This is a genomic window from Pseudomonas sp. GW821-FHT04D07, assembly GCF_059420225.1.
The window spans coordinates 1-56,263 of sequence record NZ_JBWKTH010000012.1; the positions used below are offsets into that span (position 1 = coordinate 1).

Sequence of the window (56,263 nt, forward strand, 5' to 3'; positions counted from 1 at the left end):
CTGCCACCGACCGTTTACGAGCGGGCGATGGTGTCAAAATTACCTATCGAGGTGTCCGGAATTAGTTGACCACTACATCGTTCTTTCTCCGGCATTCAGGGATTTTGCTGTGCCAACGACACTTGCCCATGGCAATGAGAGCAGCCGCTAATCCGTTGCATTGGAGAACGATCAAATGAAACGCACGACCCTATGGATCCTGGTACTTTCCAGCGCCCTTCTATTGGGGGGCTGTTGGCCTTATTGGCATGATGACGGGCGTGGCGGGCATGAGCATGGCCGCTACTTCGGTGACGAGAGAGGAGGGAGTCAGGAGTATCGCGGGTAAATTCACCGCAACAGGGCGGTTAAAGACCCGCCCTGTTGCCGATGTGACCTGGGGTAAAGCTGACCGCCAGGGTCAGCTGTTGAGCTTTTTCGGGTACGAATCCAACAGTACCTTGTCCTGCAGGCCGGCCAGGATCTCCTTCAAGCGCGCAGCGCCCGCGGGTGTCTGGTCTGTCTTGTCCGGGTGCAGTGCCTTTTCCAGCACGTCGAGGAAACTCTGGGTTTTCGAGGAACTGACGGGCGTCGTAGTTTGCTCTACCAGATGGCCCGTCACGTATTTGGAAATCCGGGTGGATTGGCTGGCCGACTGGCTGACCGACGCATTGGTCAACTCACCCTTTTTATAACTGATATTGGTCTGGCTGCTGGCGTTGTCGTCGACCTGGTAGAACAGGTAGTTCTGCGAGTCCGCATTGCTGGTCAGCTTCAGCTTTTGACCCGGGTACAACGCCTTGTGATAGCTGGCGTTCAGGTTCGATTGCTGGTCCTGCTCAATGGAGCGATTCTGCGGATCATGGCCGCTGAGTCGAGTGGTTTGGGACACGTTATAAGCAAAGGTATCCCGCTCGCTGAGACGCATCGGGTTGCTCGCCTGGGTTGTCTGTGTCATCGACGCGGAGAAGTCCGCCATGCCGGTCAACAGGTTGCGGTCCAGAGCGGTGGGCGCCAGTGGGTCGACGGTTGCCGGCGTGGAGGCCCCACGGCTGGCGGGATAGTTGCTGTTAAGGGAGGAGAACGCATCCTTGAACATCGACATCAAATCGCGGTCGGCGTTACCTCGGGCGGCGGCGGCATCGATCTGCTTGAGGTAACTCTGCAGGGCCTTGGCCTGTTGACTGGCATTGCCGAGAATCGCCTGGTTCTTCAGGTCCACGGACAGTTGCAGATCACCCGAAGGTCCACTCATGCGCACCGAGCGTTGCTGGTTGTCGGCGTGGAAATCCAGGGTCTGGACGCCTTTGTCATCCAGCTTGAGCTTGGTGCTCAGGTCGACCGACGAAAATACCTTTGAATCAAACTGGGTCAGGGCATCCAGTTTCAGTTGAGGTGGCTTGGCGGTCAAACCGTCGATCGCGGTCTGGAAACCGTTGGCCATCTTGGCCAGGGCCGCGCTCTCTTCATTCGTGAGGTCGCCGCCCTCCACCTGGGCCTGCACGGCCATTCCACCGTCCTGGTTCGCCAGGCTCAAGGTCACGGTTTTACCGCTGGCGGTCTTGAGGGTCAGGCTGATCGTGCTGTCGGCGCTGCTGCTGTGCAGCTTGGCTTGCGCGGCCAAAAGCTCGGCGGCGTTGAGCGGTTTGCTGCCGGACTGCGGGACAACCGATTGCGAGATGTTCTTTTTGCCGTCGGCCAACTGCGCCAGCAACGCCGCACCCAGGCCGGCAAAGCGGGCGGAGTTGGACGTACTGGCAAGGTTGCCGCCCATCGTGAACGACACCTTGTCCAGCGGACTGTTTTCCCAGGCAGGTAGCAGCACGGCGTTAGGCAAGGCTCCACGGGCATTGTAGGTGTTGATTTCGACCACATTGGTCTGGCCGAGAATCACGCTGGACGCCGGTGCGGAAACGGCCGCGGTCGTTTCGACAGACTGGACGCCCGCCGGCGGATTACCAACAAGCTGGGAAGGGTTCAGCGTCAAAGCATTGATCGACGATATCCCTGTCATGGAACCTCCTGGGGCAAGAGAATTACTCTATGTACAGGAGTGTATCGACTACGACATAAATAACTTTAGAGCGTCGGCCACGGGTCGAAGCGCCTTTGTCCAGCGCATTGAGGGGCAGTGACCGCAGGCTTGGGAGCCTATCCCCGGATACCGTGTCGCTATCATGCTCGACTAGAGTCCGCTGAGCCTCGGGAGCAGCGGTTGCTCCTGGTATTTCAGATCTTGTTGCCAGGCCCGCAGGCCATAGATCGCCAGCGCCACGAACCCGGCGTACAGCGCCGCCGTCAGTTGCAGGTCCTTGAACAGGAACAAGCCGACGTAGATCACGTCCAGCACAATCCACAGCCACCAGCTGGCGACATACTTGCGCGCCGCCCAGACGCTGGCCACCAGGCTGAAGGCGGTGAGCGAGGCGTCGATCCAAGGCACCGCCGCATCGGTAAAGCGGACCATCAGGCCCCCCAGCAGCGCCGCGCCCACGGCTCCGCTAAGCAAGCCGAGCAGGCCTTCGCGCAAGGACAATCGGGCAACATGGACTTTGCCAGCGCTCAGCCCGCCCTGGCTCCAGCGCCACCAGCCATACCCTTGCAGCACGGCGAAAATGCCTTGCAGCAAGGTATCGGAATACAGCTTGGCGTCGTAGAAAATCCAGGCGTACAGCAGCACGGCGATGACGCCGACCGGCCAGCACCAGCGAATACGCCGGGCGGTCAGCCAGACGCCGAGGACATTGACCAGGACAGCGATGATTTCAAGTGTGGACATGCAGGGGGGCCTTGACGGAAACACTAGCGGCGTCTCGTGCCCAGGCGCGGGGTGAGAGGCCGACATAGTTTGGTGTCGGAATCGATACTTATCAATGAATTAGCGCAACATCTTCTGAATGGGCCTTTCCAGGTCAAAAAATAGTGCGAAACATTTTGAATATATTTCGTTCTGGACAAATTGACGCCATTGAATTGTCGCCATAGTATCGCCGCCGGCTGATGGCATAGAGCTATCTGAAGGGCGCTCAGTCGCCTCCCTTGTATCGAGATCCCGACATGGACGTTCGTCAGTTTGCCTTCCCGGCTCGCCAGCCTTGTCAGGCCGGAGAAGTGGGTTCAAAAACCATTCTGTGGAACGAAAGCATGGATCCTTGGCGACCTCAGGATAAAGTGCCGGAGCTGTACGACTTGAAGGTGGCCGTATCTCCATCTTTGCCATGGAGTACCGATCCTGGCAGGGCTGGTGATTCCTTAGCGGCTCGCTGGCCTCGGTTTTTCGCTCGAATTTTTGATGTGTGCTGGGAAATTGCACTCGTAGCCGTAATTTCGGGTTTTGTATTAGCTAAGTATTTCCCTGGTTTCTTTGATTGGACTCATAAACCAGGAGCCGCTCAGTTGCTCCGCGTCTTATTCCTCCCGATGGCGCTTATAGTAGATGCTTTGTTACATCGGGTGGCCGGAAATACACCCGGCAAGGCATTGTTCAGGCTAAAAGTTGAAGCATTAGATGCGAAGTCATTAGATTTTTACCAATACCTCCATAGGAACTCTTTAGTGTGGGGTAGCGGGCTCGCTTTTGGGCTGCCTTTAATTAACTTATTGACGATGGCGAGTCAGGCGCACCGGCTGGGAAGTGGGCGGCAGGCGAGTTATGACGAATCCTTAAATTTTTGGGTACGTTCAAGGCCTTTAACCAGGGTGCGTAAAATTGCTTCTGGTTTCGTCTTTGTGGGGGTTTTGGGAGGTATCTCAGTATTAAGTTCCTTGGATCCGACTGCTCAGCGTGAATGGGTACAGTACATCATGCAAAAAAAGAGCTATGTTTGGGAAAATCCACTTACCCATCTTGATGCGAAGCTTGAGCCATGGTGGGGCGTTTCTACTAAAGCAAACAAAGAGGGCCAGCCAATATATGTGTTCTCCGAGAATACCGGCCGAGCCAAAGTTGTTTTTGCTATGGAGCAGAGAGGTTATACCCTGGATGAGTACGTACGTGCATTTCAGAAGAGTACGGCTGTTGATGTGCGCTTCTCGGACAGGGGACGTTTTTTTGAGAGAGCGGGACGTCAACATTGGCAAGGTTATGGCGGAATGGTTAAGGGGGAAGGTGTCCGGCTTAAAGTTGAAATTGTTCAGTCGGGTTCCATTTTTTGGAGAGTTGTGACAACCCAAACAGCTCCGTATGATTACACCGATGTATTAGTAGAGAGGCTCCGCGTTGCGCTTTGGAGTACGGTAAAGTAGTCGGTGGTGCAAAAAATGGGGCACATGCTTAATTTTTTTGTATATCGATTCTTCCCAGTCTCGGCCCTTGTCGGGACGGAAACGGGGACACCCATTTGCCGGTCTCGCGTTAAGGTTATAAGCGGTCATGCAGGGTGATTGCCACCTGATACATGTCCGCCTGCGCGATAAGGGTTTGATGGAGGAGTTGTGACGATTCTCCCCGAAAAAAATGGACTAGAGTCCTACGTGTTCACTAGTCGTTTGGGTATTTGTCCGGTTGCAGTTTTTTGAAGCTTAGAACTGTGTATTTGCGATAAGCGAAAAGGGCGGCAGTTATTAAATTCCGACACGGCTGTGCGTATTTAGGCCGGTATTCAGGTCGGGCGTGTGCCGGCATAGTCGGCGCGCGCCGTAGGGCTTCGAATAGGCGGCGTTCTGTGCTCCAGGCGCAGCCCAGCAACTCTCAATCAGCACGCGAAATAACCTTCTGAAAAAACTCATATTTCCCACATGCTTCAGGCATGGGAGAATATTGCGTGCGCCAAACGCCAGGGCTAGAGTTCGGCGGTCGCTGCAAATTCAGCGACTCGGGTTTTGCAGCCCGGATTTTAAGAAGGCGCACAGTGCCGCGTAAGCGGTTTTTGTGCTCGCGTTATGGCGAGCTGTGCGCAGGAGGCTTCGGCCTACCGGTTCCTTCTTACCGGTCTGCAAACCTGTGTACGGCTCGCCACCTTTCGTTTTGCAGCGTGGAGATGACGAGCTCCCTTTAGTTAAGAAGGAGCGTCACCATGTCAAAGAAAATCACCCCCGATCCACCAACCCTTCGCAAAACCCTCAGTACCGCCGACAAAGGCCTGTACCTGCGCAAACTCCCAGATACCCCATCCAACGAGCCCGAGCCGTTCCCGGCCAACACGCCTCGTTTGCTCGACACCCTCGCGTTCACCTGCTCCAAACCCGTCACCCCCGAAGCCCCCTATAAACCCACGCTGTTCGCCATCCAACCGGGCATCAACGCCCAGGACGCACTGACCTACGTTTCCAATCTGCTCGAAACCGCGGAACTCAATGGCGATGAAATCAGCCTGCATACCAACCCCGTCGAGCGGGCGTTGTTCTGGGGCATGCTGCATTCGGTGGAAGTGGCGCGTGCGGTGGTGGATGCCTTGCTTGAGGGCTCGTCCCCGTCCAATCAGCTGGCGTCCGCGCTGGACAAGCGTTCGGTTGATTGAGCTAGTGAGACGGCATTTCAGATGAGCTACAACCGCGAACCTGAATAATATTGCCGTGCTGTAGATTACCGGGTTATAGAGAGCGGCCTGGACAAGGTAGGCTTGCCAGCCGCCCTTTCAATCCGACATTCGAACAGCACCACGCAACACTCCAACAAAAAACAAGGATCCGTTCATGACGTTCAATCTCCCCCGCACCGTATTGGCCACCACCCTCGGCCTGGCCCTGGCCTGCGGTTTCGCCGCCCCGGCCTGGAGCGCCGAACCCCATAAACAAATCCAGGCCGACGCCGAACAGTACAAGGCCGAGGCCTTGAAGTTGCTGGAGCGCCTGGTGAATATCGATTCGGGTTCCGGCTACGAGCCTGGTCTGACCCAAGTGCGTGATATCGCCGTCGATGAGCTGAAAAAACTCGGCGCCACCATCGAACTGGTCCCCGATGCTCACGCCAGCAACAGCCATGTGCTCGCCACCTTCAAGGGCACCGGCAAGGCAAAAATCCTGCTGATGGCGCATATGGACACGGTGTTCAAGGAAGGCTCGGCGAGCGAGCGGCCGTTTCATATCCAGGACGGTCGCGCCTATGGCCCCGGCGTGATGGATGACAAGGGCGGTATCGTTGCCGGGATCTATGCCCTCAAGGTGCTGAAGAACCAGAACTTCCAGGACTATGCGCAGATCACTTTCCTGCTCGATGCCAGCGAGGAAACCGGCTCGGAGATCGGCTCCGAACTGATCCGGAAAACCGCCAAGGCCCACGATGTGACCCTGAATCTGGAACCCGGTCGTCCGGCCGATGGCCTGGTGGTCTGGCGCAAGGGCAGTGCCACCGCGGTGGTCGAGGTCAAGGGCAAGGCCGCGCACGCCGGCGTGGCACCGGAGTTGGGGCGCAACGCGGCGATGGAGGCGGCCCACCAGATTCTGCAACTGAGCAAGCTGGGCGACGAAGAGAAGAAAACCACCATCAACTTCACCGTGCTCAAGGCCGGGGACCGGGTCAATGTGATTCCTGACCAGGCCACCGCCAAGGCCGATGTGCGGGCGGCGCTACCGGAGGAGTTCGACCGGATCGAGAAGGACCTGGCACGGGTCTCGGCCAACAAGCTGATTCCGGACACCGAGGTCAAGACCAGTCTGCTGCGCGGCCTGCCGCCGATGCCGCAAACCGCCGCGTCCGATGCGTTGGTGACCATCGCCCAGGGGATCTACGGCGAACTGGGCCGCAAGCTGACCATTGAGGGCAGTGGCGGGGCGGCGGATGCCAGCCTGTCGGCGGGTGTGGGTACACCGACACTGGACGGGTTCGGGATTGTCGGTGGCAATATCCATACCCCCGAGGAATACGCCGAGGTGGAAAGCGTGTCCCCCCGGATCTATCTGCTGAGCCGCATGATCATGGAACTGGCCAAGCGCTAGGGCTTGGTCTTGTCAGATCGTTCCCGCACAGCCGGGAACGATCTGAGTGCTGGTAACCCTGGATTTACATCAGTTCACCTGGGCATAGCGCTCAATCGGTGGTTGCTCGCGATGTTCTGCTTGCCACAGATCATAGTCTGCTTGAATGCTCAGCCAGAGACGTGCAGTACTGATCCCCGCACACTCTAATCTCACAGCAAGATCTGGGCTGATGGGAGCATGACCATGCAGGATTCTCGAAAGAGTCTCTCGAGCAAAGCCCAGATGGCGAGCAAACTCGGTGAGGGTGGTCCCCAGACCTGGTATCACATCTTCGAGAAGAATCCCGCCAGGATGAGGTGGATTGAACATACCCATGAACGACCTCTGTTTGATTCAAGCGAACCAATGATCCAATCGGGCAGGAAACGCTTCTGTCGGATGCAGCTTTGATCTGTGTCGAAATTTCTCTTTTCGAGGTCGTCTAACGACAAATCGTCTGGCTACTGTGCAATTGGGCTACGCCGCTGACCTTGTTCCGGGCGGTTGGCGGGGGTTGGGACAGTGCGGGTGTGGTGGCCTTGGCGATCAACTTCGCTCCGGTCATCGACGACAACCTCTGTATGGCGCGTTCTTCCGAGAGCTTGCCAGCGTCACCGTCCTGCTTGCTCATCAAGGTCGCCCAAGCGCTCCAGGCCCTGAGTTCATTGCGTCGCCAGGCGGGTAAAGGCGATTGGTGGGGAGAGGAGTGACCAGGGTACACCGAGGTGCTTGTTCAGCTAGTGATCCTGTATAAGGACGGCTACGAATGTGTGCGGGGGGGTTATGTCTTATCTTACAAGCGCAATGCTCACGATACTGTTGGTGCCTGGACCGACCAATTCGCTGTTGCTGCAGTCGGGGGTCAGCCGCGGCCTGGGTGGTTATTCGCTGAAGCTGATTGTTGCCGAATGGACGGCTTACCTGATCCAGATTACCGCCTGGGGTCTATCCATCGATGCGCTGACGGCAAATTACGCCTGGGTCATGGTGGCGACGAAGATCCTGGCGGTGGTTTTTCTGTTCTACATCTCGCTGAAATTGTGGTTTTCCGCGCAGACGGATGTATCTGGAAAGCCCTCTGCCATCTCGGTTTCGGCGCTGTTCCTGGCCACCCTGATCAACCCGAAAGGCCTGTTTTTCGTTTCGTTCGTGGCGCCCGCCGAAACATTCATGCACATGCAAAGTTATCTTTCATTCATGGCAATCTTTTCCCTGATGATTTTTCCGGTGGGCATTGTCTGGGTGGGGCTGGGGGCTGTCTTTGGGCGAAATCTTCCGTCGCTGATCTCGGGCAGTCGGGTCAACAGGGGTGTTTCGCTGGTGATTGGCGGCTTTGCCAGTGTGATGTTGTACAGCCTGGCGTCGAAAGTGATATCGGTCTGACGGCCCCCCCTCAGTCTCAGCTAAGTTTCCCCGGGTAGTCTCCTCCCTGCGCCGCTTGTGGCGCCGTTAAGGAGACGTCCCCACATGAAAGCGCTGACCACAGCCGACTGGCTGAACAAGGTCCCGGAAGTGACGCTGTCCTTCTGGATCATCAAGATCATGTCCACCACCGTGGGCGAAACCGCTGCCGACTTCCTTGCCGTCGACGCCGGCCTGGGGCAGGGCCTGACCAGCATCGGCATGGCCGTGTTGCTGGCCATCGCGCTGTTTGGCCAATTGCGCACTCGTGCCTACACCCCCTGGATCTACTGGCTTACCGTGGTGCTGGTGAGTGTGGTCGGGACGCAGATCACCGATGTGCTGACCGACAAGCTGGGCATCAGCCTGTATGTCAGCACGGCAATATTCTCGGTGTTGCTGGCGATCAATTTCGCTATCTGGTTCGCCCGCGAACGCAACCTCTCCATCAACGAAATCGTCACGCCGCGCCGAGAGTGGTTCTACTGGACCACGGTGCTCTGCACCTTCGCCCTGGGCACGGCGGCGGGCGATCTGGCTACCGAGGCGCTGGGTCTTGGCTTCACCCTCGGTTCGATGATTTTCGCCGGGTTGATCGCCTTGACCCTGGTGGCCTGGCGCCTGGGCGGCAACGCTGTCCTGACCTTCTGGATCGCCTACATCCTGACCCGCCCATTCGGCGCTTCCCTCGGCGACTTGCTGACTCAGGCCAAGACCTATGGCGGCCTGGGCATGGGCGCGGCCTGGACCAGCGCGATCTTCCTCAGCGTCATCCTGATCCTGGTGTTGGTCGCGCAGTTCGGCGTCAGCCATCGCAAGCTTGTCACTCAATAACTTGTTCAAACAGCCCCAAGGAATTGTCATGCTCAAGGTTCAAACCGTTATGCGCAAAGCCGCTGTTCTTTCCGTGATTATCGTGCTCGGCCTGGCCGCCGGTTGCTCCAAGCCCAGCGATGCCGCCAAGGCTGCAGCGGCATCCAGTCTGGCCAGCACGCCGGCGGCTGCAAGCCTGGCCAGCGCCTCGAAACTCGGCGATCTGTCGGCCTTCCAGGGCATCGCGCTGGATGTTGCCGCGCTGGTCGACAAGAGCGACCTGGCCGCTGCCAAGACGCGGATCAAGGACTTGGAACTGGCCTGGGACTCCGCCGAAGCCGGTCTCAAACCGCGTGCCGCCAGCGATTGGCACGTGCTCGACAAGGCCATCGACAATGCGTTGGAAGCCCTGCGCGCCGGTAGCCCGAAACAGGCTGACTGCAAGGCGACGATGGATGAGTTGCTGAAAACCTTCAACACCATGCAAGGCAAAAAATGATCCCATGTCCTCTGACGTGCGTGCTGTAGGCCGGATAAATCGCTTCGTACACGGCTGAACAGGTGCTTCAATGCAGGCTCGGCAATCATCACGCAGGTGCGCCGCGTATGAGTGCCGGGCCTGTTTTCAGTGGAGAGGGATATGCGGATATTACTGGTCGAAGACGATCCGATGATCGGCGAGGCGATCCAGGGCGCATTGAAGGACGCCAGCTACGCCGCCGACTGGGTCCACAATGGCAACACCGCCCTCGCTGCGCTGGACGCCCAGCATTATGACCTGGTGCTGCTCGACCTCGGCCTGCCAGGCAAGGACGGACTCGAAGTCCTGGGCTGTATTCGTGCCCGCGACCATGACGTGCCGCTGTTGATCATCACTGCCCGCGACAGCCTCGACGATCGCCTGTATGGCCTCGATGGCGGTGCCGACGACTATCTGCTCAAACCCTTCGAGATGGCCGAACTGCTCGCCCGCATGCGCGCCGTGCTGCGGCGCAAGGGCGGCACGGCGTTGTCGCTGCTGAGCAACGGCGTGGTTTCCCTCGACCTGGTTTCGAAACAGGCCCGTAGCGAGGAAACCGCCGAGGTCCAGCTTTCCAGTCGCGAGTTCGCCTTGTTGCAGGCGCTGTTGATCCGTCCGGGTGCGATTCTCTCGCGCAGCGACCTCGAAGACCGGATCTATGGTTGGGGTAACGAAGTGGAGAGCAACGCGGTGGAGTTTCTGATCCACGGATTGCGGCGCAAGTTGGGCAGTCACGTCATCAAGAATGTCAGGGGCATGGGATGGATGGTTTCAAAAAGCGCCTGAGTGAGTCGGTCCAGCTCAGGTTGTCGGTTTCGCTGTCGCTGGCGATCCTGGTGGTTGCGTTGCTGGCCGGGGTGTTCGCCTTTGTCTCGGCTTTCGACGAAGCCCTCGAAATGCAGGACAACACCCTGCATCAGGTGGCCGTGCTGTTCGAGCGCCAGCAGATGACGTTGGTCTATCCGCGGCCGGAGCGCATGATTGCTGGCGACGATGAAGAGTCCCGGGTGACCGTGCAGTATCTGGGCGAGGGTGGTCGAGCCGCGGTCGATGTCGAAGCCGGCGGACCGCTGCCGTTGCCGGCGAATCTGGCCGATGGCCTGTCGACGCTCGCGGTCGCTGGCGAACAGTTCCGGGTGCTGGTCAGGACCCTGGGCAACGGCCAGCGTATCGCCGTTGCCCAGGAAACCGGCGTCCGCGACAAGGATGCCCGGGAGAGCGCCTGGCGCGGACTCTTGCCGTTTCTTATCCTGTTTCCCGTGTTGCTGTTGGTGGTGACGGATCTGTTGCGCAAGTTGTTCCGGCCCATTGTGGTGCTGGCGGCCGAGATCGACCAACGCGGCGATCAGGAGCTGCACCCCATCGACGAAACCCCCGTGCCCACCGAAGTCCGGCCCTTCGTGTTGGCGATCAATCGCCTGCTTGGCCGTGTCGCCCAGTCGATGGACAGCCAACGGCGCTTCGTCGCCGACGCTGCCCACGAATTGCGCTCACCGCTGACCGCACTGTCCCTGCAGGCCGAGCGGCTGGCCGCCGCCGAGATGTCGAGCCTGGCCCGGGAGCGTCTGTTCGCCTTGCGCCGGGGCATCGAGCGCGGCAAGAGCCTGATCGAGCAACTGCTGGCGCTGGCCACCGCCCAAGCGAACGCGACGCCGTCCGGCGCACCGGTCTCGGTGCGCGCGGTCTATCGCCGGGTGCTGGAGGATTTGTTGCCGCTGGCCGAACTCAAGCAAATCGACATTGGTGTCGAGGGCGCGGAGGACGTCTACCTGGCACTCAACGAGATCGACCTGTTGGCGCTGGTCAAGAACCTGGTGGACAACGCCATTCGCTATACGCCCATGGGTGGCCGGGTCGACCTGTCGGTGAGCCGGGAGCAGGGTGGGGCGTTGTTGCAGGTCAAGGACAACGGCCCCGGCATCGCCATCGAGGAGCGCGAGCGGGTCTTCGATCCGTTCTATCGCAGCCTGGGCAGCCAGGAAGTCGGCTCCGGGTTGGGACTGTCCATCGTCAAGGCCATTGCCGAGCGCACCGGGGCGCGCATTCGCCTGGCGTACTGCGATGAGGTGGCGCAACGCGGGTTGTGCGTTTCGCTGTGGTGGCCGTTGACACCAGCCTAAGCTAATGCAAAAAAGATATTTATTGATGGTTTTTAAGATCGTATAGCTTTAACCCGGCGTTGTTCAATCGCTGGGTTCCTTGTCGTTTTCCCCTGCCTTGAACAGCTGTTTATCGACGTGTCAGTTCGACTGATAGCGGGATGAATATTTTTTCAAATCACAGGGGAGTGAACCATGTCGAATTCGCTGGTTATCACCACGCTGCCTTTGCTCGACCTGTCCTTGCTCGACGGCAACGCCACACAGCGTCAGAGTTTTCTCGACGGGCTGCGCCATGCCGCGCGGGATGTGGGGTTCTTTTACCTGACCGGACATGGCATCGACAACGCGTTGTTGCAACAGGTGCAGGTCTATGCGCGGGAGTTCTTCGCCTTACCCGAGGCAACAAAAAACGCGGTGGGCATGATTCACTCGCCACACTTTCGTGGGTACAACCGGGCGGCCTCGGAGATCACCCGAGGCCAGCCGGACCTGCGCGAGCAGTTCGATGTCGGCGCTGAGCGCGAAGCCCTGGCGCTGGATGAAAACACCCCGCGCTGGGCCCGCCTGCAAGGCCCGAACCTGTGGCCTGCCGAGCTGCCACGACTCAAACCGTTGCTGCTGGAATGGCAGCAGGCCATGACCGCCATGTCGCTGCGCCTGCTGCGTGCGTTTGCCCAGGCCCTGTCGTTGCCCGAAGCGGCCTTCGACCCGCTGTATGGCGACAAGCCCAATGAACATATCAAGCTGATCCGCTACCCCGGTCGTGCGCAGAGCGAAAGCCGGCAAGGTGTGGGTGCCCACAAGGATTCCGGCTTTCTCAGTTTCCTGTTGCAGGACCAGCAGGCCGGTCTGCAAGTGGAGGTCGAGGAGGGTCGCTGGATCGATGCGTTGCCCCGGGAAAATACCCTGGTGGTGAATATCGGCGAACTGCTCGAACTGGCCACCAACGGCTATTTGCGCGCCACGGTGCATCGGGTGCAATCGCCGCCAGTGGGCCGCGAGCGTTTGTCGATGGCCTTTTTCCTTGGCGCGCAACTGGACGCGGTGGTGCCGCTGTATCCCTTACCAACGGCGCTGCAACGCGAAGCGCGCGGACCGGCCAGCGATCCGGCCAATCCGCTGCTGCGCGATGTGGGCTGGAACTACCTCAAGGGCCGTCTGCGCTCGCACCCCGATGTCGCCCAGCGTTTCTACGCCGATGCGTTACTGCCCAAGGCGCTGAGCGCCTGACTCTTCACTTGATCAAGGACTATCAGTATGTTGAAAAAAACCGGATTGACCCTGGCGGTATGGGCGGGCCTGTTCTCTTCGTTCGGCGCCCTGGCGGCTGAGCCACTGCGGGTGGCGGCGGACCCGGTGCCCCATGCGCAGATCCTGGCGTACGTGCAGAAAATCGACCCGCAGTTGAACATCAAGATCATCGAGATTCCCAACGGTGTGAACTCCAATGAGTTGCTGGCCCATGGTGATGTCGACGCCAACTACTTCCAGCACCTGCCGTACCTCAAGTCCCAGGAGCAGGCCCTCGGACAGCAGTTCGTGGTGGCGGCGAGCGTGCATATCGAGCCCTTGGGGATCTATTCGCACCGGCACAAAAATTTCGACCAGGTGCCGCAAAACGGCACCGTCGCGTTGCCCAACAATGTCACCAACCTCAGTCGCGCCCTTTACCTGCTGCAAGACAATGGCCTGATCAGACTCAAGCCCGGCTTCAACGATCCGGCCACTGACCAGGCGACACCCAAGGACATTGCCGAGAACCCGAAACAGCTGAAGATCCTCGAGATCGAATCGCCGCAGTTACCCCGCGCCCTGGAGGATGTGGACCTGGCGGTGATCAATGGCAACTACGCGCTGGAGGCCGGACTGTCGCCAGCCAAGGATGCCCTGGGCCTGGAAAAGGCGGCGCACAATCCGTACGCGAATATCCTGGTGACCACGCCGAAATTGCAGGATGACCCGCGGATCAAGCAACTGGCCAAGGATCTCAACTCGCCCCAGGTGGCGAAGTTCATCACCGATACTTACTCGGGGTCGGTGATTCCGGTGGTGGTTGCGGGCAGTCAGCCATGATCCGCATCGAGCAGTTGAGCAAAAGCTACGGCGAAGGCCAGGCGCCGGTCCTCGACCAGGTGTCGCTGAGTATCCCGGACGGCGCGATCTACGGGATTGTCGGGCGTAGCGGTGCCGGCAAGTCAACCTTGCTGCGTTGCCTCAATCTGCTCGAACGTCCCAGCAGTGGGCGGGTGGTTATCGACGGCCAGGACCTGACGTTGTTGTCCGCCCCGGCATTGCGGCAACAGCGCCAGCGCATCGGCATGATCTTCCAGGGGTTCAACCTGCTGCATTCGCGTAATGTCTTCGACAACATCGCCGTGCCGCTGGAAATCGCCGGCACCGACAAGGCTGCCCGCCAGGCGCGGGTGCGTGAGCTGCTGGACCTGGTCGGCCTGGGGGACAAGGCCGAGGCCTTTCCTTCACAACTGTCCGGCGGGCAAAAGCAGCGGGTAGGCATTGCCCGGGCCCTGGCGGTGCGCCCGGCGTATCTGCTCTCGGATGAAGCCACCAGCGCCCTCGACCCGGAAACCACGGCGTCGATCCTTGAGCTGTTGCGCGATATCAATCGCCGGTTGGGGCTGACCATCGTGCTGATCACCCATGAGCTGGACGTGGTCAGGTCGATCTGCGATCACGCCGCTATTCTGGATCAGGGGCGGTTGCTGGAGTCGGGAGCGTTGGAACCGTTACCGGCCGACCGGGGCGCACCTCTCGGTCATTCCTTGCTGTCGAGTTACAACCTGCCGTTCAAGAGGGCCGTCCCGCCGTTGAAACTGGCCAAGGTGGTGGATTTTCTCAAGCAACGCGAGATCAGGGCTGAGCCGTCATGAACCGGACAATCGACTGGAACGAGATTTTCCAACTGCTGCTCAATGCCACGGGCGAAACGCTTTATATGGTGTTGCTGGCAGGACTCTTCACCCTGTTGATCGGCTTGCCGCTCGGGGTACTGCTGTTCGTCAGTCGCCGCCGTGGCCTGTACCCCATGCCCCGGTTGAACAGCAGCCTCGGCGCGTTGGTCAACCTCGGTCGTTCGCTGCCGTTCGTGGTGATGTTGATTGCCTTGATTCCACTGACCCGGCTGATTGTCGGCACCACCCTGGGCAGCACCGCCGCCGTGGTGCCGATTACCATCGGTGCCTTTCCGTTCTTTGCGCGTATCGTCGAGAACGCCATGGATGACGTCGACAAGGGGCGGATCGAAGCGATCCTGTCCATGGGCGGCGATATTCGCCATGTGATTTGCAAGGTCCTGTTGCCCGAGGCCCTGCCGGCTTTGCTGGCGGGGATCACCCTGACCCTGGTGATGTTGATCGGCTTCTCGTCCATGGCCGGGGTTATCGGTGGCGGTGGGTTGGGGGATCTGGCGATTCGTTATGGTTATCAGCGTTTCAACAATCAGGTGATGGTCGCCACGGTGATCGTCCTGGTGATTCTGGTGCAGGGCGTGCAAAGCCTGGGCGATCGGCTGGTACGCTCCCTGGCGCATCGACGGTAATCGCCGTACGACCTGTTGTCGGCGCTCGCCAGGCCCAGGAACAGGCCTGGGCGTCCCCTGGTTTCAAGGGCTGGGGCTGGACTTGAACACACCGCTGAGGACAAACGCATAACGCTCCGGGCGGATAAAGAAGGTGGTCCGATCACAGCAGCGGCCGTCGGCAAAATACGAGGTGCGTTCCATCACCAGCAGCGCCGCGCCGCGTTTGACATTCAGGGTATTGGCCAGGTGTCTGTCGGCCTCCTGGGCGCGAATAGCCATATCGGCGCGGGTGACCGGGGAGCCGGTGATCGACTCCAGGATCGCGTAGATCGGACGGTTCTCGACCGCGCTCCAGACCACGTCCGCCAGTGCGGCCGGCAGATGGCTGCGGCCCAGGGCAATGGGTTCGTCGTCGACAAAGTGCAGGCGCTCCAGCAACAGGCAGTAATCGGCCTCTGCAAACAGAATGCGCAGCGCCTCGGGAACCGGCTGCAACTGATAATCGAGGACGCGCATGCTCGGCTCGAGACCTTGCAACAACAGCGCCTCATGAAAGCTGCGCAGGGCATCGAGACCATGGCGGACCTGCTTGGCGGCGACAAAGGTACCTTTGCCTTGCTTGCGTTCCACCACGCCATCATCGCTGAGCTTGCCCACGGCCAGGCGAACGGTCACGCGGCTGACCGCAAAGCGCTGACCCAACTCGGCCTCCGAGGGCAGCTTGCCGCTGGGCTCATAGGCGCCGCGCTGAATCTCCTCCAGCAACTGGTGGGCGATCTGTTCGTAGAGCGAGGTGCTGCTGTCACGAAGAATGGGCGTGGACACTGCGGGGTTCCGTGATCGAAGAAGCGTCGTGCTCAGGGTGCGGCCTTCACTTCTAAGGTTATAAAAATAGGTTATTGGGACGACTTGTATTAATACGTATTATGTCAGGTATTCCCATTGTAGACGACCTGATGATACTTGCCATGCCAGAAACCATCCTTCGTGCGCCACCGCCGGCCGATGCATTGAGCGTCGAGCACATCAGCTTCAGCTACGCCAATGGGCAACGGGTGTTTTCCTCGTTCAGCCTGAGCGCGGCCCCCGGCGAGTTTGTTGCGATCCTCGGGCCGTCCGGCTGTGGCAAGACCACCTTGCTGAACCTGTTGTCGGGTTTCGTCCAACCGCAGGCGGGGCAGATCCGCCTGAACCAGGCCACGGTGAGTCCCGAGCGTTCGGAGTTGGGTTATGTGTTCCAGGCGCCGCAGTTGTTTCCCTGGCTGACGGCCCTGGAGAACGTGCGTTTCGGCTTGCGCATGGCCGCCGATGTCAGCGAGTCGCAGCAGCGTGAGCAAGCCATGCAGTACCTGCGCCTGGTCGGCCTGGAGCAGGCCGCGCAGCGCTTGCCGCATCAGCTTTCCGGTGGGATGCAGCAGCGTGTCTCGTTGGCTCGCACCCTGGCACTGGAGCCGGAGGTATTGCTGATGGACGAGCCGTTCGCCGCGTTGGACGCCATCAGCCGCAACCACATGAATGAAGAAACCCTGCGCATCTGGGCCGAGCTGGGCCAGACCGTCTTGTTCATTACCCATGATATCGACGAGGCGGTGTTCCTCGCCGACCGGGTGATTGTCCTCAATATCGCGCCGGGCGGTATTCACAGTGAACTGAAGATCCAGCTGCCACGCCCGCGCTCCAATCTGAAAACCCGCCGCTTGCCGGCGTTCCTCGATTACCGCAATGAGCTGATGGAGCGTATTTCCCAGGTCATGGCGTTGTCCGAGGCCCGCGTTTGTTCTCCCTCTCTCTCCCTTGAAGCCGAGTCGATCCAATGATCAAACCTACGCTGCTTGCTCTTTTATTGTCGATTGTCGCGGTGGCCGGCAGTTCATTGGCTGTCGCCGGGGAAGCCAAGCCGCTGCGGGTGGGATATGTCTTTGCCATGGCCAATGCCCCGGCGTTGATCGCGGACAAGGAGGGCTATTACCAAGAAGAAGGCCTGAACGTAGACCTCAGGGCACTGGGGGATGGTCCGGTGATTCAGCAGGCGCTGGCCGCTGGTGAACTGGATGTGGCCTATGTCGGCACGCCGCCGGTGTACCAGTGGTTTTCCCGTGGATTGCAGAGCCGGATCCTGGCCAAGGTCAATTACGGCCAGGCGGCGGTGATTGTCGACAGCAAAAGCCCGATCAACTCATTGGCCGAGCTCAAGGGCAAAAAACTCGCGGGGGTCAAGAAGGGCAGTGGCATGGACGTGCTGCTGCGCGGTTATGTGCTCAAGGAGAAGGCCGGGCTCAACCCCGACCATGACCTCGACATTATCGACATGCCCCCGGGCAATATGAACGCCGCCCTGGAGCGCGGCATCGTCGATGCGGCGTTTTCCTGGGAACCCTTTGTCAGCCAATCCTTGCTGCGCGGTTCGAGCCGGGTCCTGTTCGATGTCAACCAAGCCTTGCCCCAGTACCCCTGGTACGTGGTGATCGCGTTGCCGAAAACCTTGCAGGAACGCCCGGATGACGTGGTGAAACTGCTGCGCGCGCATCGCAAGGCCATCGCCTTTCTCAACGAGCATCCCGATGAGTCGAATCGGATCATCGCCGAGGCGTTCAAGCTCGAAGCGGTGCAAGGGCCCGATGGCAAGACCATCGCCCCACAAACCATTGTCGCCCAGGCCCGCACCCGACTGGGTTGGTCGGCTGACCTGGAGGTCGCGGACATCCAGTTTATCCAGCGCCTGATGAACTATTCCCATGACCTGGGCTTTATCGACAGCACGCTCAAGACCGAGCAGATCGTCGACACCACCTACCTGGAAAAAGCTTCGCGCTGAGTCTGCCCATGTCCTTGCCAAAACCGAATTGGGGATGGGCGTCGTTGCCATTCCTGCTATTGATCTGGGTCGCCTTGGCCAGTCGTTTTCCCACCTACATCCTGCCGCAGCCTTGGGATGTCGCCCGCGAGGCGTTGCGCTGGCTGGACGACGGTTCGCTCTGGCAGCACCTGCGAGCCAGCGTCCTGGAGGAGCTCGGCGGGTTCTGCGCGGCGGTCATCGTCGCCATGCTGCTGGGCGCGGCGGGCGGATTGTCCTCGCGTTTTCGCGACTTCATCGCGCCGCTCAACAGCCTGTTCATGGCCATCCCACCGATCGCCTGGGCGCCGTTGATCATGATCATCTTCGGCCTGGGCTATGTGTCCATCGTGCTGGTGATCTTCATTGCCGCGGTGTTCCCCATGGCGGTGACGATCCAGGAGGGCGTGCAGGGTATTCGCGGCGGGGAAGTGCGCGCGGCCCGCACGCTGGGCGCCAGTCCCTGGCAGTTGCTGGCCCATGTCTACCTGCCGGCGTCACTGCCGTTCGTCACGGCGGCCCTGCGCATCGGTTTCAGCCAGGGGTGGCGGGCGCTGGTGGCGGCGGAAATGATCGGCGCCTCCCAGGGCATTGGCTGGATGGTCTCCACCGGGGGCCAGATCGGCAACAGCAGCCAGGTGCTGCTGGGCATTGCCCTGATCGGGCTGATCGCCTGGCTGATGGAGAGTTTCGTGTTCCGGCGCATCGAGCGTCATTACCAGCAATGGCGCGAGCGATAAGTCGCCGGTGCCCCCTTCAAACCTTCAATGATCCTGTACGAGGTGTCATGTGAGTAACCTGTTCGATCCCCGCGAAGCCGGGCATTACATAGCCCCGCAAGGCCTGTACGAACGCAACAAACAACGGCCGTTCCTGGGGGCGATCAGCTGTGATCGCCAGACCCTGGTGGCCGGCCAATGGGACGAAATCACCCTGGTCTACGAGGTCGGCGGCAGCGGGCTGGCGGACGGTGCCTGGTTGAAGCTGGCGTTCAAGTTCTACTCCGACTGGGCCTTGTTCCAAACCTCGAACCCGGCGGGTCCCAACTACGTCAGTGCCGAGTATCAGGCCGGGGAGTTGGTGCCCGGGCAGAGCCAGGCCACTGTGCAGCACCTGAAGGTGCGTTTCGACCAGAAGGGCCATGAGCGGCCCTTCCAGAAAGCGCTGATCATCGACATCGTCGACGGCTACCTCAATCCTGGTGACCGCATCGTCATCCGTCTCGGCGACCGGCGCCAGGGTGGCGCGGGCACGCGGGTGCAGAGCTTTGTCGAGAAGGACTTCCGCTTCCGCCTGTTCATCGATCCGCTGGGCAGCTCGAAGTTTGCCGAGGTCCCCGGTGATGTGTTGTTGGATATCGTCCCGGGGCCGGCGCAAAGCGTTCAATTGATCGTGCCGCGGTTGGTCAGCGCCGGCGAGGCGTTCGACGTCCTGCTGCGGGTCGACGATGCCTGGGGCAATACCTGCCGCCAGTTGCCGCTCGAGGGCCTGCTGAGCCTGACCGGTCCGCAAGGCGAACAGCGGCAGCAGCCGTTCCGCCTGGCAGCCGAAGGTTGGGCGATTGCCCGGCTTGAGGGTGTGAAGTTCGGCGCGGTGGGCGAGTGGCAATTGGCGGCCGAGGTGCAGGGGCCGTTTGTGCGCGGGGCCCGGGCCTTTGTCACGGTCGATCCGGCCGGTAGCGCATTGCGCCCGCTCTATGCGGACCTGCATGTGCACTCCGACGACACCGTGGGCACCAACGACACCTTGTACAACCTCAGTTATGGTCGTGATGTTGCAGGGCTCGACGTGCTCGGTTATACCGCCAACGATTTCAATATCACCGAGCAACGCTGGGACCAGGCGGTCAAGCTGATTCACCAACTCAACGAGCCGGGTCGATTTGTCTGCTATCCCGGCACCGAGTGGTGCGGCAACTCCTGTGCCGGCGGTGATCGCAACGTGGTGTTCCTGCACGATCGCAAGCCGGAGTTTCCTTTTGACAACCAGGGCCGCCTGGTACGGTCCTTCGAATGGAACGAATTCACCGCCGGGACCATCAAGCCCGGGGCTTGGCCAGTGGACGAGTTGTATGCTGCCTATGCCAAGGACCCTGAAGGCCATCTGATGATGCCGCATGTGGGCGGGCGTCGTTGCAACCTGGACTGGCATCACCCGGAGCTGGAGCGTCTGATTGAAGTGGGGTCGGCGTGGGGGCAGTTCCATTGGGTCTATGCCGAGGCCCTGCAACGTGGCTATCGGGTCGGGGCCGCGGCCAACAGCGACGAGCATCAGGGCCGTTGCGGCGGCGGCGTGCCGGCCACGGCGGTGTTTGGATCGCGCGGCGGGCTGACCGGCGTGGTCGCCGAGCGTTTTGACCGTGCCAGTGTCGGCAAGGCATTGCGTGCCCGTCGGACCTTCGCCACCACCGGTGAGCGCGCGTTCGCCAGTCTGCGCCAGGGTGCGCACTTTATGGGTGAAGTGTTCACTGCACGGGCCGATGCGACGCTGGATTATCGTTTGCTGGGGGAGGCGGGCTGGGAGCAGGTCGAACTGTTTGACGGCGAACGGCGGGTCTGGTCGCGCAACCTGCATGAGGAACTGGGCTTCTCCGGTCACGGCATTCGCCTGCGCCTGGGTGGTGCACGGATCAAGGACCGTTATCGCGGTGCCTACTGGACCGGCGAGATCCGCGTAACCGGTGCGGTGATCAAGGGCTTCCGGGCATTGGGTCTCGACCATCCCGAGCAGACCGTATGGCGCAAGGACGCGACGACACTGGCGTTTCGCACCGATACCAATGGCGATACCGACAGCATCGAAATCGACCTGTCGCAACTGGCTGGCGCGACCTTGCAGATTCAAAGCCGTATCGACAACTACATCAAGGTCGGCGACCCGTCCGAGCCGCAACCTTATGTGCACGCCCCGACACTGCTGATGGAGTTGCCCGGTGAGCAGTTGCTGGCGCGAGGGCAGGTGATCGAGGAACTGCCGGGGGCGGAGTTGAAGGTGTCCCTGGAGCGGACAACCGATGCGTTGTTACCGCGTGAGGTGCAGGGGACGATCGAATTGGCGGCGTTGCAGTTGGCGGCGGGGCGTGAGCATCCGTTGTTCATTTGTGCTCGGCAGCGGGATCAGTCGAGGGTTTGGACTTCGGCGTTGTTTTTGACGGTGTAGGAGTCCGTCTGGACGCGGAGGGCGCCAACTCGCGGCGTTCGATCCTGCTGATCTGTATCTATTCAACCTCGCGGCGGCTTGATACGGTCTGTGGCTCTTTTCTGCGAGGAATAACTCCATGGATCTTACGGCTATCCCCTTCGGTACTACGGATTGGTCGACTATCGAGCCTGTCGCCCATCCGGGCCAGACGGGGACCGCCTATTGGCGGACCTGTCAGTTTGGCAGTGCTCGTGTGCGGATGGTCGAGTACAGCCCCGGATACCTGGCCGACCACTGGTGCTGGAGAGGGCATATCCTGTTGTGCCTGGAGGGCCAGTTGGACACCGAACTGGAAGATGGTCGCCGGTTTACCCTGTCCGCGGGGATGAGCTATCAGGTCGGCAATAATAACGAGGGGCATCGCTCGTCCACTGCGTGCGGAGCGAAATTGTTTATTGTGGATTGAGCTCTGCAACCTGTAACGTCCCATCAGAAACGTATATTTCCTTGAGCTTTTGCCCGTCGCGTAATACGAATAAGGCAACCATTCCGCGTTCCTGAGCCAAGCGTGGACCTGCCTTTTCGCCCAGTACCATCAGCGCCGTGGCCCAGGCGTCGGCGAGCAGGCCGGTTGGCGCCACTACGGTGACGGATGCGAGGGTATTGCACAACGGTGCGCCGGTCGCCGGGTCCATGGTGTGGGCATAGGAGCGACCGGCTAAATCGACCCATTGTCGATAGTCCCCGGAGGTTGCAATGGCGGCGTCGCTGAGATCCATCACCCCCATCACTTCACGTACGCCCCGGTTGGGCTTTTCCAGGGCCACGGCCCAGGCGCTGCCGTCGGGTTTGAGACCACGAGCGCGCATGTCGCCGTCGATACCCACCAGGTACCGGGTGATGCCAAAATCTTCCAGGCTACGGGCCAGTTCATCGACGCCGAAACCCTTGGCGATGCCGTTCAAATCAAGGTTCAGCGGCGCGCGCTTGCACACCTGATTGCGTCGTGAATCGACCACCAGGGCCGCGCTCGCCGATCGACGGGCTGGCGACGGGCTGGTCGCGGACGGCTGTAGCATGACCGTCGGTTCGCCGGGGCCGAATCCCCAGGCGTGTACCAGGTCACCGACAGCGATGTCGAAGGCTCCGTTGGATTGCTGGCTGATACTCAGCGCCGCGGACAACACCTCGATCATTTCTCTGGGTACCGGCACCCATTCCTGTTCGGGGGCGGCGTTGAGGCGATTGAGATCGGAGTCGGCCTTCCAGGTTGACATCTGCTGATCGACTCGGCCGACGGCGTGCGCCAGGTCCCGGCCGATGGCATCGACATCGATCCCGGTATCGGCGTAGAACAAGGCCGTGTAGCGGGTGCCCATGGTTTCGCCATTCAGGCTGTAGCGTTGCAGCTCAGTAGACATCTTCACGGTAGCGTCCTTGTGTCTTCAGGGTCAGCACACTGAGCTCTAGAGGCGCGAGTACTTCATCCAGCGCCTGCATCACGCCCTTGGCCATTTCGCGACTGCCACACACCAATACCTGCGCGCCTTTCTCAATCAACCGGCGCAGGGCCAGTGCATCGTTGATCAGCCTGTCCTGTACATAGCTGCGGTCCTGGGCCTGGGAAAAGGCTGCGCGTAACGCCGTCAGACGCCGGTCCGCCAGGTAGCGCTTAAGCTCCGGTTCGTAGAGAAAGTCCGAGGCCGGGTGGCGTCCGCCCCAATACAGGTGCATCGGGTGCCGGTCCTTGTTGTTACGGATAAAACCGGCCAAGGGACCGATACCGGTACCGGCGCCGATCAGAATCACCGGCTGGCTGCCCGCCGCCGGGCGAAATTGTGGGTTGGGCTGGATAAAGGCATCGATCTGCGCGCCCATTTCCAGGTCATGCAGAAACGCCGAGCACACGCCGTCTTCGTGTTTACGCACGCAGATCTCCAGCACTCCGTCCTCCGAACGACTGGCCAGCGAGTAGAAACGTGGCACTGCGCTGCCCGGGGGCAGGACTCCGACCAGGTCGCCGGCCTGGAAGCTCGGTAGCTCGCCGGCGGCCTTGAAGCGCAGCACCTGGGTCGGCGCATTCACCTGTTCACCGTAGACGGTGCGTTCGGTCAACAGCAGTGGTTGGGTGCGCGGACGTTGGGGGGCATGGACCAGTGTCAGGTCATGTCCCAGTTTCTCACCCAAGGCATGGCCCCAGCGGGCGAACTCCTGGGAGGATTGGCGGTTGATGGTTTCAAGTTCCAGCAACGCCGTGCCACCGGCTTGCAGCATTGCGTCCTGGACTTGATGGGCGAACTGGCAGAAGCGGGCAAACTGTCGATCGCCAAAGCCCAGCACGGAAAACGGCAGGCCGGGTTTGACGCCCGTCTCACCGAGTCGCGTCAGGAACCGCGCCGCCGAGGCCGGCGCATCGCCGTCGCCGTGGGTCGCGGTGAGAATGAACAGGCGCTCGGCGCCGTGGTATTCGCCAGTCCATTCATTCATCGAGGTGCTGTGTACCCGATGACCGGCCTGGTGCAAGGTTTCATGCAGGGACTTGGCAAAACCCCAGGTGCTGTTGTTTTCGCTGCCGACCAGAATCACACAGTCGGCCGATTGCGCATCGCTGTTGTGGCCCAGCTGCGGCCCGCTCTTGCGGCGGCGCCACCACAGCAGGATGCCGGTCACGCTCATCAACGGGACGCACAGGGCGCAAGCGCCGAGCGGCAGGCCGAGCCACCAGAGGCCTTCAGCGGTATGCAACTGGTACATCCATTCGTAAGCGTTGTGCATCGCGTCGTGGGCCTGATAGGACAGCCAGGCGCCGTTGGCCGGGTCCACGTAACCGTCGCCCTGGGCCGTGCGCAGGGTAAATACGTCCCGCGGGTTGTCGGGGCTTGGGTAAACCAGCTCGCGCAGATCGTTCAGGTCGGTGCTCCGCAAGGCTTGCAGGCTCGCTATCGGTAAGGCTGGGGCGGCGCTGACCTGACTGGGGAAGGGCGGTTCATCCTGGCTACCGTCGGCGACCAGCCCCAGGGTCGTGGCGGACATGTACAGCCCGCTCAATGCCGACAGCAGCAGGCCGAGCAAAGCCAGGCGCCCGATTTCCGAGTGCCAGCGCTGGCTGAAGGTTCCCCGCAGCGGACGTAGCAAATTGCGCCAGCCACCCAGGCGCCGCGCCAGCAATAGCGCGCCAGACACCGACAGTATCAGGATGAACAGCGCGCCGACGGCGGATACGGCGTGGCCGGGTACGCCGAGGAACAGCGAGCGATGCAGGTCTTTCACCCAGCGCGTGAAGGACGACGGCGCATAGGGCGCCAGGCCCAGGCCGGTCAATGGGTCGACGATGTCCATCGCGGCTTGGCCGTTCTGGTTGTGGTAGACGATCACCGTTCCGGACGTGGTGCGGCGGATCTGCTCCACGCCAGGGAAATGCTCGGCGACGCGCCCGACCAATTGCCCGACATTGACTTGCCCGGTGGCGCTCGGAGCGCTATGCAGGCGCTCCAGGGCCGGGTCAATCGACAGCAGTGCGCCGCTGATGGCCAGGAGCATAACCAGCAGGGCGGCCACCAGGCCGGGCAGTGAGTGGAACTGGCGAAGCATGTTCAGCCTCCAGAAACGGCAGGTATTACAGGTCGTAGGTAAATGACTTTACGTAGGTGCTACCGGTGGTTGGCCTGCCCGCCCCGTTGGCGGTCAGGGGCACGCTGACGTCGGCGCGGCCTTCGCGTTGGTTCTCCACGGCGCTGTCGACGCGAATCTGAAACCCGGCATCGATCAAAGTGTCCGCCAACTCAACGCTGACTTTGAGGGTGTCGCCGCTGCCGACGCTGGCACCGCTGATCCCATCAAATTCAGCGGGTTTTTGGCCGCTGCCACGGGCCCAGTCGCTCAGGTGCCGGTAATACTTGGCCTTCCGGCCGGCGACCCAGAGTGTTTTCTGGTACTGGCCATTGCCGTCGGTGAGGTAGATCGCCAGATAGGCCTCGCTACCGCCGTAGTCCTTGAGCTGGGTGGTCAGGGTCACTTCACGGGCCTGTGCCAACTCCGGCAGGGCAAGGGCGCCGACGAGGCAGGTTGCAGCAATGAGGGTCTTCATGACGGTATCCTGTTTGAGCTGTGTGGCCAGAGTCTGGAGCTGCCGGCTGACAGCAACCTGAAGCTTTGGAAATAGCTGCCGGAGGCGGCGTCTGTGGCATACCCTAGAGCGCATTCCTGACAACCACCTGAATCTTCAGGTTCACGTCAGCAAAGGCAGCTAAGGTGTGCCACGACAACCATCACGAGAGGTGCCGCATGCGGGTTTTGCTGGTCGAGGACGCAGTAGGGCTGGGGGATGCGGTGCGCGAGCAGATCGCCGATGACGGCCACGCCGTGGATTGGGTGCAGTGCCTGGACCATGCCCGCAGTAGCGTGCGCACCACGCCTTACGACTTGATCCTGCTCGACCTGATGCTGCCGGACGGTCGCGGGCTGGACTTTTTGCGTCAGCAGCGCTCGGCGGGGGATGTGACCCCGGTGATCATCCTGACCGCCCAGGATCAGATATCCGAGCGCATCGCCGGCCTGAATGCGGGGGCCGACGACTATCTGGTCAAGCCCTTCGATCTGTTTGAACTCTCGGCCCGGGTGGCCGCAGTGGCCCGACGCTATAGCGGTAATCCCAACCCGCACATCAGGCTTGGCGAGCTGCAGGTCGATATGAGCGCCCGCACGGTCCTGCGCGATGGTCTGATCGTCGACCTCACGGCCCGCGAGTGGGCGCTGTTCGAGGCGTTTGTCCAACGTCCCACCGCACTGCTGTCCAAGTCACAGCTTGAGGAGCGGTTGTATGCCTTTGGCGCCGAAATCGAGAGCAATACCATCGAGGTCTATATCAGCCGTCTGCGCAAAAAACTCGGCCGTGAAATGATTGAAACCGTGCGCGGCATGGGCTACCGGTTGATGTCCGAATGAAACCTTCCGCAAGTCTGCAGAAACGCCTGGGCGTGGGTCTGACCCTGGGCATGACCTTGCTTTGGCTGGGGGGGACCGTCGGCGCCTGGCTGGTGGTGCAACATGAGCTGAACGAGGCGTTCGACAGCGCGCTGGAAGAAACCGCGCAACGCATCCTGCCGCTGGCGGTGCTGGAAATCGGTAGCCGTGAACGGGGGCCGGAGGCACAGCACGTGCCTACCCTGAGAATGCACAAGGAATATCTGGCTTACCGGGTGCGCGATGCCGCTGGCGAAATCCTCATGCAGTCCCATGACGCCAGTCCGAAGATCTTCAGCAAACCGCCGAGCGAAGGCTTTTCCACGACGCGTCAGTACCGCCTGTACGGCGCCAGTGCGCGGCATGGAGAGGTATTCATCGAGATCGCCGAGCCCCTGAGCCATCGTCGTGAAGCCGCGCGTGAAGCACTGGTTGCCTTGTTGCTGCCGTTGCTGGCGCTGATTCCCATCAGTCTGCTGGGCACCTGGCTGTTGGTGCGGATCAGCCTGCGCAGCGTATTGGCCTATCGCCGGGCTGTCGAGGTTCGTGGTGTCGGTGATCTTTCGCCGATCAAGGTGGCCCGCCTGCCGGCTGAAATCGATCCGCTGGCCGAGGCGGTCAATCACCTGCTGGAGCGCTTGCGCAAGGCGTTGGAGACCGAGCGCAGCTTCACCGCCAACAGCGCCCATGAATTGCGTACGCCCCTGGCCGCGACCCTGGCGCAGATCCAGCGACTGCGCCACGAGGCCCCCGAAGGCCCGTTGCGCGTGCGTGCGACAAAGATCGAAAGCTCCCTGCGGGAGTTGGCCCGGCTCTCGGAAAAGCTTATGCAACTGGCCAAGGCCGAAGGCGGCGGGCTGTTGTCCGAAACGCCTCAGGACCTGATTCCCTTGCTGGCCCATGTGGTCGATGAGTGGAAGCACAGCAGTGGTCGGCGGATCGGCTTGCAACTCCCGACCCAGGCCAGTGTTTTTGCGGCCATCGATCCGGACGCCTTCGGCATCCTGTTGCGTAACCTGATCGAGAATGCGTTGAAATACGGCGCGGCGGATCAGCCGGTCGAGGTCAGTCTCACCACCCAGGGTCTGTTGCGGGTGGTCAACGGCGGGGCTGCGGTGCCGGAGCCGGTGTTGCGGCATCTGACCGAGCGCTTTGTAAGGGGCAGCAGCGAGACCAGCGGTTCGGGGCTGGGCCTGGCGATTGCCAAGAGCATCGTCCATGGGGTCAAGGCAAGCATGACGTTAGCCTCACCCGCGCCGGGCAGGACCGATGGTTTCGAAGTCGCCATCCAGTTTCAGCTCGCGCCGACCCTGTCCGCTTGAGCGTTGCCGACTGACGAAAGCGAGTCGAGGTTGGAGCGGGCAGCCAGTCAGTTCTGGGCACGCAAGATCTCTTCATCGCCGTGGAGCTTGGACAGTGACCGCACCTTGATACGACTCGGAAACCGGTTATTACACCGTGCGCGCGGCGTTGGCGAAGTCCCTGTCGGATGGTTCGGTACTCAAGTTGATCGCTGCCATTGCCGAGCGATTCAGCATCCATGTGGGCGAGAAAGCCGCCGCGCAAGCCATACCGGCGATCGGCGCGGTGGGCGGTGCGTTGATCAACCTGGCTTTTATCAATCATTTCCAGGACATGGCGCGCGGGCACTTCATTGTCCGGAAGCTGGAAAGGCGCTACGGCCAGGAGGTGGTCCGGCAGCTCTGCCAGTCCCTTCCCATACGGGGATCACAGAGCTATCGCGTGACCCTTTGAGGCGGGCGCGCCTGCTCGGCAATCACCCGATTGCCGATTACCCGCGCATATCCCGCGGGCTGACCCCCAAGCGCTGCCTGAAGGCCGTGGCCATGTGCGCCTGGGAAGCAAAACCGCAGGCCTGGGCGATGTCCGCCAAGCGCTCCGCCGAGCCGCGCAACAGGCACCGGGCCCGGGCGAGGCGTCGATCGATCAGGTAACTGTGCGGGCTCTTGCCCGTTGCGTCCTTGAACGCACGTATGAAGTAGCCTTCGGATAAACCCAGTGTCTGCGCCATCGCCTGCACGCTCAGCGGCCCGTCGAGCTTGGCGTCAATGAACTCGTCGAGCAGGCGCAGCCGGTGGTTGGTCATCGAGCCACGGGACAGCTCCGGCAGCACAGGGTCTCCCGCCGCCCGTTGGGCCAAGGCCAGTGCCCAGGTCTCCCAGTCGTCTTCCACCGAGGCCCGCAACAGCGCGCTGCGCATTCGCTGCGCCAGGGCAATCGCCTGCCGATCAATCCGGTTGTTAAAAGCATGCTCTCCCGCCAGTGCTGTACCGTCGGTGCGGATGATCCGCAGGTATTCGCCGCCCTCGGGCGATTCAGAAAACACGTCGCACCCAGGCGGTATGAATGCCAGGCCGTTGGGCGTGGCCGTGAAGGGGCGCACCCGGTCGCTGCCAATCGCGTGCAGGCCTCGCTGGCTGTCGAAGGCAAAGCCAATGGCGGCCTGGGTCGCTATGTAGCGGGTTGCGTAGCGGGCGCCGGGCAGCAGCTCGATCGCCCACGGCCCGGCCTCGGCACGACGGACCGGTTCGTGTAGGGACGGGGGCGGCAAGTTGTTTCGACGATTCATGGGCACCATCTTACTGAAGGACAACCCTGAAGGTCAGGTCAGTTTTCTGAAAGCCGATGGGCTGTGCTCCTGCCTAGACTGGGCAAAACCTCAGAGAGAACAACCATGCACGGACTGACCCGCGACGACATCGAAAACGCTGCCCGCCAGGTATACCAGGTGATGCCCGCCACCGCCCAATACGCCTGGCCCTTGCTGGCCGAGCGCATGGGCTGCACGGTCTGGGTCAAGCACGAAAACCACACCCCCACCGGTGCTTTCAAGGTGCGCGGCGGCATTACCTTCATGCACTGGCTCAAGCGTACCCACCCGAACACGCAAGGCGTTGTCACCGCTACCCGTGGTAACCACGGTCAGAGCATCGCCCTGGCGGCCCGGGCGCTGGGCTTGAGGGCGCTGATCGTGGTGCCGCGGGGCAATTCCGTGGAGAAGAACAACGCCATGCGCGGTTTTGGTGGCGAGGTCGTCGAGTTTGGCCAGGATTTCGACGAAGCCCGTGAGGAGGCCGCGCGCCTGGCTGAGACGCAAGGCCTCTATCTGGTGCCGCCGTACCATGCCGAATTGATCAAGGGTGTCGCCACCTACTCGCTGGAGTTGTTCAAGGCGGTACCGGATCTGGACACCGTCTACGTGCCCATAGGTTGTGGCTCGGGGATTTGCGGGATTATCGCCGCCCGTGATGCGCTGGGCCTGAAGACCCAGGTGGTCGGTGTGGTATCGACCGAAGCTGACGCCGCGAAGCGATCCTTCGAAGCCGGGAAAATACTGGAAACCGCCTCGGCGAATACCCTGGCCGACGGTATGGCCGTGCGCAAGCCGATCCCCGAAGCCTTTGCGGTGTATGCGGCCGGGGCGGCGAGGATCGTAGCGGTCTCGGACGCGCAGGTTGCCGAGGCCATGCGCGTGTATTACAGCGACACCCACAACCTGGCTGAAGGGGCGGGAGCGGCGGCACTGGCGGCGCTTATGCAGGAGCGTGAGGCCATGGCCGGGAAGAGGGTGGGGGTCATCCTGACCGGTGGGAATGTCGACAGGCCGGTGTATGCGAAGGTGATTGCGTGATCCGCTAATCAGGCAGTCGGGGTCGATTGCTGTCGGGCGCTTCACGTCCTTGCATTCTATCCCGCGTGACGCTTGCTTCCAATTCGACTAACGAACTGTCATTTCTAACAGTAGGCACGGAAAAATAACCTTCGTATATTTGAATCCTCCAATGGAAAAAGTAGTCAACACATCCCTTGCAGGGTAGTGAATCAATTATGAATGATAAAAAAACCAGCTCCGCCAAGGCCTCGGCGCGTTCGCCAAAAACAAACTGGGCATTTGTCGACTCAACAACCTTCAGCATTGTCGATGATCCACTAACATCCGTGACTCGTGGGCAAGGCATTGCTTACGATGGGAAGACAAAACGGGTGTTTTTTTCTGGAATGTTAAGCACCGACCTGCCCACTTCCACCGGGCTTGAGAGAGACACTGCTGAATATGCTCAGGAACAGGTGAAGACACCTGCTGTTCCCCCGTATTTTTTCGAAAATTACGGTTCCAATCACCTGGGGTCCCTTGGCATCCTCGATGGAGAAATATTGGCGCCACTTGAAGATAAACGGCCGAAGGGGCAAGAAGACTACTTGTATCCGATCCTGGCAGCTTTTGATCAAGAGACACTCTCTTACTCAGGAAAATATGCGATATTGCCACGTGATGAAGATCAGGACGATGGTCTGCCTTGGGTCACGGCTGACGAAAAAAATAAAATTATTTACACGTCGAAGTATAAAAACACCAGCAAGCTAAACAAGTTTCCCGTTGGGTCGTTGTGGACAGGCGCACCGGTTCGCGAGCAGTTAGTTCTCTCTGAGACGATAAACCGGGTACAGGCCGGAAGAATTCACGAAAATCATCTGTATGTCATTGCTAATGAAGAACTCAAGACTATAGCACTGGAGAGCGGAAGGGTGCTTTCAGTGACCTTGGGTGACTATTTACCTGCGCCTCCAGGCCCTGGAACGACCTACGAGTGGGAACATGAAAGTCTGGCGTTTTTTCCCAGAGAGAATGGCTCCTTGCTTCATGTCACGGCGATCCTGAGGGTGAAAGTAGGTATTTTGCCCTTTATCCCCTACGCCGTGGTTGTTTTTGATTTCAAATAAAGCACTTCAAGAGTCGCACTGAAATCAGAGGGGCCGCTGAGGTGTGAACTGCTGTTCGATGACAGAGCTTGCCCATTGGCTGCCTGCGTCCTCTTTAGTCCGCTCGAATCCATGGCTTCATAGCGCCGCCGCGCTGCGGCGCCTTGATGCTCCACTGGCGCACTCCCGCCAATTCTCCCGCATCGATGATGCTTGCCTATCATCCGACTGACGCTAGACTTTTCCAGGCCAGGCATCTGGACCCGTTGAGCCGCCGTCAGGGGGGCGCGGACTCGATCTCAAGCCGCGCGTGCACCGCGGAGTGCATCTCATGCTCAGAAATGTGAGGCCTCTCGGAAAATCGCATAAACTACACGTCATCATTTCAACCACATGGAAGGGTTTCATGATCACAAAAGCGACCTCGTTTCTTAAAGGCGAGTGGGCCGATGCCACGCTCAAGGTCGGCCATGTGGTGCTTTTTGTGGCAGCGGTATGTATCTCATTGATAGCGATCAGCATCTGGGGGGTATTCAATTCTCTGGAGTATCACCTGCATGACAAAGAAATCGAGATGTCAAATCTTTCCAAGACCTTGTCATCCAATATCGCGGCGACACTGACTCAAGCAGATACCGTGATATTGGGCATTCAGGGGCAAGTGGAAGTTGAAGGCACCGGGGCGCAGACCTTGGAACGCTTGGGCGGCATACTGAAAAACCAACAAAAAAGCCTGCCGCAAGTCCATGGGTTTTTTATTTATGATGAGCAGGGGCGCTGGCTGTTCAATTCGAACGGTGCCGTGCCGTACGGCGTCAATAACTCGGATCGCGACTATTTTATCTACCATCGTGAGCATGCCAGCACGGCGCCCTATATTGGCCCGGCGATACGCAGTCGCTCAACAAATGAATGGGTCATTACCATTTCGCGAAGGCTCAATCACCCGGACGGTAGTTTTGCCGGGGTGACCCTGGCCACGCTCTATCTTAAATATTTTCTCAGCCTCTATGATGGCATTGACATGGGCGCGAATGGCCTGATCAATCTGACCTCCGCCGCAGGGCATATCATCGTACGCAAACCCTTCCGCGAGATTGATATTGGCACCGATATTTCAACGGGAGAGATATTTGCCTTGTTAACCCCCGAGGTCAGCTCGGGCACCGCCACCATCCGATCATTTATTGACCATGCCGAACGGGTCATCAGCTTTCAACGGGTCAGTGGCTACCCTCTTGTGGTGATCGCCGCCTTTGATAGAAATGAAATACTGGCGGATTGGCGCAGCGAATCCTTTGCCAGTTTTCTTATATCAGCGGTGTTGCTAATTATTCTCAGCGTTCTTGGCTATCGACTGATAAGGCTTATGAGTCGGCAGTTGCAACTGCAAAAGGAGTTGCAGCGTTCTGAGGCAAACTATATCGAGGCCAACAAGGTGCTTGGGCAGTTGGCTCTCGAGGATGGGTTGACCGGTCTGCCCAATCGTCGCAAGTTTGACCTGTTTATCAATACGGAAGTCTACAAGGCAAGACGACGACCCGATGACGTTGCGCTGATCATGATCGATGTCGATCTGTTCAAGAAATACAATGACCATTATGGCCGTGTACAGGGCGATGAGTGTTTGAAAGTGCTGGGCGCTATCATCAAAAAAAATATCTCTCGGGAAGGTGACCTGGCCGCCAGGTACGGTGGCGAGGAGTTTGCCATCTTACTGTCAAACACCGACTATGTAGGCGCCTTTATCATCGCCGAGAGAATTCGCACTGAACTGGAGAACAGTTCGATCCAACACAGCGAATCACCCGCCAAAGTCGTCACCATCAGCGTGGGCATCAGTGCTTTATCAGGCTCAAAAGGGGACACACCCGAGAACTTGATCGATATTGCTGACAAAGCACTGTACGTGGCAAAAACCAACGGCAGAAATCGGACCGTTATTTCCAATCACCGGTCTGATACCTCGACTTGAGCCGATACGCCAACGGGCGGCGTCGCTCAGGCGTTCGCCAGCCAGGCCTGCTGGCGTGCCTGAACCGAAACCGCGGACTCACCCACCCGCTTGGCGTAGACGCCCGGCGCTGTAGCGCCCACGGTGCTGATCAGCAGGATGCGTGAGCGGGCGTTGATGCCAACCGTTGGGATTGGCGAGCAACATAACGGACTCCGTCAGGCAAGGCCGCGCCCATCACCACCGGTTTTTTGCCGGTGGCGCGTGGTTTCGGGTGGGCATTACAACGGGATATTCAGGCGTCGCAGGACCACATCAAGGAGCACCTGGGCGCCCTTGATCAACTGATCGTCATCGGTGTGTTCGCGGGGGTTGTGGCTGATGCCTCCACGGCTGGGCACGAAGATCATCGCCGACGGCGCAATCCTTGCGATCATCTGCGCGTCGTGGCCCGCACCTGAGGTCATGCGCTTGTGGCTGAAGCCGAAGCGTTTGGCGGATGCCTCGATTTCGTCGGCCAGGCCGGCGTCGAATACCACTGGTTGGAAGCGCACCAACTCCGTGGTGCTGATATGCACGCCCTCGGCTGCCGAGATTTCGGCAAGGAAGCGCGAGAGCCGCTGTTCAGCGCGAACCAGTCGCGTTTCATCGGGGTCGCGCAGGTCCACCGTGAAGCTGGCCTTGCGCGGTATGACGTTGATCACGTTCGGCTCGAAGCTCATGCAGCCGACGGTGGCCAGGGTGGTTCCGTTCGCGTCCAGGGCGATCTTGCGCAGTTCGGCAACCACTGCGCTGGCCACATAACCGGCATCGTGCCGCAAGCGGGTCGGGGTGGTGCCCGCGTGGTTGGCATTGCCTTGCACGATCACCTGTTGCCAGGAGATCCCCTGGAGGTTTTCCACCACGCCGATCAAGGTATTCTCGGCTTCGAGGATGGGACCTTGCTCGATGTGCAGTTCCAGGTATTCGTGTGGAATGATGGAGCCTGGTTGCAGATCGCCGGCATAGCCGATGCGCTCCAGCTCGTCGGCGAGGCGGGTGCCGTCCGTGCCCAGGGTGGCCAAGGCCGCTTCGACCGACATTCCCCCGGCGTATACCAGTGAACCCATCATGTCCGGTTGATAGCGGACACCTTCTTCATTAGTAAAGGCCACGATGACAATGGCGCGTGGCGGCAGTCCACCTGACTCGCGGAAGGCACGGGCCACGGCCAGGCCCGCCAACACGCCATAACAACCGTCCAGTGCGCCGGCATTGGTCACCGTGTCGATGTGCGAGCCGATCATCAGGGGGGCTTGCCCGGCTTGGTCGTCAGCAGCGTGGAGCGTGCCGAAGAGGTTGCCAATACGATCAACCTGGATATCCAGATCCAATTCTTTCATCCAGGCCACGAGCTGGTCGCGTGCGGATTTGTCCGCATCGGTCAGCGCAATTCGGGTACGACCACCGTTCAGGGGGTCGGTACCCAGTTCGCCTAACGCACGGAGCTGCTGAAGAAGCATGGCGCCGTTCAGGTGAAGATCGGGAAGGGGGCTCATGGGCTCTCCGGGCGGCTGAAAGTCCAGCAGGTAGGTCAGTGGACTGCGGTTGTGGAGTCAATCTTATTTCAATGCGATGCACTTATTTATTGAATCTCGATGAGTAACGTCAAGGTAGGACTTGAGGTCCCGGCAACGTTTGAGTCATGGCCAGGCGGATTGTCAAACATCTGATTTACCCCGGGACAAACATCGCTACCGCCGCCGTCCCCATCACCGCCGTCGCTATCCAGCCCAGGACAATCAACGGCCGGCTCACCGTGAAATCACCCATCACCGATTTCTTCGACACCAGGATGATGATGACGACCATTAGCGGTACGGCAACGACCCCGTTGATCACCGCGCTCCAGAACAAGGCTTTCATGGGGCTGATGGGCGAATACTGGATGGCCAGCGCGGCGAGCACGCTGATGGCGATGATGCTGTAAAAGCCTCGGGCGTCGCGCACTCTGCGTTCGAGGCCTTCGTTCCAGCCCAGCGCTTCGGACAGGGCGTAGGCGCCGGAACCCGCCAACACGGGGACGCCGATCATGCCGACGCCCAGTATGCCAAGGGCGAAGAGCAGGTAGGCGAAATCGCCAGCCAGTGGTCGCAATGCGCTGGCGGCCTGCGCCGCGGTGTTGATGTCGGTCACCCCCGCCATATTGAGGGTCACGGCCGTCGCGAGAATGATGAAGTAGGCGGTGATGTTGGAGTAGAGCATGCCGCTCCAGGTGTCCCAGCGGATGCGTCGCAGCTCCTTGCGAGCGGTCCGCGAATCTTGGTTGAGCGGGACACTGTGGGGGTTTTTCTGCATGTCCTCGACCTCTTCGGAGGTCTGCCAGAAAAACAGATAAGGGCTGATGGTCGTGCCAAAAAGCGCCACGACGACCGCTGCGGCGCTGGCATCCGGAGTGAGTTGGGGCCAGACCGTATGTAGGGCCACCTGCTCCCACGGGATATGCACCGTAAACAGCACGGCGGCGTAAGCCAGCAGCGAAAGTGTCAGCCACTTCAGGAACACGACGTAGCGGTGGTAGGGGATGAACATCTGCAGTGCCAGCGTCCCGAACACGAAGATGGCGGTCATCAGATGCCGGTTGACGCCGCTGACCAGTTCCGCCACTTCGCCCATGGCCGCCACGTCGGCGGCAATGTTCAGTGTATTGGCGATAAGCAGTAGCAGCACCACGGCCTGGAGTACGAGCGGTGAAAATGCTGTTTTGATGTTGGCGGCCAACCCCTTGCCGGTCACTCTGCCCAGGTTTGCGCACATCAATTGAACGGCTGCCATCAAAGGAAAGGTCAGTGGCATCGTCCATAGCATGTTCAGGCCGAACTGAGCGCCCGCCTGTGAGTAGGTAGCGATGCCGCTGGGGTCGTCGTCGGCCACGCCGGTGATGAGTCCGGGCCCCAGCTTCGACAGCGGATGTTCTTTCAGGCGCCCCCAAAGGATCCGAAAAACATTCGCTCGGGGAGTGCCTTTGACATCCATTGATACACCTCAATAGTGCTGCGACGGGAGGAGAGTGGAGTGAGTGTCGCAGTCGAAGATGAACGGCTTCTACCTGCGATCAGCGTAGATGTCAAAGCAATCAAATAAGGGCGTCCGGTTGTTTCAGCGCCAGCACCCTGGTGAGCCATTGGACGTTCGCATCCGTGAATCCCCCCGGCCCGTACGACCTTGCGGGCGGCATCCAGGCTGGTTTGCCTGGTGTCTGTTGTGGCTATGATTTGTTTTCTACCTATCGATAGATATATGTTGACAGAAGATAGTGCGCAGCCTCACTGTCTACCTCCCGATAGATAGATAGCAGCGGAGTCAGCATGAAGATCTACGATATCCCCGGTTTTCCTAGCCCGTTACGTATTCGCGTGGTCATCGCCGAGAAAGCATTAGCCTCCAAAATCGAGTTCATCAAGATCGACTTGCCGGCGGCCGAACATAAGCAAAGCGCCTTTTTGGCGATCAACCCTACCGGCACGGTTCCGGTTCTGGAGCTGGAGGACGGTACGTATCTGTCTGAGTGCACGGCCATTACCGAGTATCTCGACAACCTCGAGGGCAGTCCCACGCTCACCGGCATCACGCCGAAAGAGAAGGGGGTGATCCACATGATGCAGAAACGTGCCGATGACCAGCTTATCGACGCCATCGGCATCTACTTTCATCACGCCACCGATGGGCTCGGGCCTCAACTGAAACCCTATAAAAGCCCGGAGTGGAGCGACCGGGCCGTATGGGGTGAGCGGCATCGTGAGAAAGCCATCAGCGGCATGCGCTACTTCGACCAGGTCTTGAAAACCCAGCCATACGTGGCGGGCGATCAATTCTCGATGGCCGATATCACCGTTTGGGCCGGTCTGGTCTTCGCTGGTTTTGCCCAGATTGCGATTCCGGATGAATGCACGGCCCTGGTGGCCTGGAACGCCAAGGTCAGTGAGCGGCCAAGCGTAAAAAACCCGGCCTGATGTCTATCTGGAGCAAGGTCTAGGCGGACGTCAGGAAGTTCGCGATGCGGGCCTGGGGCAATGTGTTTGTCGTTACCGGTCCGAGCTGGACTTCAGAAAGGACCTCGTCGCCCTGAGCAGCTCATCGGCCAACGGTGAACCTGTGGTGGCGCGGGCCAATGTCATGGCGCCGACCATCAAGGTGTACTCCACCAGGGCGGTTTGTCTGGCGTGGTCTGAGTCAGCGTCATCCAGGGTGCCCTGGTAAGTCGCCAGCAACTGCTCCAGGCCTTCGACATAGCACTGTTGCAGCGTCGAGGGGACGGGTTCGTGGGCCAGGTCGCTGGCAAAAGCCAGCACCGGGCAGATCTCGGCGTCGTGTGCTCGCAGGCTGTCGGACAGGTAATTGTCGACGATGGCCTGGCGCGACTTGCTCTTTTTGCGATGAGCATCGACGCGTTCCCGCCAGGTCTTGGTGGCCTGCTCGAAGGCCTTGGCACAGGCTTCGTTGGCCAGGGCCTCCTTGGAGTCGAAGTGACCATAAAAGCCGCCGTGGGTCAGCCCGCTGGCCTTCATCACCTCGTTCAAACTGACGCCGTTCATGCCGCGCTGGCGGAACAGCCGGCTGGCGGTTTCAGTGATGGTGACACGGTTCTGTTCGCTCTGTTTCCTGGATACCCTGGGCATGGTCGCCTCGCGTGATGCTGAAAATATATGTCAACGATCATACATGTCGACGAATCGACAGTCTTGCCAAGCAATAATACATGATGTAAAACATTTATTAAATAAAGGTCGAACATAATCTATTTAGCCCTTCCCCCCGATGAAGCGCGGCCCGCCCCGCAAGCATAAGGAACACTCCATGTTGTCTAGATTGGTCGCAAACCGCCTGGCACGGCGCCAGGTTCACTATGGCTGGGTGGTCGCCGCCGTCACCTTCCTGACCATGCTGGTGATGGCTGGCGCCATGGGCGCGCCGGGTGTGTTCATCGTGCCTCTGGAGCATGAGTTCGGCTGGAGCAGCGCGCAGATCTCTTCAGCCCTGGCGATTCGTTTCATGCTGTACGGGTTGATGGGACCTTTCGCGGCGGCCTTCATGAACTACTTCGGTCTGCGCCGGGTCGTACTGGTGGCGTTGGCGATCGTGCTCGGTGGCATGATCGGTTCGATGTTTATGAACAGCTTCTGGCAATTGGTGTTGTTGTGGGGCGTGGTGGTGGGTGTCGGCACCGGACTCACTGCTATGGTGCTCGGGGCTACGGTGGCGACCCGCTGGTTTTCCCATCGTCGCGGCCTGGTGGTCGGGCTGCTTTCGGCCAGTTCCGCCACCGGCCAACTGCTGTTCATGCCACTGATGGCTTCCCTGACGGAGCACTATGGCTGGCGCTTGGCGCTGGGCTTGATCTGCGGCGCCATGGCGGTGGTCGTGGTGGCGGTGCTTGCGCTGTTGCGCGATCGTCCAGTGGACCTCGAATTGCCGCTGTACGGGGAGAAGGACGTGTTGCCGGCGCCTGCCCAACGGGGCAGTTTGCTGCAGATGCTGATAAGCCCGTTGAAGGTGCTGCGCGACGTGTCGGGCAGTTGGACGTTCTGGGTGCTGTTCCTCACTTTCTTCGTCTGCGGAGCCAGCACCAACGGGCTGATCCAGACCCACTTTATCAGCATGTGCGGCGATTTCGGCCTGGTCGCCACCAGTGCCGCGGGTATCCTGGCGATGATGGGGATCTTCGACTTCTTCGGCACCGTGGGGTCGGGCTGGTTGTCGGACCGCTTCGATAATCGCTGGCTGTTGTTCTGGTATTACGGCTTGCGCGGCATCTCGCTGATGATCCTGCCATTTACCGACTTCACCGTGTTCGGCCTGTCATTCTTCGCAGTGCTCTATGGCCTGGACTGGATCGCCACCGTGCCGCCCACGGTAAAACTGGTGGCGCAGAAATTCGGCGGCGAGCGGGCCAATATCGTCTTCGGTTGGGTGTTTGCCGGACATCAACTGGGTGCGGCCTTTGCCGCCTACGGCGCGGGGCTGACGCGGACTTTGCTGGCCACTTACATTCCGGCGTTTTTTATCGCCGGGCTGCTGTGCGTGATCGCGGCACTGATTGCCCTGTCGATACCGGTGGTGCTGAAAAAAACGCTGGCGCGTTCGCAATCTCCGGCCTAACGGGGCCAGCCAGGGCAACAAGCGTCCTGGCTGCTTCCGTTCACTCCCTTCAAACACTCAAGGCGAGGTAGTCGGTGTAACCCTTCTGGCTGCCGCCGAAGAAGGTGCTGTTGTCCGCTTTGTTCAGCGGCGCATCGGCCTTCAACCGCTCGACAAAATCCGGGTTGGCCAGAACCATCTGACCGTAGGCTTCCATATCCGCCAGCCCGGTAGCCAGGTCGGCGCCAATCTGTTCCCGTGGGCGGCCAGGGCGGTTCACAATCAGAGTGTTGTTCCAGGCCTTGCGGATGTCCGCCAGCAGCGTGTCGTCGCCTTGATGCATGACGTGGAGGTAGGCAAGGCCCAGCTTGTTCAGTTCGGCCACCAGGTAGCGGTAGAGGTCCGGACCTTCTTCGCCTTCGTCAATGCCCCACAGGGTGATGCCCGGTGAGAGGCGAATGGCGGTTTTATCGGCACCGATTTCCTCGGCGATGGCGGTCGCAACCTCGATGGCAAAGCGTGCGCGGTTCGCGATGGAGCCCCCGTATTCGTCCGTTCGGGTGTTTGCGCTTGGCGCCAGGAACTGTTGGACCAGATAAGCGTTGGCGCCATGAATTTCGACACCGTCGGCCCCGGCTTCAATGGCCCGGCGTGCGGCGAGGCGGAAGTCGCCGACTGTCTGGCGCACTTCTTCAGTACTCAGTGCGCGTGGCACGGGGATGTCCTGCATGCCCGTGACGGTGAACATGGGGGTATTCGGTGCAATGGCAGACGGCGCCACACCCTGACGATGGTGGGGCGTGTTATCGGGGTGGGACATACGACCGGCATGCATCAACTGGATAAAAATATGCCCGCCTTGGGCGTGCACCGCGGCGGTGATTTTTTTCCAGCCGGCAACGTGCGCATCGCTATGGATCCCCGGTGTCGTAAGGTAGCCCTGACCATCGGCGGAAGGTTGTGTGCCCTCCGTGACAATCAGGCCGACGCTGGCGCGCTGGGCATAGTATTCGGCCGCCAGCTCTCCCGGCGTGCCATCGAATTCCGCGCGGCTGCGGGTCATGGGGGCCATGGCCAGACGGTTTGAAAAAGTCGCCTGGGCGACCTGTATGGGGCTGAAGAGTGAGCTCATGGTGCGATCCTCAAAAGTGTATGTTGCTGGAACCGCATCATCAGCCTTATTATTTTTGGGATAAATAGTGGTTTCTGGATTTAATTGATCCATTTGTGGAGCAATTGGCGTGGAATTTCTGAACGATATGGCGTTGTTTGTCGAGGTCGTTAAAGCGAAAGGATTTCGTGGGGCGGCCGAGGTGCTGGGCATGCCGAACTCCACTCTGTCACGGCGTATCAGTAGCCTGGAGAAGGCGATCGGTTTGCGCCTCCTGCATCGGACCACGCGCAAGGTCGAGGTGACTGAAGCCGGGCAGATCTACTTCGAGCGCTGCAAGCGGATTGTCGATGAGGCCCGGCTGGCCCATGAGCAGCTTGGCGAAATGCTCGCGCAACCCAGCGGTGTGCTACGGGTTTCATTTCCCGTGGACTTCGCGGTCACTTACCTGGCGCCCTTGATCGCCGAGTTCGCCAGCCTCTATCCGGGCATCAGCTTCGATTTCGACCTGACCTCACGGCGCGTCGACCTGGTGAGCGAGCCCTTCGACGTCGCCATTCGGATTGGTGAATCGGAGGACTCACAGTTGATCGCCCGACCTTTGACCTCCGTGGTGGCGTATTTGTACGCCTCGCCGCGTTATCTCGAAGTCTCGGGCGAGCCCCGCACACCGAGTGATCTCGAACGGCATCAGTGCCTGAGTATTCAGAAGGGCGGGAGCTGGACACTGAACGATGGCGTACAAACCCTCTCGGTAGCGGTGGGAGGGCGTTTCATGGTCAACAGCGTCGGGATGCTTCGGCGGCTTGCCGCGCTTGATCAGGGCATCGTGCTGATGAACGAGGAAATCATTGCCGATGAACTGCGTAGTGGCCAGCTTCGTCGTGTCATGCCCGAATGGAAGGGCAAACCGGTGACGGTCTATGCGGTGACCGAGACCCGATTACTGCCGGCCAAAACCCAGCGTTTCATTGAATTCCTTCGGGCGCGCCTGGAATAAGCGCGGCGGCCGTTAGGCCACAGGTGTGGACATCGGCTGTTCGGCTGCCTCCTGGTGATGAGTGGTGCCAATGAACATATACATGGCGGGCACCATGAACAGTGTCAGCAGGGTGCCGATCGAGAGGCCGGCGAAGATCACCAGGCCCATGTCGTGACGCCCGGCCGCGCCGGCACCGGAGGCCCAGACCAACGGGACCACACCCAGGACCATGGCCGCCGTGGTCATCAGGATCGGCCGCAAGCGTACCGCCGCGGCCTCTTCGATGGCCTCGCGCTTGCTGCGACCTGCGCGTTGCAGTTCGTTGGCAAACTGCACGATCAGAATCCCGTGTTTGGTGATAAGCCCGAGCAGGGTCACCAGGCCCACCTGGGTGTACACGTTGATCGAGGCAAAGCCCATGGTGATGAACGCCAGTGCGCCGAAGAGCGCCGGCGGCACCGAAAACAGGATCACCACCGGGTCGCGGTAGCTCTCGAACTGGAAGGCCAGCGCCAGGTAGACGATCAGGATGGAGAACAGCAGCAGGCCGACAAAGCCGCCCGACTCCTGGATGAACTGACGCGACTCACCCGATGCATCGGAGGTGTACCCCGAGGGGGCGACCTGGTTGAGGATAGTGTCCAGTTTCGTCAGCAGTTCACCCTGGGACAAACCACTCACGCCGGACAGGGTAGCCGAGTTGAGTTGCTGGAAGTGGTTGATGGACTCCGCCTCGGTCGACGTCTCGATATGGGCCACTGTGCGCGCCTGGATCATTGCCCCGGAAGGCGTGCGAATGTAGTAATCGAGAATCTGCTCGGGGTTGAGACGGTCGACCTGCAGTACCTGGGGAATGACTTTGTACGAGCGCCCGGCGGTGGAGAAGTAGTTCACGTAATTGCCACCCAGCGCCGCCGAGAGGGCTGCGCCGACGTCGGCCTGGGTCATCCCCAGGGTTGCGATCTTGTCACGGTCGACGATCAGCTTGGCCTGCGGCTTGTCGATCTTCAGGTCCAGATCGGAGAACCAGAACAGCTGTTGCTTCTGGGCCTCGGTCATGACCGCCTGGGCCACTTCATTCAGGTTCTCGACCGACTCCGTGGTGGTAATGACAAACTGCACCGGCAAGCCTTGGGCGCCCGGCAGCGACGGCAGTGGAAAGGCCGCCATCTTGGCGCCGGCCACCTGGTTCCACTTCTGTTGCAGGTCCAGTATCAATTCTGCTTGCGAACGGCTGCGCTGTCCCCAGGGCTTGAGCAGCACGCCGCCAAGCCCGGAGTTGAGTGACGGCACCCCGGTCAGCTGGAACATCTGCGCGTACTCGGGCTCGGTTTTGGCGATCTGGAAGGCCTGGTCAGCCAGCCGTTCCATCTGCTGCGGGGAGGCTGTCGGCGCCCCCTTGACCTGCATGAACACCAAGCCCTGGTCTTCGGTCGGCGACAGCTCGCTCTTGGCCGTCATGCCGCTGGCGGCCACCAGCAGGAACAGGATAAAACCAAAGGTGACCAGCACCGGCCAGCTATTCAGCCCGGCTGACAGCACCCGGTGATATCGCTTGCGTAACCGGTCGAAATAGCGATCCAGCAGGCGGGCAAATCGACCCTCTTCCTGCCCTGATTTGAAGAGCCGTGAGGTCATCATCGGCGAGAGACTCAGCGCCACCACGGCCGACACGGTCACGGCACCGGCCAACGAGAAACAGAACTCCTTGAACAACGCACCGGTGAGGCCGGTGCGCAGTCCGATGGGAACGTACGCGGCAATCAAGACCACGGTCATCGCGACAATCGGACCGCCGAGTTCCCTGGCGGCGACCATGGCGGCCTCCAGTACCCCTTTGCCTTCTTCCTTGATATGGCGGTCGACGTTCTCGACCACAATAATCGCGTCATCGACCACCAGGCCGATGGCCAGTACCAGTGCCAGCAGGGTCAGCAGATTGATCGAGTACCCCAGCAGGAACATGATGAAGAAGGTCCCGATCAGCGACAGCGGTATCGCCACCAGTGGCACAATCACCGCGCGAAATGAGCCGAGGAACAAATAGATGACGATCGAGACGATGATCATGGCTTCGACGAGGGTCTTCACCACCTCGTAGATCGAGGTATTGATGAACTCCGTGGAGTCGTAGACGATCTCGCCCCTGACGCCGCTCGGCAGTTGCGATTGCAGGTCGGGGAAGGCCTTCCTGACGCTGGCGGCGACCGTCAGGATGTTCGCATTGGGCGCCACTTTGATGCCGATGAACACCGAGCGCTTGCCGGAGAATGCGACGCTGGTGTCGTAGCTTTCCGCGCCCAGGGTGACCGTGGCCACATCCTCCAGGTGCACCAGCGCATCGCCGTTCTGCTTGATGACCAGTTGTTTGAATTCATCCACGGTGTGCAAATCGGTACCGGCGGTCAGGTCCACCGTCACCATCTGTCCTCTTGTCGAACCCAGGGCGGACAGATAGTTGTTGTTTGACAAGGCGGCGGAAACGTCCTGCGCCGAAACGTTGTGGGCGGCCAGCTTGCCCGGATCCAGCCAGGCGCGCATGGCGAACTGGCGCCCGCCAAGAATCTCGGCCGTCTGCACGCCTTCGATCGAATCGAGCTTGGGCTTGACCACCCGCAACAGGTAATCGGTGATGTTGTTGGTGGGCAGTACATCGCTGTAGAAGCCCAGGTACATGGCATCGGTGGTCTGTCCAACCGCCACCGTGAGTACCGGCTCCTGGGTCTGCGCCGGCAGCTGGTTCTTGACCGAGTTGACCTGGGTGTTGATCTCCGTCAGCGCCTTGCTGGCCTCGTAGTTGAGCCGCAGGGTCGCGGTAATGGTTGAGATCCCGGTAATGCTCGAGGACGACAGGTAATCAATACCCTGGGCCTGGGCGATGGCCGATTCGAGCGGTTGGGTGATAAAACCGGCCACGGTGGCCGCGTCCGCACCGTAGTAGCTGGTGGTGATGGTGACCACTGTGTTTTCGGTGCGTGGCCACTGGTTGACCGGCAGCCCGAAGATCGATCGCAGCCCCAGTATCAGGATAAACATCGAGACGACAACGGCCCAGACCGGTCGCTTGATGAAGATATCGGTGAGTTTCATGGGCGCGCAGACCTATTGTTCTTGTGGCTTCGGCGACGCGTCGTTCAAAGGCGCGCCCTGACTGTCGATTTTCACCGGTGAACCGTTCTTGAGCTTCATCTGGCCACTGGTGATCACCTGGTCGCCTTCCTTCACGCCGGAGAGGATGGCCACCTGGTCACCGCGGGTTGGCCCGGTCTCGATGAACGTTTGCTGCGCGGTGAGCACCTCGTTGCCCTGGTCGCTCTTCTGTACGGCGATAAAGACCGTCGTCCCATAAGGGTTATAGGTGACGGCGGTTTGTGGCACGGTGAGGTAGCGCTGCTTCGCGCCGGACTCCACGACGGCCTGGGCGAACATGCCCGGCACCAGGCTTTGTTTCGGATTCTCGACGGTGGCTTCAACGACAACGTTGCGTGTGGTCGGATCGAACCTGGTGTCGATGGCCGTGACCTTGCCGGCGAAGGTTTGCTTGGGCAGGCCGCCAGCCGTGACCGCGACCGCCTGGCCGAGGGAAATCGCTGCCAGCTGCGCTTGCGGTACGTTGAAGTCGATGTAGATGGGGTTGAAGGTTTGCAGGGTCGCGATCTTGTCGCCGGGGTTGAGGAATTGACCGGGATTGACACTGGTGATCCCGATCTTTCCGGCAAAGGGCGCGCGGATGGTTTTCTTCGCCAGCAACGCTCGTTGTTGCTCTGCCGCCGCCACTTTCGCCTTCAGGTCGGCGTCGTCCGCTTCGACTTGGGCTTGGGACACCGCGTTCACCGCCAGTTGCGCCTTGTCGCGCTTGAGGACCGTTGCGGCCAGGTTGGCGGTGGCTTCGAGCGAGTGAAGTTGGGCGATGTCCGAGTCCGCATTCAACTGGACCAGCAGGTCGGCGGCCGCCACTTGCTGGCCCGGCTTGAAGCCGATAGTGCGAACGATACCGCCGACCTCGGTGGTGACATCGACGCCCCGTACGGCCTTTATCGAGCCCACGGCGGAAACGCTCGGCTGCCAATCGGCAAGCTCGGCCCGGATGACGGTTACCACGGCGGCTGGCAGCGGGATTTTTGATTGGGCGATCAGCTTCGATATCTGGCTGAACTTCACGCCGGCGATGATCGCGACGATCACCAGCACCACCCCGATCATGACGAGCATAGGCTTGAGCAACCGTCGTTTACGGGCACCGCCAGGTTCGTTCGGCGGGGTCGATGGAGAAGCGGCGATCTTGGCGTCGGCCATGGTTTTTCTCACTGTTTCAATAACGCTCAAGGCTTCCCACGGAGGCAGGGGCCACATCGGTTCGGTTCCACCAGCCACCGCCCAGTGCCTGGAAGAGGGCGGTGGTGTCACTGTAACGGGCGCTTTGCGCCCTGACGCGGGTGAGTACCGCGTTCTGATAGGTCTGTTGCGCGGTCAACAGATTCAAATAGGCCACGGCACCCAGTTGGAACTGCGCCTGGGCCAGCGTCAGGCTTTCGTGGGCAGCCTGTTCGGCCAGCACTTGCTGGTTGAGGGTGTCGGCGTCGGCTTCCAGTGCCCTGAGTGCGTTGGCGACATCCTGGAAGGCGCTGATCACGGTGCCGCGATAGCGCGCGGCCGACTCATCATAGGCGGCCACGGCGGCCTGCTTGCGATGTTTAAGGGTGCCGGCGTCAAAGATCGTCTGGCTGACCGAGCCGGCGAGACTCCAGAACCCCGTCCCCGACGAGAACAGCCGGGTGCCGCTCAGCGCACTGGAGCCCAGTGTTCCGCTGATGCTGAATTGCGGCAGTTGATTGGCAACGGCCACGCCGATATTGGCGCTGGCCTGATGCAGTTGCGCCTCGGCGGCGCGCACATCCGGTCGCTGCTCGACGATGCTCGAGGGCAGGCTGAGCGGTAACCGCTCTGGCAGGTGGAGGGAGGCCAGGTCGAAACTCTCGCCCTGATCCTGATTGGGAAAACGGCCGAGATAAGCCATCAATTGGTTACGGGTTTGCGCGAGCTGCTTTTGCAGGGGCGGCAAGGTTGCGCGGGTTTGCGCGAGTGCCGCCTGCTGCGTGAGCACATCGGTATTGGCGATTGCCCCCAGCCGCCGTCGCGACTGCAGGAGATCAAGCTGATCGTTCTGCAGCCGGATGAGTTCCTGGGTGGCGGTCACCTGGTCGCGCAGGGAGGCCAGGGTGATGGCTGTGTTGACGACATTCGAGGTCAGTGTCAGGTAGGTCGCTTCCAGTTGGTAGCGCTCATACTCGGCCTGGGCCGTGGACGATTCAATCTGGCGACGGCCACCGCCGAACACGTCGGCGTCGTAAGAGACGCTCAGCGAGGCTGAATTGACAGTGAGAATCCGCGCGGGCAAACCAAAAGTGCTGGCGGTCGACGGCAACTGTCGCGTCCTGGACGCACTGCCACTCAGGGAGGGAAACAGCGAGGACTGCTCGGCGTAAGCCAGTTCGTTGGCCTGATGGAGGGCCGCTTGCGCGGCGGCCACATCCGAATTGGCCTTCAGCGCCTCTTCCACCAGCGCGTTCAGGGCTGGCGAGCGGAACAGCGTCCACCATTGGCCGGGGATATCCATGCCTTCGACCAGTTTTTGCGCCGCGCCTCCTGCCGCCACATCGGCCGAGGCGGTCGTCGTCAGCTTCTCCCGTGAATAGCCGGCATCTTTGGCGGTGCTGGGCCGAACAAAGTCCGGGCCTACGGCACAGCCCGTGAGCATGGCGACGCAAAGCACGCTCGCAGGCGCAAGAACCTGCCAGGTGCGAGAAGTCGCCTGCCGCTGGGGTTGCTCTTTCATGGGCTCTCTAATCAATTAGTCAGTTGTATGAATAGATCAAGCCTGTGCCCTTTGCCTCCTTGCACCAGGGGTCATGCGCAAAATTCGGGGGAGGGCGGCGCCGCGCTCAAGGCGCCACTGCTCATCAGCAGCCTAGTTCTTGAGTTAATGACCGGCAAGTCAAGTGAATGTTCCCGTGGGCGCGAGTCAGCGCTTGAGACGTTGCTGCAAGTGCATGGGATAACGAGCCCGCCCGATCACTGGCTGCATTGCGTGATTCGCCCTTACAACCCCTGGCTGCTGCGAATCAGGTCATAGGCCCGGCGTACCAGTGGGTTCACGGTATTGGGCCGGATCCACAGGTGATAGGTCACATCCGGCAAGCGCGGCAAACCGTCGTTTTCCCCCAGTACCCGCATATCCGGCCCCAGCAGCTCCATGCTGCGCGGTGTCACGCCGAGCCCGGCGCGAATCGCTGCCTTGATGCCGATCAGGTTCGAGGCCAGGTACGCCTGGCGCCAGGCGATGCCTTCACGTTCCAGTGCTTCGATGGCATAGCGTCGGTAGATGCTCGGCTCTTCCACCAGGATCAGCGGCAACGGTTCGCTGGGGACGTGGATGTACTGCGCCGAGCAGATCCACCAGACCGGTGAGGTGCGCAGGGCAAAACCTTGCAGGCGCGAGTCCTCGCGGGTGGAGATGACCATGTCGATCTTGCCCCGGTGCAGGTCCTCCATCAGGTACGGGCTGCGGCCCACATCGATTTCCAGGCGCAGGCGCGGTGCCGAGCGGGCGATATGGCTGAGGATCGGCGGCAGGATGGTGTCGGCGATATCGTGGGGGGAGCCAATACGCAGCACGCCGCTCATATGGTTTTCCTGCAGCGAACTGAGCGCCTCGTCATTCAGCGACAGCAATTGCCGGGCATGGCGCAACAACTGGCGCCCCGGCTCGGTGAGCTGCTTCTGGCGCCCCTGTTTCTGGAACAGACCGACGCCCACCTGCTGTTCCAGGCGTTGCATCTGCTGGGTCACGGACGATTGCGTGCGCGCCAGGTGCTGGCCGGCTTCGGCAAAACTGTGATGGTCTACCACCGCGACGAAGGTGCGCAGCAGTTCCAGGTCCAGGGTCGGAGAGGGCATGGCGGCTCGAATTCATATCAAGGACGTTCGCCAATAGATTACAGATCCTGATGTATTTGGCGAGTCGAAAATATGGGGGATGCTTAAAGATCCAGTAAACAGGGCTTATACCGTTTTTCTAAAAAGCTAATAACCAGAAAGTTATAACAATATTAGATATTTGAATTTCCGTTCGCGCCTGGTGCTCCCTAGCATGCGTAGCCACCAGGTCGGGATACGCCGATTGTCATCAAGGGGATAGTCATGTCGTTCAAGCGCACACCGGGCCAACGCCTGCTTCCTGCTTTTATCGGCGCCGTGCTGGCGTTGGGGGCGGTGAGTGCGGTCCAGGCCGACGCCACCCTGGACAAGATCGAGCAGCGCCACACATTGGTGGTTGGCGTGCTGCTGTCCGGCGGGCCCTTCGGTTCCATCGAGCCGTCGACCCAGGCGCCCAAGGGCCTCAATGTCGACCTGGCCAATGCCCTGGGCAAGGACCTGAAGGTCGATGTTGAGCTGGTGCCGGTACTGCCGGCCAACCGCGTGCAGTTCCTGCAGCAGGGCAAGGTCGACCTGCTGATCGCCAATATGGAATGGACGCCGGAGCGTGACGGTCAGTTGGGCCATGTGCCGACGCCGTTTTATAAGGTTGGCGGTACCGCGGCAGTATTGAAGGACAGCAAGATCAGCCGTTGGGAAGACCTCAAGGGGCAGCCGGTGTGCACCTCCCAGGGCAGCAGCTACGTCAAGCCGTTGAGCGAGTTGGGGGCCCAGTTGAAAGCCTTCAAGAGCTCGTCGGAGTCCTTGTTGGCGCTGCGCGGCAACAACTGCGTGGCGGCGGTCCATGACGCGACGCTGATCAATCCGCTGCTGGCGGGCAATCCGGAGTGGCAGGAATATCGCGCCATCACCCCGGAGCTGAACCCGGCGCCGTCGGTGATCTGGACCCGCCAGGGCGAAGTCGACACCCAGAAGCGCCTGGACACGGTGGTCCAGGGCCTGCACCGCAGCGGCTGGCTGATCGAGGCCGAGAGCCGCAATCAGATTTCTCCGAAGTCGCCGGCGCTGGTGGAGCTGCATAACCAGTTCAAGGGTTGATCGTACCTGCAATGTTTTTTGGCGCTCTTGCGGCCCCCTTCGCGGGCAAGCTCCGCTCCCACATTGTCCGAGTGAGCCTGAAGGGGCTGCGGACACTGCAACCTGTGGGAGCGAAGCTTGCCGGGACGCCGGACCGCCGCATAGGCAGACTCCAGGTCGCCCGATCTCTTAAGGATACCCCCGCAATGTTCAAGTATTTGCCCATCGCCCTGGCACTATTCGCCTCCCTGGCCCAGGCCGATGCCACACTCGACAAGATCCAGGCCCGGCACAAGATCAGTGTCGGCGTGATCCTCAGTGGCCCGCCATTCGGCACTATCGACCCGGCCACCGGCGCCCATCAGGGCTATAACGTCGAACTCGCCAAGGGCCTGGCCCAGCGCCTCGGCGTGGAGTTGGAAAGCGTCTCGGTGCTGGCGCCCAACCGTGTGCAGTTCCTGCAACAGGGCAAGGTCGATGCGCTGATCGCCAATATGCAGTTCACCGAAGAACGCGCCGAGATCCTCGACTATGTGCCCACGCCTTACGAAGAAGTCGGCGGCGCCGCGCTGATCCGCAAGGGCGCTGGCATCACCCGCTGGGAAGAGCTCAAGGGCAAGCCGGTCTGCGTTTCCCAGGGCAGCAACTTCACCAAGCCCCTGCAGGAAATCTACGGCGCGCAGATCAAGGCGTTCCGCAGTCAGTCCGAATCGCTGCTGTCCCTGCGCGGTAATGGCTGCGTGGCTGCGGTCCACGTGAGCCCGACCATGCACAGTCTGCTCGACGAGGCCGAATGGTCCGATTACGAGATCCCGTTGCCCACCGACCTGATCCCGTCCCGTTCGGTGATCTGGGTGCGCAAGGGCGAAAAGGATGTGCAGGCCCGTCTCGACGCGATTGTCCGCGACTGGCACCGCAGCGGCTGGCTGATCGAGCTGGGCAAGCGCAGCGGCATGCCGCCGTCCCAGGCGTTGCTGCAGCTGCATGAGCAGTTCAAGGCTGCGGCTCCATTGGCGCAGCTCCCATGAGCGGATTGTTCGCGCAGTTACAACAACTGCTGGGCGCCGCCCATGTCCAGGACTCCGTTGCCGGCCGCGCGTTTCTCAGCGACAAGCACCGTGTCTTCCATGGCCAGGTTATCGCCGTGGTGCACCCGGCCAGTACCGAGGAAGTCGCCGCCGTGGTGCGGGTCTGTGCTCACCATGGCGCACCGTTGGTGGTGCAGGGCGGCAATACCGGTCTGATGGGCGCGGCCACCCCGGATGCCAGCGGTAACAGCGTGCTGGTCCTGCTCGACCGGATGAACCGTATTCGCCAACTCGATACCGCCAACGACACCGTCACCGTGGAGGCCGGGTGCATCCTGCAGAACCTGCAGGACGCGGCCCGTGACGCCGGGCGCCTGTTTCCCCTGAGCCTGGGGGCGCAGGGCAGTTGCACCCTCGGCGGCAACCTGGGCACCAATGCCGGCGGCACCGGCGTGTTGCGGTATGGCAACACCCGCGAGTTGACCCTGGGCCTGGAAGTGGTGACCGCCGACGGCGATATCTGGAACGGCTTGCGCGGGCTGCGCAAGGACAATACCGGCTACGACCTGCGCGACCTGTTTATCGGCAGCGAAGGCACCCTGGGCATCATCACCGCCGCCACCTTGAAACTTTTTCCGTTGCCCAAGGCGCAGAGCACCGCCTTGCTGGCATTCGACTCCCTGGAACAGGCGGTCACTTTCCTGTCCCATGCCCGCGCCGGTTTCGGCGCCGACCTGACAGCCTTCGAACTGATGTCCGCCGCCTGCCTGACGCTGTTGCGCCAGCAGTTTCCCGCCGACCCGCAGCCCTTTGCCCAGGCACCGCAAGCCTGGTTCGCGCTGTTGGAGCTGTCCGACAACCACAGCGCCGAACATGCTCGGGAGTCCTTCGAACGGGTGCTGGGCGAGGCCTTCGAGCTGAACCTGCTGGCCGATGCGCTGATTGCCGAAAGCCTGGCCCAGAGCGCCGCGCTGTGGCAGTTGCGGGAAAACATGAGCGAAGCCCAGGCCCGCGAAGGGCGCAACATGAAGCACGATATCTCGCTGCCGATCTCGCGGATCGCCGACTTTGTCCGCGAGACCGACGCCTTGTTGCAGGAACATTTCCCCGGCGTGCGCAACCTGATCTTCGGCCACCTCGGCGACGGCAACCTGCACTACAACGTCGCCGCGCCCCTCGGCCAGCCGGTCGAAGCGCATATGGCCCACTATGCGGCGCTCAGCGCCCTGGTGCATCGCAACACCCACGCCCACGGTGGTTCCATCAGTGCCGAGCACGGCATCGGCCAACGCAAGCGCGCGCTGCTGGCTGAGGTCAAGAGCCCGTTGGAACTGGACCTGATGCGGCGAATCAAACAAGCCCTCGATCCCCGTGGCTTGCTCAATCCAGGCAAGGTGCTGCCATGACTGTTCGACTGTCCAAGCGGGTGCAAAGGGTTTCGCTGTCGGCCAATGCGGCGGCCAAGTCCCGGGCTACGGCCCTGCGCGACGGCGGTCGCGACGTGCTTGACCTGACCACTGGCGAGCCGGATTTCGATACCCCGCTGCATATCAAGGAGGCCGCCTCTGCGGCCATCGTCGCCGGGGCGACCAAATACACCGCGACACCGGGTGTACCGGCCTTGCGCGAGGCGGTACGGCGCAAACTCCAGCGCGAGAATCGCCTCGACTATGCACTGCCACAGATCGTCATCGCCAACGGCGCGAAACAGATCATCTTCAATGCCTTTGTCGCGACCCTCGACGAGGGCGATGAAGTGCTGGTGCCAGTGCCGTACTGGCCGTCTTTCCCGGACAGCGTGCGGATCAACGGTGGCGAGCCGGTGTTTATCCCGTCGACCCTGGAGCAGGGCTGCAAGCTGACCCCGGCGCAATTGGACGGGTTGATCAGCGAGCGCACCCGCTGGCTGATCCTCAACAGCCCGGGCAATCCCAGCGGTGCGGTGTACAGCGCCGATGAACTGGGCGCGTTGGCCGAGGTGCTGCGCCGCCATCCCCAGGTGCTGGTGCTGCTCGATGAGTTGTACGAGCACATCCGCTTCGACGGCCAGCCGCCGCTGAACCTGCTCAATGTCGCGCCGGATTTGCAGGCGCGCTGCCTGCTGGTGGGCGGCGTGTCCAAGACCTACGCCATGACCGGCTGGCGGATCGGCTTCGGTGCCGGTCCCCTGGCGCTGACCACGGCCATGAGCGTGGTCCAGTCGCAATCGGCATCCGGTGCTTCGTCGGTCAGTCAGGCGGCGGCCTTGGCGGCCTACGACGGCGGGCTGGATTTCCTCAAGCCGCAAGTGGCGGCCTATCGGCTGCGCCGCGATCTGCTGGTGGCGGCCTTGAGCGAAGTCGACGGGCTCGAAGTGTTGCAACCCGAAGGCGGCTTTTTTGTGTTCGTCCGTTGTGCCGGCCTGATCGGTTGCTTGCGTCCGGACGGTCAGGCCATCGGCAGTGACAACGAACTGGTGGACTATCTGCTGGAGGAGGGCGTTGCCGGGGTCGCGGGCAGTGCCTATGGCCTGTCGCCCTGGTTCCGCCTGTCGATTGCCACGACCACTGACAGTGTTCGTGAAGCCGGTCACCGGATCGCCGTCGCGTGTGCCCGCTTGGTCGAGGGGCCGGCGTGATGGAAACCTTTGTGCAAGGGGCCGCCCACCTGGGGCTCAACTACCGCTTCCTGCTGGATGCCTACCAACGCGGCAGCCTGATCGACGGGGCCTGGACCACGCTGCTGCTGTGCGTGCTGACCATCATCGGCAGTTTGCTGGCGGGAATCACCCTGGCGGCGATGCTCACCAGCGGGAACAAGGCGTTGTCGCGCCCGGCCCGGGTGTTCGTCGAGGTCACCCGCAATACGCCGACCCTGGTCCAGCTCTACTGCGCCTTCCTGGTATTGAATATGCTGCTGACCCAGGCGGTGGGCGCGGCCAACCCGCTGACGCCGTTTGCCTGGGTGGTGATCGTGATTTCCCTGCACAAGGGCGCCTTTCATGCCGAAGCCCTGCGCGCCGGGATCGAGGCGGTGCCGGCGGTGACGATGGAAGCCGCCAGTTCGCTGGCCTTCAGCCGTCGCCAGTTGCTGTGGAACGTGCAGCTGCCACTGGCCCTGCGCTTTGCCCTGCCGTCGCTGGTCAACAACCTGATCGACCTGGTGAAGATGACCGCCGTGGCTTCGGCTATCGCCGTGGGCGATATCACCTACGCCTCGATCATGATCTGGACCCAGAGCGACAACGTGCTGGAACTGATGATCCTGATGCTGAGCTTTTTCGGGGTTTTGAGTTTTATCGTCAACTGTGTGGGCCGGGCGTTGGAAGCGCGGTTGAGGATGCCCGGTTATGGTTATTGAAGCCTTGTGGCAATGGTCGCCGGCGCTGGCCGTGGGCTTTGCGCAGAATATCCTGATCAGCCTGCTGGCGATTGCCATCGGCTCGCTGCTGGGCTTGCTGATCGGTGCGCTGGGGTTGTCGTCGCTGCGGATCCTGCGCCTGCCGGCACGCTTGTGGGTGCAGTTGTTTCGCAACGCGCCCTGGCTGGTATTGATCTACTTCACCACCTACGTGTTTCCGTTCGAAATCCATGTCGGCAGCTACTACCTGCCGTTTCCCGACTGGCTGAAGGTCACCGTCGGCCTGGCACTGCCGGCCAGCGCCAACGTCGCCGAAATTTTTCGCGGGGCCATCGGCTCGATCCCCGGTACTCAATGGGAGGCCGCGCGCTCCCTGGCCTTCAGTCGCGGCCAGTTGTTTCGCTCGATCATCCTGCCGCAGTGCTTCAAACGCATGTTGCCACCCTGGATGAACCTCTATGCGGTGATCACCATGGGCACCGCGTTGGCTTCCCTGGTGGGCGTGCATGACCTGATCGACACCGCGCAGATCGCCAGCAACACCGTCAACCGCAGCGGTTTCACCGTGCTGATCTACTTCAGCGTGCTGGCGTTGTTCTTCGTCTATTGCTACCCGATTTCCCGTCTGACCCAACGCCTGGAGCGACGCTATGCCTTCTACTGAACCCCTCGTCAGCCTGCGCGACCTGCACCTGTCGTTCGGCGCCAACGCGGTGCTCAAGGGCATTGACCTTGATGTGCAACGCGGCCAGGCGGTGTCCATCATCGGGCCTTCGGGCTCGGGCAAGTCGACGATCCTGCGCTGCATCACCGGGCTGCTCAAACCTCAGCGCGGCACCATTCGCGTCGGCGCCACCGAGGTGCAGCAACTGCAGCGCGAGGCGGAGCTGATCGAGTTGCGCAAGCGGGTCGGTTTCGTCTTCCAGCAATACAACCTGTTCCCGCACCTGTCGGTGCTGGACAACCTGCTGATTGCCCCGTGCAAGGTGCTCGGTCGCCGCCGCGCCGACGCCGAACAGGAGGCCCGGCAGCTGCTCGCCAAGGTGCGCATGGAGCACAAGGCCGAGGCCTTTCCCGGGCAACTGTCCGGCGGTCAGCAACAACGGGTGGCAATTGCCCGTGCCCTGGCCATGCGCCCGGAGCTGATCCTGTTCGATGAGGTGACCTCGGCCCTCGACCCGGAAACCGTCGGCGAGGTGCTGACGGTGATTCGCGAGTTGACTGAGGAGGGCATGACTTGCGTGCTGGTGACCCATGAAATGCGCTTTGCCGAGGAAATCAGCGACCGGGTGTATTTCACCGAAAACGGCCTGATCGTCGAATCCGGCAGCGCCCACCAGGTATTCCAGCAGCCGCAAAGCGAGCGCACCCGCGAATTTCTCCGGCATGCCTTGGGCGATGTCGGCCGTCGCCACCTGCAACCCGATCCGTATTGGCTGAACAATATCAGCCGCTACAGCCTGTCCGTCTGACCGTGATCCACCTGATAAGGAGCCTGCCCATGAGCACCACCGAACGCGCCAACGTGATCGAATCTTTCCTGGTGAAGATCCGCGCCATCCACCAGCGCGGCGTCGACCGCGCCGCTTTGCAAGAGATCGTCGCCCTGTTGGAAGCTCTCGCCGAGCGCCGTGATCTGTTCAATTTCGAAACCTTTCCGGCACCCGTGGCCGGCGAGGGCAATACCGCCTTCCGCTATCGCCTGAACGACGACGGTGAAACCCCGACCCTGTACCTCAACTCGCTGCTGCCGGGCAAGAACACCATCGCCCATAACCACGAGACCTGGGCGGTGATCAGTGCCGTCGAAGGCCAGGAACTCAACCGTGTCTACGCCCGCGCTGACGACGGCAGCGACCCTGAGCGCGCCGAGCTCAAGCTTGAGCGTGAAGTGGTGGTGCAGCCGGGTACCTCCATCGCCTTCCTCGGTGAAGACCTGCACAGCATCCGCGTCGATGGCGAGCAGGCGACCCTGCATTTCCATCTCTACGGGCGTCCGCTGGAATCGCTCAACGGCCGCTATGGCGTGCAGGACGACGGCAGCATCCTCAACTACAACGCTTCGCAGATGGCGCCTTCGATCAAGGCTTACGCCGCATGATCGACCTTCATTACTGGCCGACGGCCAATGGCTTGAAAGTCGGGATCCTGGCCGCGGACGAGCGCTCGTGGGGGCTGGAATGACCTCTTCACTGGAAAGCAGGGTTTCTGTGAGTAAAACCATTACACCGGCACAGTTGCAGCAATGGCTGTTCGACGGGCGCGAAATCGCCCTGTTCGATGTGCGCGAACACGGCCAGTACGGTGAGGCTCATCTGTTTCACGGGGTGCACTTGCCCTATAGCCGCCTGGAGCTGGAAGTCCGTCGTCTGGCACCCGAGCCGCGAGTGCGGCTGGTGATCTACGACCAGGAGGGCGGCGAACTGGCCGCCCGTGCCGAGCAACGCCTGCAAGCACTGGGCTATGAGCAGGTGCACATCCTGCAGGGCGGTGCCGACGGTTGGCAGGCGGCGGGCTTGCAGTTGTTCGCCGGCGTGCATGTGCCGTCCAAGGCCTTTGGCGAGTTGGTGGAAGAAGCCTGCCATACGCCGCATATCAGCGCGACTGAACTGGCCGACTGGCAGGCCCGGGGCAAACCCCTGGTGTTGCTGGACGGTCGACCGTTCGACGAATACCGCAAGATGACCATTCCGGGTTCGGTCTGCTGTCCGAATGGAGAGTTGGGTTATCGCCTGCACGATCTGGTGGAGGACCCATCGACGCCGATCGTGATCAACTGCGCCGGGCGTACCCGCAGCATTATCGGGGCGC

General features: G+C 60.9%; 51 protein-coding genes (1 of these 51 cut by a window edge). 35 read left to right on the forward strand and 16 right to left on the reverse strand.

Features of this window, described 5'->3' with window-relative positions; all coding sequences use genetic code 11:
* Window positions 1-400 precede the first annotated feature (400 nt).
* Together AC07T0_RS15975 and pnuC are read right to left on the reverse strand one after the other, a co-directional pair.
* Entirely contained in the window at window positions 401-1,993 is a 1,593-nt protein-coding gene (locus AC07T0_RS15975; protein ID WP_495002105.1) for a lactate dehydrogenase, read from the reverse strand.
* A gap of 171 nt (window positions 1,994-2,164) precedes the next feature.
* Entirely contained in the window at window positions 2,165-2,758 is a 594-nt protein-coding gene (gene pnuC / locus AC07T0_RS15980; protein ID WP_495002106.1) for a nicotinamide riboside transporter PnuC, read from the reverse strand.
* A gap of 278 nt (window positions 2,759-3,036) precedes the next feature.
* Here pnuC and AC07T0_RS15985 point away from each other — a divergent pair, with 278 nt between their 5' ends.
* The 3 genes from AC07T0_RS15985 to AC07T0_RS15995 all read left to right on the forward strand — a co-directional run bounded on the left by AC07T0_RS15985 (window position 3,037) and on the right by AC07T0_RS15995 (window position 6,855).
* Window positions 3,037-4,224 carry an RDD family protein gene (locus tag AC07T0_RS15985; RefSeq protein ID WP_495002107.1) on the forward strand — a complete coding sequence of 396 codons (1,188 nt, stop codon included), beginning with the start codon at window positions 3,037-3,039 and terminating at the stop codon, window positions 4,222-4,224.
* Window positions 4,225-4,994: 770 nt separating this feature from the next.
* Window positions 4,995-5,438 (forward strand): hypothetical protein, encoded by a 444-nt coding sequence (locus AC07T0_RS15990; RefSeq protein WP_495002108.1) that lies wholly within the window; start codon window positions 4,995-4,997, stop codon window positions 5,436-5,438.
* A 175-nt stretch (window positions 5,439-5,613) separates the two neighbouring features.
* Entirely contained in the window at window positions 5,614-6,855 is a 1,242-nt protein-coding gene (locus AC07T0_RS15995; protein WP_495002109.1) for a M20/M25/M40 family metallo-hydrolase, read from the forward strand.
* 69 nt (window positions 6,856-6,924) lie between these two features.
* Here AC07T0_RS15995 and AC07T0_RS16000 read toward each other — a convergent pair whose 3' ends face one another.
* The gene (locus AC07T0_RS16000) at window positions 6,925-7,212 is read right to left on the reverse strand and encodes a HigA family addiction module antitoxin (protein WP_495002110.1); all 288 of its coding nucleotides are present in this window, start codon (window positions 7,210-7,212) and stop codon (window positions 6,925-6,927) included.
* A 468-nt stretch (window positions 7,213-7,680) separates the two neighbouring features.
* Between AC07T0_RS16000 and AC07T0_RS16005 the strand changes: the two genes are divergently transcribed.
* From AC07T0_RS16005 to AC07T0_RS16045, 9 genes are all read left to right on the forward strand, one after another.
* Window positions 7,681-8,259, forward strand: coding sequence for a LysE family translocator (locus tag AC07T0_RS16005; protein WP_495002111.1), 579 nt, complete (start codon window positions 7,681-7,683; stop codon window positions 8,257-8,259).
* Window positions 8,260-8,343: 84 nt separating this feature from the next.
* Window positions 8,344-9,111, forward strand: a complete 768-nt coding sequence (locus tag AC07T0_RS16010) for a COG4705 family protein (protein WP_495002112.1) — start codon at window positions 8,344-8,346, stop codon at window positions 9,109-9,111.
* Between the two features lie 28 nt (window positions 9,112-9,139).
* Window positions 9,140-9,589 carry a hypothetical protein gene (locus tag AC07T0_RS16015; protein WP_495002113.1) on the forward strand — a complete coding sequence of 150 codons (450 nt, stop codon included), beginning with the start codon at window positions 9,140-9,142 and terminating at the stop codon, window positions 9,587-9,589.
* Between the two features lie 141 nt (window positions 9,590-9,730).
* Window positions 9,731-10,396: a response regulator gene (locus tag AC07T0_RS16020; protein ID WP_495002114.1), complete on the forward strand. Its 666-nt coding sequence runs from the start codon at window positions 9,731-9,733 to the stop codon at window positions 10,394-10,396.
* On the forward strand, window positions 10,372-11,730 hold the full coding sequence (locus AC07T0_RS16025; RefSeq protein ID WP_495002115.1) for an ATP-binding protein: 1,359 nt from the start codon (window positions 10,372-10,374) through the stop codon (window positions 11,728-11,730). Before AC07T0_RS16020 ends, AC07T0_RS16025 begins: the two co-directional genes overlap by 25 nt.
* 174 nt (window positions 11,731-11,904) lie before the next feature.
* Window positions 11,905-12,942 (forward strand): isopenicillin N synthase family dioxygenase, encoded by a 1,038-nt coding sequence (locus tag AC07T0_RS16030; protein ID WP_495002116.1) that lies wholly within the window; start codon window positions 11,905-11,907, stop codon window positions 12,940-12,942.
* A gap of 27 nt (window positions 12,943-12,969) precedes the next feature.
* A complete protein-coding gene (locus AC07T0_RS16035; RefSeq protein ID WP_495002117.1) occupies window positions 12,970-13,785 on the forward strand; it encodes a MetQ/NlpA family ABC transporter substrate-binding protein in 816 nt (271 codons plus the stop codon).
* Window positions 13,782-14,600, forward strand: coding sequence for a methionine ABC transporter ATP-binding protein (locus AC07T0_RS16040; protein WP_495002118.1), 819 nt, complete (start codon window positions 13,782-13,784; stop codon window positions 14,598-14,600). The genes AC07T0_RS16035 and AC07T0_RS16040 overlap by 4 nt, the downstream gene beginning before the upstream one ends.
* Window positions 14,597-15,268, forward strand: a complete 672-nt coding sequence (locus tag AC07T0_RS16045; RefSeq protein WP_495002119.1) for a methionine ABC transporter permease — start codon at window positions 14,597-14,599, stop codon at window positions 15,266-15,268. Before AC07T0_RS16040 ends, AC07T0_RS16045 begins: the two co-directional genes overlap by 4 nt.
* 63 nt (window positions 15,269-15,331) lie before the next feature.
* On the opposite strand, the gene AC07T0_RS16050 is transcribed toward AC07T0_RS16045, so the two are convergent.
* Window positions 15,332-16,075 (reverse strand): GntR family transcriptional regulator, encoded by a 744-nt coding sequence (locus tag AC07T0_RS16050; RefSeq protein WP_495002120.1) that lies wholly within the window; start codon window positions 16,073-16,075, stop codon window positions 15,332-15,334.
* 143 nt (window positions 16,076-16,218) lie between these two features.
* Here AC07T0_RS16050 and AC07T0_RS16055 point away from each other — a divergent pair, with 143 nt between their 5' ends.
* From AC07T0_RS16055 to AC07T0_RS16075, 5 genes are all read left to right on the forward strand, one after another.
* Window positions 16,219-17,067: an ABC transporter ATP-binding protein gene (locus tag AC07T0_RS16055; protein WP_495002121.1), complete on the forward strand. Its 849-nt coding sequence runs from the start codon at window positions 16,219-16,221 to the stop codon at window positions 17,065-17,067.
* Window positions 17,064-18,065, forward strand: coding sequence for an ABC transporter substrate-binding protein (locus tag AC07T0_RS16060; RefSeq protein ID WP_495002122.1), 1,002 nt, complete (start codon window positions 17,064-17,066; stop codon window positions 18,063-18,065). Before AC07T0_RS16055 ends, AC07T0_RS16060 begins: the two co-directional genes overlap by 4 nt.
* An 8-nt stretch (window positions 18,066-18,073) precedes the next feature.
* Window positions 18,074-18,823: an ABC transporter permease gene (locus AC07T0_RS16065; protein WP_495002123.1), complete on the forward strand. Its 750-nt coding sequence runs from the start codon at window positions 18,074-18,076 to the stop codon at window positions 18,821-18,823.
* A 49-nt stretch (window positions 18,824-18,872) separates the two neighbouring features.
* Window positions 18,873-21,242 carry a CehA/McbA family metallohydrolase domain-containing protein gene (locus AC07T0_RS16070; RefSeq protein ID WP_495002124.1) on the forward strand — a complete coding sequence of 790 codons (2,370 nt, stop codon included), beginning with the start codon at window positions 18,873-18,875 and terminating at the stop codon, window positions 21,240-21,242.
* 118 nt (window positions 21,243-21,360) lie between these two features.
* Window positions 21,361-21,690, forward strand: a complete 330-nt coding sequence (locus AC07T0_RS16075; protein ID WP_495002125.1) for a DHCW motif cupin fold protein — start codon at window positions 21,361-21,363, stop codon at window positions 21,688-21,690.
* Here AC07T0_RS16075 and AC07T0_RS16080 read toward each other — a convergent pair.
* The 3 genes from AC07T0_RS16080 to AC07T0_RS16090 are packed head-to-tail and all read right to left on the reverse strand — an operon-like array spanning window position 21,677 to window position 25,311.
* Complete coding sequence (locus AC07T0_RS16080) at window positions 21,677-22,645, reverse strand: FAD:protein FMN transferase (RefSeq protein WP_495002232.1); 969 nt, start codon at window positions 22,643-22,645, stop codon at window positions 21,677-21,679. The two genes, AC07T0_RS16075 and AC07T0_RS16080, sit on opposite strands and share 14 nt — an antisense overlap.
* Window positions 22,635-24,815, reverse strand: coding sequence for a PepSY domain-containing protein (locus tag AC07T0_RS16085; RefSeq protein WP_495002126.1), 2,181 nt, complete (start codon window positions 24,813-24,815; stop codon window positions 22,635-22,637). The genes AC07T0_RS16080 and AC07T0_RS16085 overlap by 11 nt, the downstream gene beginning before the upstream one ends.
* 25 nt (window positions 24,816-24,840) lie before the next feature.
* On the reverse strand, window positions 24,841-25,311 hold the full coding sequence (locus AC07T0_RS16090) for a DUF2271 domain-containing protein (RefSeq protein ID WP_495002127.1): 471 nt from the start codon (window positions 25,309-25,311) through the stop codon (window positions 24,841-24,843).
* Window positions 25,312-25,508: 197 nt separating this feature from the next.
* Between AC07T0_RS16090 and AC07T0_RS16095 the strand changes: the two genes are divergently transcribed.
* The 3 genes from AC07T0_RS16095 (at window position 25,509) to AC07T0_RS16105 (ending at window position 27,941) form a co-directional block, all read left to right on the forward strand.
* A complete protein-coding gene (locus AC07T0_RS16095) occupies window positions 25,509-26,168 on the forward strand; it encodes a response regulator transcription factor (RefSeq protein WP_495002128.1) in 660 nt (219 codons plus the stop codon).
* Window positions 26,165-27,508 carry an ATP-binding protein gene (locus tag AC07T0_RS16100; protein ID WP_495002129.1) on the forward strand — a complete coding sequence of 448 codons (1,344 nt, stop codon included), beginning with the start codon at window positions 26,165-26,167 and terminating at the stop codon, window positions 27,506-27,508. Before AC07T0_RS16095 ends, AC07T0_RS16100 begins: the two co-directional genes overlap by 4 nt.
* A gap of 136 nt (window positions 27,509-27,644) precedes the next feature.
* A complete protein-coding gene (locus AC07T0_RS16105; protein WP_495002130.1) occupies window positions 27,645-27,941 on the forward strand; it encodes an EcsC family protein in 297 nt (98 codons plus the stop codon).
* Between the two features lie 37 nt (window positions 27,942-27,978).
* Here AC07T0_RS16105 and AC07T0_RS16110 read toward each other — a convergent pair whose 3' ends face one another.
* Window positions 27,979-28,776, reverse strand: a complete 798-nt coding sequence (locus tag AC07T0_RS16110; RefSeq protein WP_495002131.1) for an AraC family transcriptional regulator — start codon at window positions 28,774-28,776, stop codon at window positions 27,979-27,981.
* Between the two features lie 105 nt (window positions 28,777-28,881).
* On the opposite strand from AC07T0_RS16110, the gene AC07T0_RS16115 reads away from it, so the two are divergent.
* The 3 genes from AC07T0_RS16115 to AC07T0_RS16125 all read left to right on the forward strand — a co-directional run bounded on the left by AC07T0_RS16115 (window position 28,882) and on the right by AC07T0_RS16125 (window position 32,883).
* Window positions 28,882-29,838: a threonine dehydratase gene (locus tag AC07T0_RS16115; RefSeq protein WP_495002132.1), complete on the forward strand. Its 957-nt coding sequence runs from the start codon at window positions 28,882-28,884 to the stop codon at window positions 29,836-29,838.
* Window positions 29,839-30,035: 197 nt separating this feature from the next.
* On the forward strand, window positions 30,036-30,929 hold the full coding sequence (locus AC07T0_RS16120; protein WP_495002133.1) for a hypothetical protein: 894 nt from the start codon (window positions 30,036-30,038) through the stop codon (window positions 30,927-30,929).
* Window positions 30,930-31,314: 385 nt separating this feature from the next.
* Window positions 31,315-32,883, forward strand: a complete 1,569-nt coding sequence (locus AC07T0_RS16125; protein WP_495002134.1) for a sensor domain-containing diguanylate cyclase — start codon at window positions 31,315-31,317, stop codon at window positions 32,881-32,883.
* Window positions 32,884-33,143: 260 nt separating this feature from the next.
* Here the strand turns inward: AC07T0_RS16125 and AC07T0_RS16130 are convergent, their stop codons facing one another.
* Window positions 33,144-34,400 carry a Zn-dependent hydrolase gene (locus AC07T0_RS16130; protein WP_495002135.1) on the reverse strand — a complete coding sequence of 419 codons (1,257 nt, stop codon included), beginning with the start codon at window positions 34,398-34,400 and terminating at the stop codon, window positions 33,144-33,146.
* 175 nt (window positions 34,401-34,575) lie between these two features.
* A complete protein-coding gene (locus AC07T0_RS16135) occupies window positions 34,576-35,877 on the reverse strand; it encodes an NRAMP family divalent metal transporter (protein ID WP_495002136.1) in 1,302 nt (433 codons plus the stop codon).
* Between the two features lie 332 nt (window positions 35,878-36,209).
* Between AC07T0_RS16135 and AC07T0_RS16140 the strand changes: the two genes are divergently transcribed.
* The gene (locus AC07T0_RS16140) at window positions 36,210-36,854 is read left to right on the forward strand and encodes a glutathione S-transferase (RefSeq protein WP_495002137.1); all 645 of its coding nucleotides are present in this window, start codon (window positions 36,210-36,212) and stop codon (window positions 36,852-36,854) included.
* 72 nt (window positions 36,855-36,926) lie between these two features.
* Here AC07T0_RS16140 and AC07T0_RS16145 read toward each other — a convergent pair whose 3' ends face one another.
* Entirely contained in the window at window positions 36,927-37,520 is a 594-nt protein-coding gene (locus AC07T0_RS16145) for a TetR/AcrR family transcriptional regulator (protein ID WP_495002138.1), read from the reverse strand.
* A gap of 178 nt (window positions 37,521-37,698) precedes the next feature.
* Between AC07T0_RS16145 and AC07T0_RS16150 the strand changes: the two genes are divergently transcribed.
* A complete protein-coding gene (locus tag AC07T0_RS16150; protein ID WP_495002139.1) occupies window positions 37,699-39,000 on the forward strand; it encodes an MFS transporter in 1,302 nt (433 codons plus the stop codon).
* 49 nt (window positions 39,001-39,049) lie between these two features.
* On the opposite strand, the gene AC07T0_RS16155 is transcribed toward AC07T0_RS16150, so the two are convergent.
* On the reverse strand, window positions 39,050-40,111 hold the full coding sequence (locus tag AC07T0_RS16155) for an alkene reductase (protein ID WP_495002140.1): 1,062 nt from the start codon (window positions 40,109-40,111) through the stop codon (window positions 39,050-39,052).
* A gap of 109 nt (window positions 40,112-40,220) precedes the next feature.
* On the opposite strand from AC07T0_RS16155, the gene AC07T0_RS16160 reads away from it, so the two are divergent.
* Window positions 40,221-41,090: a LysR family transcriptional regulator gene (locus AC07T0_RS16160; protein ID WP_495002141.1), complete on the forward strand. Its 870-nt coding sequence runs from the start codon at window positions 40,221-40,223 to the stop codon at window positions 41,088-41,090.
* A 12-nt stretch (window positions 41,091-41,102) separates the two neighbouring features.
* On the opposite strand, the gene AC07T0_RS16165 is transcribed toward AC07T0_RS16160, so the two are convergent.
* The 4 genes from AC07T0_RS16165 to AC07T0_RS16180 all read right to left on the reverse strand — a co-directional run bounded on the left by AC07T0_RS16165 (window position 41,103) and on the right by AC07T0_RS16180 (window position 48,029).
* Window positions 41,103-44,162 carry an efflux RND transporter permease subunit gene (locus AC07T0_RS16165; RefSeq protein ID WP_495002142.1) on the reverse strand — a complete coding sequence of 1,020 codons (3,060 nt, stop codon included), beginning with the start codon at window positions 44,160-44,162 and terminating at the stop codon, window positions 41,103-41,105.
* Between the two features lie 12 nt (window positions 44,163-44,174).
* On the reverse strand, window positions 44,175-45,284 hold the full coding sequence (locus AC07T0_RS16170) for an efflux RND transporter periplasmic adaptor subunit (protein ID WP_495002233.1): 1,110 nt from the start codon (window positions 45,282-45,284) through the stop codon (window positions 44,175-44,177).
* Between the two features lie 100 nt (window positions 45,285-45,384).
* Window positions 45,385-46,908 carry an efflux transporter outer membrane subunit gene (locus AC07T0_RS16175; protein WP_495002143.1) on the reverse strand — a complete coding sequence of 508 codons (1,524 nt, stop codon included), beginning with the start codon at window positions 46,906-46,908 and terminating at the stop codon, window positions 45,385-45,387.
* A 263-nt stretch (window positions 46,909-47,171) separates the two neighbouring features.
* Window positions 47,172-48,029, reverse strand: a complete 858-nt coding sequence (locus AC07T0_RS16180; protein WP_495002144.1) for a LysR substrate-binding domain-containing protein — start codon at window positions 48,027-48,029, stop codon at window positions 47,172-47,174.
* Window positions 48,030-48,272: 243 nt separating this feature from the next.
* Here AC07T0_RS16180 and AC07T0_RS16185 point away from each other — a divergent pair, with 243 nt between their 5' ends.
* From AC07T0_RS16185 to metC, 9 genes are all read left to right on the forward strand, one after another.
* On the forward strand, window positions 48,273-49,106 hold the full coding sequence (locus AC07T0_RS16185) for a transporter substrate-binding domain-containing protein (RefSeq protein ID WP_495002145.1): 834 nt from the start codon (window positions 48,273-48,275) through the stop codon (window positions 49,104-49,106).
* Window positions 49,107-49,291: 185 nt separating this feature from the next.
* On the forward strand, window positions 49,292-50,113 hold the full coding sequence (locus AC07T0_RS16190) for a transporter substrate-binding domain-containing protein (RefSeq protein WP_495002146.1): 822 nt from the start codon (window positions 49,292-49,294) through the stop codon (window positions 50,111-50,113).
* A complete protein-coding gene (locus tag AC07T0_RS16195) occupies window positions 50,110-51,519 on the forward strand; it encodes an FAD-binding oxidoreductase (protein ID WP_495002147.1) in 1,410 nt (469 codons plus the stop codon). The genes AC07T0_RS16190 and AC07T0_RS16195 overlap by 4 nt, the downstream gene beginning before the upstream one ends.
* The gene (locus tag AC07T0_RS16200) at window positions 51,516-52,730 is read left to right on the forward strand and encodes an aminotransferase class I/II-fold pyridoxal phosphate-dependent enzyme (protein ID WP_495002148.1); all 1,215 of its coding nucleotides are present in this window, start codon (window positions 51,516-51,518) and stop codon (window positions 52,728-52,730) included. Before AC07T0_RS16195 ends, AC07T0_RS16200 begins: the two co-directional genes overlap by 4 nt.
* Window positions 52,730-53,452 carry an amino acid ABC transporter permease gene (locus tag AC07T0_RS16205; protein WP_495002149.1) on the forward strand — a complete coding sequence of 241 codons (723 nt, stop codon included), beginning with the start codon at window positions 52,730-52,732 and terminating at the stop codon, window positions 53,450-53,452. The genes AC07T0_RS16200 and AC07T0_RS16205 overlap by 1 nt, the downstream gene beginning before the upstream one ends.
* On the forward strand, window positions 53,442-54,116 hold the full coding sequence (locus tag AC07T0_RS16210) for an amino acid ABC transporter permease (protein WP_495002150.1): 675 nt from the start codon (window positions 53,442-53,444) through the stop codon (window positions 54,114-54,116). Before AC07T0_RS16205 ends, AC07T0_RS16210 begins: the two co-directional genes overlap by 11 nt.
* On the forward strand, window positions 54,103-54,924 hold the full coding sequence (locus AC07T0_RS16215) for an amino acid ABC transporter ATP-binding protein (RefSeq protein WP_495002151.1): 822 nt from the start codon (window positions 54,103-54,105) through the stop codon (window positions 54,922-54,924). The genes AC07T0_RS16210 and AC07T0_RS16215 overlap by 14 nt, the downstream gene beginning before the upstream one ends.
* 29 nt (window positions 54,925-54,953) lie before the next feature.
* Window positions 54,954-55,553, forward strand: a complete 600-nt coding sequence (locus AC07T0_RS16220; protein WP_495002152.1) for a cysteine dioxygenase family protein — start codon at window positions 54,954-54,956, stop codon at window positions 55,551-55,553.
* A gap of 109 nt (window positions 55,554-55,662) precedes the next feature.
* Window positions 55,663-56,263: the beginning of a cystathionine beta-lyase gene (metC, locus tag AC07T0_RS16225; protein ID WP_495002153.1), read on the forward strand. It continues 2,156 nt past the right edge of the window; 601 of the gene's 2,757 nt are visible here — the first part of the coding sequence; it begins with the start codon at window positions 55,663-55,665; its stop codon lies off the right edge, out of view.

What these genes read in the sequence shown, in the direction of transcription:
- AC07T0_RS16220 (WP_495002152.1), top strand. Translation starts at nt 54,954, where the DNA reads ATGAGCACCACCGAACGCGCCAACGTGATCGAATCTTTCCTGGTGAAG.
- AC07T0_RS16140 (WP_495002137.1), top strand. Translation starts at nt 36,210, where the DNA reads ATGAAGATCTACGATATCCCCGGTTTTCCTAGCCCGTTACGTATTCGC.
- AC07T0_RS15990 (WP_495002108.1), top strand. Translation starts at nt 4,995, where the DNA reads ATGTCAAAGAAAATCACCCCCGATCCACCAACCCTTCGCAAAACCCTC.
- AC07T0_RS16215 (WP_495002151.1), top strand. Translation starts at nt 54,103, where the DNA reads ATGCCTTCTACTGAACCCCTCGTCAGCCTGCGCGACCTGCACCTGTCG.
- AC07T0_RS16005 (WP_495002111.1), top strand. Translation starts at nt 7,681, where the DNA reads ATGCTCACGATACTGTTGGTGCCTGGACCGACCAATTCGCTGTTGCTG.
- AC07T0_RS16210 (WP_495002150.1), top strand. Translation starts at nt 53,442, where the DNA reads ATGGTTATTGAAGCCTTGTGGCAATGGTCGCCGGCGCTGGCCGTGGGC.
- AC07T0_RS16095 (WP_495002128.1), top strand. Translation starts at nt 25,509, where the DNA reads ATGCGGGTTTTGCTGGTCGAGGACGCAGTAGGGCTGGGGGATGCGGTG.
- AC07T0_RS15995 (WP_495002109.1), top strand. Translation starts at nt 5,614, where the DNA reads ATGACGTTCAATCTCCCCCGCACCGTATTGGCCACCACCCTCGGCCTG.
- AC07T0_RS16100 (WP_495002129.1), top strand. Translation starts at nt 26,165, where the DNA reads ATGAAACCTTCCGCAAGTCTGCAGAAACGCCTGGGCGTGGGTCTGACC.
- AC07T0_RS16185 (WP_495002145.1), top strand. Translation starts at nt 48,273, where the DNA reads ATGTCGTTCAAGCGCACACCGGGCCAACGCCTGCTTCCTGCTTTTATC.
- AC07T0_RS16090 (WP_495002127.1), bottom strand. Translation starts at nt 25,311, where the DNA reads ATGAAGACCCTCATTGCTGCAACCTGCCTCGTCGGCGCCCTTGCCCTG.
- AC07T0_RS16060 (WP_495002122.1), top strand. Translation starts at nt 17,064, where the DNA reads ATGATCAAACCTACGCTGCTTGCTCTTTTATTGTCGATTGTCGCGGTG.
- AC07T0_RS16015 (WP_495002113.1), top strand. Translation starts at nt 9,140, where the DNA reads ATGCTCAAGGTTCAAACCGTTATGCGCAAAGCCGCTGTTCTTTCCGTG.
- AC07T0_RS16010 (WP_495002112.1), top strand. Translation starts at nt 8,344, where the DNA reads ATGAAAGCGCTGACCACAGCCGACTGGCTGAACAAGGTCCCGGAAGTG.
- AC07T0_RS16030 (WP_495002116.1), top strand. Translation starts at nt 11,905, where the DNA reads ATGTCGAATTCGCTGGTTATCACCACGCTGCCTTTGCTCGACCTGTCC.
- AC07T0_RS16120 (WP_495002133.1), top strand. Translation starts at nt 30,036, where the DNA reads ATGAATGATAAAAAAACCAGCTCCGCCAAGGCCTCGGCGCGTTCGCCA.
- AC07T0_RS16180 (WP_495002144.1), bottom strand. Translation starts at nt 48,029, where the DNA reads ATGCCCTCTCCGACCCTGGACCTGGAACTGCTGCGCACCTTCGTCGCG.
- AC07T0_RS16025 (WP_495002115.1), top strand. Translation starts at nt 10,372, where the DNA reads ATGGATGGTTTCAAAAAGCGCCTGAGTGAGTCGGTCCAGCTCAGGTTG.
- AC07T0_RS16195 (WP_495002147.1), top strand. Translation starts at nt 50,110, where the DNA reads ATGAGCGGATTGTTCGCGCAGTTACAACAACTGCTGGGCGCCGCCCAT.
- AC07T0_RS16205 (WP_495002149.1), top strand. Translation starts at nt 52,730, where the DNA reads ATGGAAACCTTTGTGCAAGGGGCCGCCCACCTGGGGCTCAACTACCGC.
- AC07T0_RS16020 (WP_495002114.1), top strand. Translation starts at nt 9,731, where the DNA reads ATGCGGATATTACTGGTCGAAGACGATCCGATGATCGGCGAGGCGATC.
- pnuC (WP_495002106.1), bottom strand. Translation starts at nt 2,758, where the DNA reads ATGTCCACACTTGAAATCATCGCTGTCCTGGTCAATGTCCTCGGCGTC.
- AC07T0_RS16040 (WP_495002118.1), top strand. Translation starts at nt 13,782, where the DNA reads ATGATCCGCATCGAGCAGTTGAGCAAAAGCTACGGCGAAGGCCAGGCG.
- AC07T0_RS16190 (WP_495002146.1), top strand. Translation starts at nt 49,292, where the DNA reads ATGTTCAAGTATTTGCCCATCGCCCTGGCACTATTCGCCTCCCTGGCC.
- AC07T0_RS15985 (WP_495002107.1), top strand. Translation starts at nt 3,037, where the DNA reads ATGGACGTTCGTCAGTTTGCCTTCCCGGCTCGCCAGCCTTGTCAGGCC.
- AC07T0_RS16055 (WP_495002121.1), top strand. Translation starts at nt 16,219, where the DNA reads ATGCCAGAAACCATCCTTCGTGCGCCACCGCCGGCCGATGCATTGAGC.
- AC07T0_RS16150 (WP_495002139.1), top strand. Translation starts at nt 37,699, where the DNA reads ATGTTGTCTAGATTGGTCGCAAACCGCCTGGCACGGCGCCAGGTTCAC.
- AC07T0_RS16000 (WP_495002110.1), bottom strand. Translation starts at nt 7,212, where the DNA reads ATGGGTATGTTCAATCCACCTCATCCTGGCGGGATTCTTCTCGAAGAT.
- AC07T0_RS16200 (WP_495002148.1), top strand. Translation starts at nt 51,516, where the DNA reads ATGACTGTTCGACTGTCCAAGCGGGTGCAAAGGGTTTCGCTGTCGGCC.
- AC07T0_RS16065 (WP_495002123.1), top strand. Translation starts at nt 18,074, where the DNA reads ATGTCCTTGCCAAAACCGAATTGGGGATGGGCGTCGTTGCCATTCCTG.
- AC07T0_RS16170 (WP_495002233.1), bottom strand. Translation starts at nt 45,284, where the DNA reads ATGCTCGTCATGATCGGGGTGGTGCTGGTGATCGTCGCGATCATCGCC.
- AC07T0_RS16045 (WP_495002119.1), top strand. Translation starts at nt 14,597, where the DNA reads ATGAACCGGACAATCGACTGGAACGAGATTTTCCAACTGCTGCTCAAT.
- AC07T0_RS16165 (WP_495002142.1), bottom strand. Translation starts at nt 44,162, where the DNA reads ATGAAACTCACCGATATCTTCATCAAGCGACCGGTCTGGGCCGTTGTC.
- AC07T0_RS16175 (WP_495002143.1), bottom strand. Translation starts at nt 46,908, where the DNA reads ATGAAAGAGCAACCCCAGCGGCAGGCGACTTCTCGCACCTGGCAGGTT.
- AC07T0_RS16155 (WP_495002140.1), bottom strand. Translation starts at nt 40,111, where the DNA reads ATGAGCTCACTCTTCAGCCCCATACAGGTCGCCCAGGCGACTTTTTCA.
- AC07T0_RS16135 (WP_495002136.1), bottom strand. Translation starts at nt 35,877, where the DNA reads ATGGATGTCAAAGGCACTCCCCGAGCGAATGTTTTTCGGATCCTTTGG.
- AC07T0_RS16080 (WP_495002232.1), bottom strand. Translation starts at nt 22,645, where the DNA reads ATGTCTACTGAGCTGCAACGCTACAGCCTGAATGGCGAAACCATGGGC.
- AC07T0_RS16145 (WP_495002138.1), bottom strand. Translation starts at nt 37,520, where the DNA reads ATGCCCAGGGTATCCAGGAAACAGAGCGAACAGAACCGTGTCACCATC.
- AC07T0_RS16115 (WP_495002132.1), top strand. Translation starts at nt 28,882, where the DNA reads ATGCACGGACTGACCCGCGACGACATCGAAAACGCTGCCCGCCAGGTA.
- AC07T0_RS15975 (WP_495002105.1), bottom strand. Translation starts at nt 1,993, where the DNA reads ATGACAGGGATATCGTCGATCAATGCTTTGACGCTGAACCCTTCCCAG.
- AC07T0_RS16130 (WP_495002135.1), bottom strand. Translation starts at nt 34,400, where the DNA reads ATGAGCCCCCTTCCCGATCTTCACCTGAACGGCGCCATGCTTCTTCAG.
- AC07T0_RS16075 (WP_495002125.1), top strand. Translation starts at nt 21,361, where the DNA reads ATGGATCTTACGGCTATCCCCTTCGGTACTACGGATTGGTCGACTATC.
- AC07T0_RS16110 (WP_495002131.1), bottom strand. Translation starts at nt 28,776, where the DNA reads ATGAATCGTCGAAACAACTTGCCGCCCCCGTCCCTACACGAACCGGTC.
- AC07T0_RS16085 (WP_495002126.1), bottom strand. Translation starts at nt 24,815, where the DNA reads ATGCTTCGCCAGTTCCACTCACTGCCCGGCCTGGTGGCCGCCCTGCTG.
- AC07T0_RS16035 (WP_495002117.1), top strand. Translation starts at nt 12,970, where the DNA reads ATGTTGAAAAAAACCGGATTGACCCTGGCGGTATGGGCGGGCCTGTTC.
- AC07T0_RS16125 (WP_495002134.1), top strand. Translation starts at nt 31,315, where the DNA reads ATGATCACAAAAGCGACCTCGTTTCTTAAAGGCGAGTGGGCCGATGCC.